The organism is Rhodococcus sp. NPDC019647, assembly GCF_044389235.1.
In the GTDB taxonomy this organism is placed as follows: Bacteria; Actinomycetota; Actinomycetes; order Mycobacteriales; family Mycobacteriaceae; genus Rhodococcus_F; species Rhodococcus_F oxybenzonivorans.
In genome coordinates this window covers 55,306-112,976 of the sequence record NZ_JBIRXS010000014.1, presented here as the reverse complement: position 1 = coordinate 112,976, position 57,671 = coordinate 55,306, and the positions used below count along the sequence as shown (strand labels likewise).

Sequence of the window (57,671 nt, the reverse complement as noted above, 5' to 3'; positions counted from 1 at the left end):
CCATCGGAGGAACCATGACCATTCCCGAGCAGACAGTCTGCGCGACGCCGGGCGCTTTCGAGCCTGTCGGCACCGGACTCAATGTCTATGTAAGCCCGGACGCGGTTGAGGGCCGCGCACAGTGGCTGGACACACCTGAAGATGTTATCTCCTTCGTCGAGAGCGGGGAGGACGTCAGCGATGTGATTGTGATCGCACGCGGCGGAACCACGACGTTCCTGTCCATGGCATTGAACGCCGGGGTGCGTGGTGTGATTACCCTGCAAGGCGCACCGGAGAGCCACCTTGGAATCCTCAGCCGCGAATACGGCATTCCGTGCATCATGTCGGTCGCCTTCGACAAGGGCGTCCGTACCGCTCGCGGCGAAATTATCCCGGCGGACGGCGTCCGAGTGCGCATGGACCTCACCTCTCGCCCGACGGGCACAGTGAGCGTCGAAACGGGTGCGCCGGTGGATGATACGCCGACGACGGACAGCGCCCCAGCCATGACGGCCGAACAGTTGGCACAGATCCAGTTGTTGCTCAACAAGTTTCAGGGCGAGGTTCCGCGCGGGCGAGAAGGTCACGAGGTTATGGTCGCCCGCCAGGGCTCGGCGGTGCTCGACCTCGATGACACGTCGATGAATCGTGAGCTCACTGTGGACGAGGTGAACGATGTGCTTCACTACCTTGTCTGGAACGAGTGGGATGCCCTCGCCGCCCGTGCCACCGAGGGCGAGTCCGGTCTGATTCCTCGTCAGGAGTACGAGGCGATGGGGATCATGGATAGCTGGTTTCATCACCCGGAGTGGCTCAGAGTCATCCAGGACCACGTGGGTGCTGACGGAATCAGCGCGATCGCGACCCGAGCGCACCGGGAGATCGGCACCAAGATCAATATGTTGCACATCTGGGCGTGCGCCAGCGCACCGAGCTTCGGGCGGGGTATCGCTCTGGAACTCGGACTGCATGACTACGACTACCGTACGCGGCGGATTACTGAAGCGATGAGCACGGTTCGACGTCTGTACAGGGGCTTGTGGGGATCTGGACCGATGTTCGCGTCGATGCGCGATTATCAGGCCCCCATCCTCGATCCGTCATGGATCGCGCGTTTCGAGTCCGACCGCATTGCACTCTCCGACGACAGGGGCCGGTCGACGTTCCAGCGGTTCAACGGCGCCCTCGAACTGCTCGGATTTCTTGTGCACTTCGACAATCGCCTCGGACTCGGCGACAGCGGCCCGTATCCCACTGCGGACGGCGGCTTCGTCATCGTGCGTGATCTGTTCATCAACGAACCGGCATACCCGTGGTCGGACACCACGGCGGGCCTGCCGTATGCCGTGACGATCGCAATGTTCTTCGCGGGTGATACCGACCTCGAGACGAAGGTGTTCGACCTCTCGACGATGTTCACCGAACCGAGCAACTACCTGCCCCACGTCACCGGCGTGGCGGTATATGCCCGCGAGAAGTTCGATACACCAATCGACCAACTGCGCACATTGTCTTTGGAGGACATGGCGCAATTGCGGGCCGAGGCGGAAACCAAGTCCGAGGCGCTCTACAAGCGGATAGCCGTTATGAGCCAACAGGAGAAGGTGATGGCCGGCGCGGTTGTCTACGCCTCGGGCTTCCTGCTGCCCTTCGCCCGCGCGGCGGGAATCTATGACGATCTCGTTCGCGATCACGGCTTCATGTCGATTCATCCCGTCGTTGAGGCATGCCACGACAGGATCGTCGGGGGCGTCGCCAGCGAGATGATCCCGCGGCTCTTCCTGACCGGCTCGTGGGCCAACGACGTACCGCCGCACAGCAGCGACACCGTATCGACCATGCCCGACGAGTTCGAGGTACTTCAGGCAATCCGAACTCGTGGGTTCGCAACCGTGGAGCAGATCTCCATCAGTAGCGGCATCCCGGCCGAACGTGTTCGCGAGGTGGTTGCGGCGAGCGAAGAGAAGGGCTTCGTCAAGCAACGCACGGGACGGATCAACGGAGCCAGCCTCACCCCCGTGGGCCGTGCACGTCTGCTGCTGGTCACCGAGGCGGCGGTAACCGCCGACCAGCACGCGGCCATCACGTCTGCCTACGCCGTGTTTCTCGGGCCAAACCGCGCCTTCAAAGCCATCGCTTCGTCCTGGCAGATGGATCAAGACCTCACCACCACGCTCGGCAGCCTGCCGCCCGTCCACCACGATGTTGCCGCGGTCATAGCGCAAGCGGCCACTGCACAGCCCAGATTCGGTCTCTATCGTCAGCGCCTGGACCATGCGTTCGAACAATTCCGGAACGGAAACACCGACGCACTAGCCCGTCCGATGGTTGAGTCGTATCACGACATCTGGATGGAGTTGCACGAAGACCTGCTGGCCACACTGGGTCGCGCACGCACCGACCACGATGAGTGACGAACGCTCGGTGGGGGCTCGACGGAACCAGCTCGATCCCCGGATCCCGATTCCTGGCACTACCAACGTCCGAGACGTCGGCGGATACCCCACAGGCGACGGAAAGCGGACCGCGATGGGCCGGCTGTATCGATCGGAGGTTCTCGGGCTTTCCGGATCCGGTGCCGAATCGCTATGGGATGAGCTCCGCACAGAGGATTATCAGTGCCTTCGTCTCAGGTCAATTGTCGACTTGCGGTCGCACCGCGAGGCCAGAATGATCCCGTCTGCCTGGGATCGAGCGACCGGCGCACAACTGGTTCACGCTCCGATCCCCGAAGGTGTCGAAGGTAGTGAGACTGACTTCATGCGCCTGCTGCGGGACGGCAAGATCACCACATTCGACGAGGAAGATCTCGGCCGGTGGTACCAACTGGTGCTACGTCGCCGCACCGACGTGCTGGGTGAGGTGATCCGAGTACTGTCAAATCCGCACCACCTCCCGGCTCTCGTGCACTGCCACGCTGGAAAGGATCGAACCGGCCTCGTTGTGGCCCTTGTTCTGGAAGTGGTCGGCGTGCCGCGGAACGTCGTGACCGCCGACTACGCACTGACAAGTAGGTACCGACCCGACCGGGCGGCCGAGCATGCTGCTCTGCTCGAGCACCTCGGAATCCACGTCGACGACGTTCGGTCCTTGTGGGAGGCGCCGGCGCGGGCGATGGAGTCGGCGCTCGAATTCCTCGACATCACCTACGGGGGAGTCGCTGCCTACCTCACGAACGAATGCTCAGTCACCCCCGCGCACATCGAGTCACTGCGCGCCCAGATGCTGGAGGATGCATGAACCCCACCACCCTAACCGAGCCCTCTATGGCGGGTGACATCGCCGAGGCTCTCCGAGCTGGTGGATCGCTGCCCGAAGGCGGGAATGTCGAGCAGTGCCGAGCGCTGCCACTCGGGGCCGGCCAGCTTGCCGACAGCTACCGCGTCGAGCTCACCTACACCCCCGGGCCGTCAGGCCCGTCGTCCGTGTTTGTAAAGCTGCCCCCCAGCGACACACACTCGGCAGCAACGGCATCCAGAATCGGCGCATTCGATCGGGAGCGATTCTTCTATGCAGAACTCAGACCGCGCCTCGACATCCGGACACCGAGGTTCCTTGGCAGCCTTCCCCGAGGGGACGGTCCGCCCGGGCTGATTCTGCAGGATCTCTCCTCCTCCACCCGTCCCCTGGACCAACTGCGCGACGGTACGATCGAACAGGTTGAATCTGTCGCAGATCAGCTGGCGGGACTCCAGGCCCCCTTCTGGGATGACGAGGATGCCGTGGGTGGCACCGACCGCTTCTACAACCGAACCGAAGACCACATCACGGGTCTCGCTGAACGCTATGAACAGTCGTGGCATCGGCACCGGGACACCGTCGGCGCTCTCCTAGACCCACAACAGCGGCAACTCATCGAGACATTCGGTCACCACTGCCTCAGCTGGGCGTCCGGAATTCGAGGGCCCCGCACACTCGTGCACCAGGACCTTCGCCTCGACAATCTGCTGTGGGGTGATGCCGGCGCCTGGATAGTCGACTGGCAGACGCTGGCCTGGACCTCACCCGCCTGGGACCTCGCATTCTTCCTGGGCACTGCACTCGACCCCGACACTCGCCGCCGAGTGGAACAGCGACTGCTCGAAGCGCACGTGAGTGCGCTGCACGACCGCGGCGTACAGGGGTGGGATATCGATACCGCAGAGCGTGAGCACTGGCGGCTCAGCGGCTCCGTACTTATCGCCATGGTTGCCGCACTCGCATTCGTGCAGCCCACCGCGCGCGGTTTCGAAATGTTTGCCTCACTCATCCATCGCGGTGCCCAACAGGCACTCGACCACGACTTGCTGTCTTTCATCTGAAATCCAAAAGGAGAACCTGTGCTGAGCAAATGGGACGACTATCCGGTGCACCAGGCGGCGCTGCCTGTGGCGCAGACCGCCTCGAGTGACCTAGGCCGCTATGACCGCCACTGGATGGCAATGCACGACATCGACTTGACCACCCAGGTCGGCTTCGGCCTCAGCGTGCATCCGAACCGCGGTATCGTCGACGCCTCGATCAGCATCGCGCGTGACGGCCGCCAAGACTCGGTGTTCGCCTCCTCCCGACTCTCGCGCGATCGCGACACAATCGCGGGCCCCCTGCGAGTCGAAGTCATCGAACCGATGCGCGTGCTACGTGTAGTGCTCGAGGAGCACGACGGTATCTCGGCCGACCTCACCTTCACCGGTGTAACACAGCACATCGAGGATGGACGGATGAGACGAGACTCAGGAACGACTCTCGTCTCGGAACGTCTCCGTACAGTGCAATTCGGAGACTGGTCCGGAGAATTCACCGTCGGCGGGGAAACCGTAACCTGCTCGCCCGACAAGTGGCGGGGCTTCCGAGACCGCTCGTGGGGCAGCCGGACCACCGGCACTGTGGCCGAAGGTCAACACGGTGTACACAAGAGCGCCATCTACTTTGCCTGGACGCTGCTGCGATTCGAGGACGAATGCTTGCTCGTAGCCGTAAATGAGATGCCGGACGGCCGCAGCGAAGCACGAACGGTCGCCGTCCTGCCCTTCCTGAAGGCCGGCGACCCGGCTTACGGCGAAGAGGATCGGATCCTCCGCGGCGACACCTTCCAATTCGACATCGACTACCGGCCTGGGACTCGCCGCGCCCAACATGTTGACCTCACCGTCGGACCGCGTGGGCTGGTCAACCGGAAGATCACCATCGAACCCGAAGGTCTATTCCTCATGCAGGGATTGGGCTACTACCACCCGATGTGGAAGCACGGCACCGATCACGGGAAAGACATTGTCGGAACGGACAGTTGGAAGCTCGCGGGCCTCGATCCGAGCGCGATGGAAAACGTTCACGCACAGCAGATTTGCCGAGCAACCCGCGCCGACGGTGCGATAGGTCTGGGCTTGTTCGAGCACGTGGCGATCGGACCGCACTTGCCTTCCGGATTGCCTGACGGGATTGCGCCACTCGGCCAGTGACGGCCTTGAATCACCACTCGTGCTGTTGCCGGGAGGCGGTCGGTTTCGACGGGATGCACCATGTTGCCTGTGGAAGCCGCCCTCATCAACCGACGTCACGCACGGCCACTTGTTCCTGACTCAACAGGAGCGCGAAAAAGGCGGGGCGTTGTGGCGCTAGTGTCCTGAGTCATAAATAAGCCATCGGTTGTTAAGGTTGGTCATGGCAACTCGTGGTCCGCGACCGACGGAGATTGTGCTGACCGAGACCGAACGCGTAGAACTCGAGGGGTGGTCGCGGCGACGCAAGACCGCTGCAGGTTTGGCGGTACGGTCGCGAATCATTCTCGCTGCGCCGATGGTGGATCGAATACCGAAGTGGCGCAGAGGTTGGGGTTGAACCGAGGCACGGTGCGGCGGTGGCGGGACAGGTTCGTCGAGGACCGATGCGACGGGTTGCTCGACGAACCACGCCCGGGCCGTCCGCGGACGATCGACGACGACAAGATCAAGGATCTGATTACCTCGACCCTCGAAACGACACCGAAGAATGCCACACACTGGTCCACACGATCGATGGCGGAGCATCTCGATATTTCGCAATCGACGGTCTCGAGAGTGTGGCGCGCGTTCGGTTTGGCCCCGCACAAACAGGACTCGTGGAAATTGTCGAAGGATCCAGTGTTCACGGAGAAGGTCCGTGACGTCGTCGGCCTGTACATGAACCCGCCCGAGCGGGCTCTGGTGCTCTGCGTCGACGAGAAGACTCAGATCCAAGCACTGGACCGGACCCAACCGATATTCCCGATGCTTCCCGCCACCCCGCAACGCGCTAGTCACGACTACGTCCGCAATGGCACCTCGAGCCTGTACGCCGCTCTAGACATCGCCTCGGGGAAGGTGATCGGATCACTCCATTCACGCCACCGCGCACAAGAATTCATCGCATTTCTTCGCAAGATCGACGCTCAGGTGCCCGACGATCTCGATGTCCACCTCGTGATGGACAATGCATCGACCCACAAGACTCCCGCGGTCAAACGATGGCTCCTCGCGCACCCGCGCTTCGTCATCCACTTCACACCGACCAGCTCATCGTGGATGAACCTCGTCGAACGCTGGTTCGCCGAACTGACCACCAAGAAGCTCCAACGCTCCACGCATACCTCGGTCCAACAGCTCAACAAAGACATCCGAGCATGGATCGAGACCTGGAACGACAACCCCAGACCTTACGTCTGGGTCAAGACCGCCGACCAGATCCTCGACTCCATCGCACACTACTGCGCCAGAATTAAAGACTCAGGACACTAGAACGCCACAACGCCGCGATCATGAGGGAATGGATCCAAAGCGATTAGCGCCCGCACGGACAGCCTCCCGCCCTGAATCGACCGACTGAGAGGGAACGCGTGGCTACCGCAGTGCGGAAGGGTCGTCCGACGGCCTGGCAGCTCACTGACGACGACATCCTGGACTTAGCGATCCTTTGGTACCCTATCGGCAGACCGTCCGCCGCCAGGATCCGCGCGGCATTCGGAATCGGGATGAACGAGTACCGCCGCCGACTCGAAGCCGCTGTACGCACCCACCAACAGAAAACTCTCGACACCCGCGGTTCGTGGCCGGACCGAGTCTATGCGCACAACGTCCTGGAAGCCGTGGTCCGGCAGGTGGTAGATGCGCCAGTAGGTGCTGGCTTACTTGACCAGTTGGTGCATTAGTTTAGCCTCGATACACCGATTCGCATGAGTGCCTGAGGGTGTCATAACGGCGAAATGCCCTGTCGTAGTGGAAGAATAATACTTCTCTAGGGTCAAATTCAGGCACGCCGAAGGGCATTTCGTAGATGCAACTATCTCACACCCGACCCGTTACGGCGGCCAGGTTCGACGACCCCGACCTCGTGGCGACCGCGGGACTGGTCCCGGTGGTGGCATTGGCCCAGGCCAGCGGCCTGCTCACGCTCGCCGATCAGCACCTGAGCGTGCCGACCGACAAGGGCGCCAACACGGGCCGCAAGATCGGGTCCCTGATCGGTGGGATGGTCGCCGGCGCCGACAGCATCGCTGACCTGGCGATCCTGCGGCACGGGGCGATGGGAACGATATTCGATCGACCCTATGCACCGTCGACGCTGGGATCGTTCCTTCGCCAGTTCAGCTTCGGGCACGTCCGGCAACTCGACGCCGTCGCCTCGCGGTTCCTGAGCAACCTCGCCGCGAAGACCCCGCTGGTCACCGGCATCGACACCGGGCGAATCCTGGTTGATATCGACGATACGATCATCGAAGTCCACGGCCACGGCAAACAAGGCTCCGGATACGGCTACTTCGGGATCCGCGGGCTCAACGCCCTCATCGCCACCGTCACCAGGCAGACCGCTGCGCCGGTGATCGTCACCCAACGCCTGCGCCGAGGAGCGCGCGGCTCCGCACGTGGGGCCGCCCGGATGGTCGCCGACGCCCTGGCCACCGTCGACCGGCTGCGCACCCACGCCGGCGGACCCAGCGGCAACGGGGCACCGAAGGTGCTGATGGCGTGCGCCCAGCGGCGGGTGGTGACGTATTGCCGGGCTTCGCATTTGGTGAGCCAGAGGTCTTGTTCGACCGCGGAGAGGTGCGGGCCGTGAAGTGCGGCGGTGGTGAGGGTGACGGTGAGGGCGGTCAGGGTGCGGCCGGCCACGGCGGAGGCAGAACGATCCTCGCAGTGGTGGGGTCCAAGGGGAGGACCCGGCAGATGGTTTCGGCGATCGAACCCTTTGCATGGAGCATATTCTCGATATATCGAAGCCGCAGTTCATGTTCTCGATCATGCTGTGACTGCGCCGCACTCACGTCATGATGTCCAAGTTGCCCAAGGCGACCTGACGCCTTATCTGCAGTGACGTTGCTTGTGGCCTCCACCTCCGCAACTGGTGGTCGTCGCCATCCGGTCGATATGCGAACGAGGAACGAGCATTGATTGCTGGCTCGTGCGTCGATCGCGGGTCCCGAGGAGATCGCTTCTTGGCATCTGCTCTGGAGCCGCTGACATTCCCGACTCGGGGTCTTGCGGGTGGCCAGCGGTCGATTGGCCTACTTCGTCATCTCGCTCGGCCAACTGCTGGTGAGCCCACCTCGCGAGCAGCTTCTGCTTCTGCGATTAGCCTCTTTTCTGAAAGTCTCAGCAAGTTCGTCCGCGTTTCGGTGTCAAGCGAGTGTTGTGATGTGTGTAGCACCCGTGTTAGCCGCTTATAGAAGATGGATGGCGTGACACCGAAGTTGACGAATATCTCTTCCCGGGTTCCGCCACCGAAGTAGTGCCAACGCCGTGCGAAGTCGATCATTCGTGACGTCTCTGTGATCGAGGTGGGCTTCATCTGAGATGTCGAATCCTTTGCTGGGTGAGACGCGCTTGAGCGAGTCCTCGGCTCTTCTCGCAGTTCACAAGTTCGTTGTTTTGCTTTGTTGTTGGGTCTTGTCCGAATCCCTCTCGAGGGATTCATAATGCGCTGGTCGATAGCGGCGCATGGTGACTGCGATGATGACACCGGCAGCAAACGCAACCGCGAGTATGACGCCGAGGGCTACCTCGGCGGCGGTGTTCTCACCGACGAGTAGTCCAAAGTTCTGTATTGCGATAACGAGGACGACGACCATGCCGATCGAGGAGACTGCCGGTGCAATCAGGGTTGTCCACGTGCCGTCGGACGTCGGATGGTGGCGGAAGAAGCGAATGACGGCGATGCCTGTTGTTGTCATCATGATGATGATGCCGAGTGTTGCTGCGCCGGAGAGCCAGGTGAATGCTTCCGAGATGGGGTCGAGTCCGAGAGCGACGATCATCATCATGCTGACGACGGTGATCAGGGAGATCACTGCTGATGAGCGTGATGGGGCATGATGTTTGGGACTGATTCGTCCGAGCGAGCGGGGTATGACACCTTTGGTACCCATAGTGTACTGGTAGCGGGTCAGGACGTTGTGGAATGCCAATGTGCATGCGAATTGACTGCTCACCAGCAGTACCAGCATCACGTCGCGGGCTATGGGTCCCACATACTCGCTGGCGAGGTTGAGCACTGCCACTGTTGGGTCGTCGCCTGTGACCGCAACGGCGCGGCTGGGGCCGATGCCCATGATCACGCACCACATGGTGACTGTGTAAAACAGTCCGATACCGATGACGGCAATGTAGGTTGCGCGAGGGATGGTACGGACGGGGTCCTTTGCCTCGTTGCGGAACACTGCGGTTGCTTCGAAGCCGAGAAAACACAAGAAGGCGAACATGAACCCGAGGCCAGGGGCGCCTTGGGTGAGCATGGACGGGCTGAAGGGCTCTGCCGAGAGTCCCTCCTCGCCGCCCTGGAGGATGATCGCGGTATCGACGACGATGACGATGGCGGCTTCTAGGACGAGGACCAGTCCGAGTACGCGTGCGGAGAGGTCGACGTTTCGATATCCGAGGTAGCCGGCAAGTGCGAACGCGATCAGGCACCATGTCCACCAGGGCAGGTCGATGTGCAGGAATATTCGGCCGGCGTTCGATGCGTTTACCCCAAGATACGTTGTACTGCCCACCAGGAGCATCAGATACGAGACGTATGCAAGTGTCGCGCAGCCGGTCCCGATGATCCTGCCCAATCCGGCCTGGATATAGGAGTAGAAGGCACCGGCGTTGGGCACATACCTGCTCATGGCTGTGTAGCCGACGGCGAAGACGGTGAGTAGCGCTGTGACCATGAGCAGGAACAGGGGTGCGCCGATGCTCTGCTCGACTGAGATGATGACCGGGAAGGTAGCGGCCACAACACCGAGTGGGGCTGCCGCGGCGACGACCATGAACACGATGGAGCCCACGCCGAGACTGCTTCGGAATGAGGTCTCGCCTTCCCCAGCGATGTTGGTCGGTGCGGTGCTTGGTCCTAGATTCTCAGATGTATCCATTGCCTGCTCCGCTGTTCTGGGCCGTGTAGGTATAGGGAAGAAGTTTCATGTGGACTGTCCTCACAGGGATTTGCGAGTGGAGTCGATCTCGGACAGGACCTTCGCCAGAGCGTTCCGGATCAGGGTGAACTCCTGGTCTTCGGCGACGAGTGGGGGTGATACACAGATGATCGGATTGACGCTGTCGAGCGAAACCCGCGTGAGGATGCCGAGGTCCTCCAAGGCGCCGGCGAGATGGGGGCGGGCGAACAGACGATCTCGCTGGGGTTGGCTCAACGGCGAACCGTTCGTGTCGGTACCGGTCAATTCGACGGACCAGAAGAATCCGGCGCCGCGGACGTCACTGACGATCTCGAGATCACGGAGGGACTCCAAGCTGGTGCGCAGCGAGTTTTCCTTCGCACGGACCTGTTCGGGGATCTGAAGGCGTTCCATGATCTCGAGGTTCTTGAGGGCTACAGCGGCCATGACAGGGTGTCCACCGAAGGTGTTCCCGTGCTGCAGGGAAACGCCTTTTTCGGAGAAGGGCTCGTACACACGGTTATTGACGATCACTGCGCCGATCACTGCGTGCGCTGACGACAATCCCTTGGCGGTGGTGATGATGTCGGGGGTGAAGTCGAATCGCGTTGATCCGAACCATTCTCCGACGCGCCCGAAGGCGGTGATGGTCTCGTCCGAGACGAGCAGGATGCCGTACTTGTCGGCAAGCGCACGAATGCCGGCGAAGTAGCCGTTCGGTGGGGTCAGCGATCCGCCGTGGTTCTGGATGGGTTCCAGAATGATCATGGCGACGGTGCTGGGATCCTCGGACACGATTCGTTGCTCGAGGTCGTCGAGGAGGAATGCGGTGAAATCTTCCTCGGATTCGCCTGCGGGGCGGCCTGCCCGAGCTGTACTCCGCGCGTGTGCCACGGCCGGTACGAGTGGCTCGAAGGGTGAGCGCATCCGATGGATGCCGCCGAGGGATAGTGCGCCGAGCGTCGTCCCGTGGTATGCCATGTCGCGGGCGATCGCCTTCCAGCGGTTTTCACCTCGGAGCTGATAGAACTGTCGTGCAATCTTCCAGGCGGCTTCGACGGATTCTCCGCCGCTGGGCGTCAGGAACACATGGTTGAGGTCGTCAGGGGCGAGCTCGGCGAGGCGTGCAGCCAGTTCGATCGCGCGCGGGTGTGTGGTTGTCCAGTTGCTGTGATAGCCGAGCTGGCGATACTGGTCGAGCGCAGCCTGTCCGAGTTCTTCACCGTACGAGTAGCCGAGGTTCACGCAGAACAGGTTGGAGACTGCATCGAGGTAGCGGTTCCCGTCTGTGTCGAAGAGGTAACTTCCCTCTCCTCGGGTGATCACTTTGAGGGGGGTACGCTCGGCCTCCGCCATTTCTGCGAAATGCCGCCACAGGTGCTGTCCTGCAGTCGTGCGGTAGTCGGCGTCATCGGCCACGGCGTCGGGCATGAAATCGAGGTGTGTCACAGGCTCTCCTTGGGGTGTCTGGATCTTCCGCGGCAGATTCGCGCGTGTCTCATACCGGCGAGAGGCAGGCACCGTGACATGTCGACCTTCGTGTGATCGCTGGTGCAATCGCCGGCCTGGGTCGGTGGCTACTGGGCGCGCTGACGTCGCCATCGTCTGGTCTCGGACCAGGCGGCGCTTGCGTTCATGCTGCGTTGAAGTGGATAAGACGCTAGCCATCGTTGGACACGGTGTCAACCGTCACACTGGGCGAGCATGTGGTGGAAAATCCGGCGGATCGTGCGTGGTCATGGGCAGGGAAGTCCCATTTCATACCCGTCGCGAGAGGGATGATCTACCTACTTGTCGTTGAGGTTCGCACAGAGACGTTCGATCCAGGCTCCGCGGCCTGACGCACTGCCGATTCCACCGTTCGGCCGGACCTTCGCCCAGGAAAACCGGGCCTTGACACGGTGTCTAACGCGTGGTTAGTTTGTCCAGTGTGAGTCCGGCAACAATCACCGTTGGTTGAGTGGATGCCCCGGAGCGTCGGACCAAGCGACGATTCGTGAGAGCTGCCGATCGCAGTCACAACTTTAAGGAGCGCAATGCCGAAATTTGATGGCTTCAGCGCTCCGGCGCAGCACGAAGAATCTCGAGAAACGGAGTCCCCGTTATGGGCAGGATAGAAGGCAAGGTCGCGTTCATCACGGGCGCTGCGCGTGGGCAAGGGCGCGCCCACGCGGTACGTTTCGCTTCCGAGGGAGCCGCCATCGTCGCCATTGACATCTGCGAGGCGATCGAAGGTGTTCCGTATTCGCTGTCGACCAAAGATGATCTCGACGAAACGGCACATCTGGTACGCGAGGCCGGAGGTCGTGTGATCACCGCCGTCGCTGACGTACGAAACCAAGAATGTCTTGACAATATTGTTGCAGAAGGTATTTCGGAGTTCGGTGGCATCGACATCCTCATCGCAAACGCCGGCATTCTGACATCGGAAGGGCGTGCGTGGGAAATCTCTGACCGAGCCTGGAACGACATCCTCGATGTGAATCTCACAGGCGTGTGGCGCAGCGTGAAAGCTGTCGCACCCACGATGGTCGAGCGGAACCAGGGCGGCTCCATTGTCCTGACGAGTTCGTACACCGGATTAAAGGGCGAAGGATACATCGCACACTACGCCGCCGCCAAGCACGGGGTGGTCGGCCTCATGCGCTCCCTCGCCCATGAGCTCGGGCCGTACAACATTCGTGTCAACACGGTAAACCCGGGCAATACCGCCACGGGAATGGTCCTCAACGACTTCAGCTTCGGCCTCCTCAGGCCCGACCTCGCCAACCCGGACAGGGCGGATGCGGCCGAGACCCTCAAGCATTTAACACTTATGGATGTCGACTTCATCGAGCCGGAAGACATCGCCAATGCCGCCCTATGGCTGGCATCGGACGAGGCCCGGTTCGTCACGGGCGTCACCCTGCCGATCGACGCCGGCTGGTACGCCAAGAGCACCTAGACAGCATCTGGATCCCGAGCTCTGGGGTCCTACCTGCCACTGAGCTACTGATAGGAACCACAATGACGACCGAACAAGGCGAGTCGCCCCCGATCACCCACGACGATCAGTTCGTCTACACCGAAATGACCACCGACAGAGTCGCGATCGTCAGGCTCGAGCGACCAAGAGCCAACGCATTGTCGCTCGCAGTCCTGCGCCAGCTCGACGAGGCGTTCCAGGCGCTCGCGAGTGACTTGCCCGGTGCAGTTGTCATATGGGGGGGCCCTCGCATCTTCGCCGCCGGCGGCGACATCTCGGAGATGGGCGGACCCGAAGATGCGGCGCGCTTCGTGAAAGCATTCCGCTCGACCTTCGACAGGATCGCCTCCATCCCTCGTCCGGTGATCGCGGCCGTGTGCGGCTACGCATTGGGTGGTGGACTCGAACTCGCGTTGTCAGCCGATCTGCGTGTTGCAGGCGAGGGAGCAAAGTTCGGGTTGCCCGAGGTCAATCTGGGACTCGTGCCCGGAGCTGGAGGGACCCAGCGACTGAGCAGGTTGGTCGGGCCATCCCGCGCGAAAGATCTGGTGATGACCGGTCGTCAGGTGAATGCAGAGGAAGCCCTCCGGATCGGCATTGCCGACCGAGTCGTGCCCGACGACGAAGTGTTCAGTGAGTCGATCGCCCTCGCGAGGCGCCTGGCCACCGGACCCAGTGTTGCTCTGGCCACGGCCAAAAGTCTCATTGACGCCAACTTCGATCAGCCGTTGAATGCCGGGTTGGATGCCGAGGGCCGGGCCGCAGTGGCCATGCATCACACCGAGGACGGCCGCGCGGGTGTGAAGTCGTTTATTGCGAACGGTCCGGGCCAGGCAAAGTTCGTGGGCAGGTAGGTCCGACGTGACGAATGTGAACAGCTCGGTCCTTGATGACGCAACGTTCCCCAACGGTGGCGGTACCAGACCGTCGAAAGAGGCTTCGACGGTCGACGGACTGATGATGGACACCCCCCTGACGACCCAAATGCTGTTTCGGCGTATGCAGACTATATGCGGACAGCGCAGGATCGTCACGATCACCGATGACGGCAGGCGGATGTCCCAAACGTTCGAACAGGTATCCCGTCGCGCGGCGAGCTTCGCGCAAGCACTCGACAGCTTGGGCGTCTGCAGAGGCGACCGCGTCGGAAGCTTGCTATGGAATACGCAGGAACACGTCGAAACCTACTATGCCACAATGGGATTGGGTGCGGTCCTTCATACGATCAACCCCCGCTTGCACGACGAGCAGGTCATCTACACGATCAACCATGCTGGTGATCGCGTGATCGTCGTTGATTCGTCGCTGGTCGACCAACTCGACCGTGTGCTCGACAAGCTCGCCAGTGTGGAGCATGTAGTCATCGTCGGTGACGGCGCGAGTGTGGTGTCGAGGTCGGCGAAGGTACATAGATACTCTGAAATGCTCACCCTCGGTGAAGGGGTGAACTTCGAGTGGCCAGCGTTGGAGGAGAGCTGGGGGGCTTGTCTGTGCTACACCTCCGGTACCACTGGGAATCCGAAGGGCGTTCTGTACACCCATCGCGCGATCGTCCTGCACGCATTGACGATGGCTGGCGTCGGCGGTCTCCAGGTGCAGGAGGGCGACCGAGTCCTCGCGCTGGTCCCGATGTTCCATTCGTTGGGGTGGGGTCTTCCCTTCGTCGTCACTGTCACCGGATCAGACCTGGTTCTTCCCGGACGCAATCTCGGTCCCCAGGCCGTTGCACGGGTGATCCGTGACGAGAGGGTCACTTGGGCCGGCGGTGTCCCAACCCTCTGGATGGATCTCCTCCGCCACGTCGAGGATCCCTCGAATAAGGATGCTGTCGACCTTTCGAGCCTGCGGATGGTCCTCTGCGGGGGTGCGAAGGTAGCAGTGCCGCTCATGCAAGCGTACGACGAGAGGCTGTCCGTGACGCTGATTCAGGGGTGGGGCATGACCGAGACATTACCCGGCGCCGCAATGAGTTTGGACATCGTAGCGCCACCCGCCGAGCGCTGGCAGCGGCGCGGTCAGGTAGGACGGGTGTCCCCGCTATACGAGATGCGGATTGTCGATGTGGACGGCAGTGTTTTGCCCTCCGACGGCACATCTGTCGGCGAGGTCGAGATCTCGGGTCCGATCGTGGCTGGCAGCTACTACGGACCGGAGGACACCTCGGACAAGTTCCACGAAGGTTGGCTGCGCACAGGAGACTTGGGAACACTCTCGTCCGACGGCTGGCTGGACATCACCGATCGCGCGAAGGACGCGATCAAGTCCGGAGGAGAATGGATTAGCTCGCAGGACCTTGAGTCGGCGCTCATGGCTCATCCGGCCGTCCACGAAGCGGCGGTCATCGGCGTCCCAGACCCGCGATGGAGTGAACGGCCGGCAGCCTATGTCGTTGTTTCACCCCACGGACCCACAGATGACGAACTGCGAGAGCATCTGCGTTCCCACGTCGCGAACTGGTGGATACCCGAGGAATATCACCGCGTCGATACTCTTCCTCGCACAAGCACAGGGAAGTTCGACAAGAAGGAACTGCGGCGCCACCGTGCGGATTTGGCAGGTAGCCTGCAGAAAATCTCTCCGGTAGAGAACGCCTAGAGGCAGAGAAGGATTGTCAGCATGCCATCAGATGAGCAGGACAACAGGGAACGGATCCTGGCGGCGGCACGGCGCCACTTCAACTCGCCAGGATACAACTCCGCTCGCGTCGCCGACATCGCGAAGGATGCTGGTGTTTCTCGGGCGACTGTGTACAACCACTTCCCGGACAAAGATGCAATCCTGGCAGCGCTCGTCGACGAGTACCTTGCAGGCTACGCCAGAATCGGCGAGGCGATGAGCGCAACCGTCGACGTCGGCGATACTGTGTTCGCCATCCTGTTGAGAATGGTCGAAGACACCTTGATGTGGCGGGTGGAGAATGCGGACCTGCGACCAGCGATAGACGTGGCGCGGCAGGTTCTTCCAGCGAACCTGCTGGAGGCGAACCGGGCCGCCGACGAGGTACTGCGAGGTCACCTGGCCGATGTGTATCGACGAAGTACCGCCCACGGGATTGTCCGCGACGACATCGATCCCGAATTCGCGGCCTCCGCGCTGTATTCGATGATCGAAGCAGTGCTCAACGCCACTGACGTCGGTTCGAGTGTGGACGAGATCAAATCAGCGGCATTGCAGCTTGCGCTTCTGCAATGGTACGCGGTGTACACGATTGTTCCCGAGCAATCCCCGAGGTTGGACAGCATCTGAGACTTTCGTCGCCCGTCGGCGATAGCAGTTTCGATCGCATCGAATCGGCTACACGTGACGCCGATGGAGATCCTACCGACCCGAACAACCTTCGATCGACTCAGTGATCTCCGAACGGAGTCAGCATCGCGGGTCCGGTCAACCGTCACCGTTTCCTGCGCGAACTGGCACCACCGGTGGTTGTGCCCCTGATCGTTGGCGACGCACTCCTCTGCTCGAGGTCCTCGGGCGGCCAGCCACACAGCAAAACTCATCCTACGAGGCCCGAGCCTCCGATTGGACGGACATGATGACCGAATATGCAATGACCATCGACGGGACGCTGGCGAAGTCGGCTACAGAATTCGATGTGGTGAACCCGGCAACCGGCCAGGTGTTTGCCACCGCCCCTGATTGCACACGCGAGCAGCTGGATCAGGTGATGGACACGGCTCATCGAGCTTGGCTTGAATGGCGAACGGACGAGGGCGCTCGGCGCAAGGCTCTCCTGGAAGCTGCCGAGGTGCTTGGATCCGCGGCGAACGAACTCGCTGCCCTTGTCACCGCAGAGCAAGGAAAGCCCCTCAGCGAAGCCGCGGAAGAGGTACGCGACGCACAGACGTGGTTCCGCTATTACGCGGACGTCGAAGATCAGCCTCAGATCATTCAAGACGATGCCATTGCCTACGTCGAAGTCGTGCGCAAGCCGCTCGGGGTTGTCGCTGCCATCACACCGTGGAACTTCCCGATCACCCTGGCCGCATGGAAGTTGGCACCGGCGTTGCGGGCTGGCAATACCGTCGTGCTCAAGCCATCTCCGTACACGCCCATGGCGACGCTGCGGCTCGGTCAGCTCCTCTCCGGGGTGTTCCCGCCCGGTGTCGTCAGCGTCGTGAGCGGAGGCGACGAACTCGGCCAATGGGTGACTTCGCACAACGTGCCGCGCAAGATCTCCTTCACCGGATCTGTCAGAACAGGCATGCGTGTTGCCGCCACCGCCGCGACCGATCTCAAGCGTTTCACACTCGAGCTCGGCGGAAATGATGCAGCGATCCTGCTCGACGACGTCGACGCCGCGTCCATCGTGGAGAAGCTCTTCTGGGCTGCGTTCGAGAACAACGGCCAGGTGTGTTCGGCGATCAAACGGATTTACGCGCCCGCGTCCATCTATGACGAAGTCGTCGAAAGCTTGGCTTCCTACGCCCGATCGGTCAAGGTCGGCGACGGTGCCGTCGAAGGCACCCGCCTGGGCCCGATCAACAATCGGCCGCAACTCGAGAGAGTTCGCCATCTGGTTGACGAGGCACTGAGGCAAGGGGCGAGGTCCGCCACGGGGGGAAAGCTCATTGAGGGTCCGGGCTACTTCTATGAACCGACAATCCTGGCGGATGCCTGCGATGGCATGGCCATCGTTGACGACGAGCAGTTCGGGCCGGCCCTTCCCGTTGTGCGATATGACAATCTCGACACCGTCATCGAGCAGGTGAACTCATCGAATTTCGGGCTGTGCGGCTCGGTCTGGAGCAGCGATCTCGATCGCGCCAGCGCAGTCGCGCCCCGAATCGACAGCGGAACAGTGTTCGCGAACACGCATCTCGCGCTCCAACCGAACCAGCCGTTCGGTGGATCGAAATGGAGTGGGATCGGCGTCGAGAACGGGATTGCGGGGCTCCACGGCTTCAGTGAGCCTCAAGTCTTTCACCGGCCGGCGCGCAGCGTCGGGTAGACCGTCCCGCTTCTGATAATCGAACGTCAATGAATTGAGAGCCTATGAGATCCGCGGTTATCGTAGATGTGGTCCGGACACCATCCGGCAAGGGCAAGCCGGGCGGCCAGCTGTCACATCTGCACCCCGTGAACATCTACGCCGATGTCCTGAACTCCATGATCGAGCGAACAGGACTCGATCCGCGACTTGTCGACGACGTGATCACCGGCTGCGTGAGCCAGGTCTCCGAGCAGTCCTCCAACATCGCCCGAAGTGCAGTTCTGGCGGCGGGTTGGCCCGAGCACGTCCCGGGCACGACCATCGACCGGCAGTGCGGCTCCAGCCAGCAGGCGCTGCACTTCGCAGCACAGGGTGTGATGGCCGGCGCCTACGACATAGTCGTGGCCGGCGGTGTCGAACTGATGAGCCGAGTCCCGATGTTCTCACCCGTGCAGGGGAGCGACCCATATGGGGACAGGCTGACTGCCCGCTACAACGACGCGCTCGTCAACCAAGGTGTGTCGGCGGAACTGGTCGCCGGCAAATGGGACCTGTCACGCCGACAGCTCGATGAGTATGCGGCCGAATCGCACCGCCGCGCTGCCGCCGCAGCCTCGGACGGCGGCTTCCACAACGAGATCATCCCAGTGGGTACGGCGACCCACGATGAGACGGTCCGGGGTAACACCACCAGCGAAAGTCTCGCCGGGTTGAAGGCCAGCTTCGCGACGCCGGAAACACGCACTCGCTTCCCGGATATGGATTGGCGCATCACACCCGGAAACTCCTCACCGCTGACGGACGGGGCCTCGGCCGCATTGATCATGGGTGAGGACACCGCGAAGTCGCTAGGGCTGCGTCCACGTGCTCGTTTCCACTCGTTTGCCGTCGTCGGAGACGATCCCATCTTCATGCTGACTGCCCCCATCCCGGCCACGCAGAAGGTGCTGAACAAGGCGGGGCTCACGATCAGTGACATCGATGCTTTCGAGGTCAACGAGGCATTCGCTTCCGTTCCACTGGCATGGCTGAAGGAAACTGGCGCCGACCCCGCCAAACTCAACCCCCGCGGTGGTGCAATCGCCCTCGGGCATCCTCTCGGGGCATCTGGTACGCGCCTGATGTCCACAATGCTCAACTACCTCGAATCCACCGGTGGCCGTTTCGGCCTCCAGACGATGTGCGAGGCCGCTGGTATGGCGAACGCCACTGTTATCGAACGGATTTGACGCTCGGATGAAGCGTCTGGGTCACACCAAACGGACTCTGATCCGTGCGAACCATGAAGGAGAAGCAATGTCCACAACTGATGTGAACCGCGCAGCGGTCCTACGAGAATTGATGGTCGATCGATGGAGCTGCCGCTCCTACCTCGACAAACCCGTTACCGATGACGTCCTCGACGAGCTCCTCACCATGGCACAGCGCAGTCCCTCCTGGTGCAACTCGCAGCCCTGGCACGTCACAGTGATCCGAGGCGATCGCCTCGACGACATGCGAGAGAGGTTCGTTCGCCACGCGGAGTCGCATACCGAGGCGCCCGACCTTCCCTTTCCCCTCCGGTACGAAGGTGTGTACCGTGAGCGTCGCCGTGAATGCGGCTGGCAGCTCTACGACAGCGTCGGAATCCAGAAAGGTGACCGCGAAGCCTCGCAGAAGCAGGCGATGGAGAACTTCCGATTCTTCGGCGCTCCCGCCCTCGCGATCATCACCACCGAGGCAGACCTTGGCACCTATGGTGCAATCGACTGCGGCGTCTATATCGGGAACTTCCTCCTTGCAGCCCAATCGCTGGGGCTGGCGACCATTCCGCAAGCCGCTTTGGCATCGCACTCAGGGTTCCTTCGCGGCGAACTGCAGCTTCCGGACCACCGCAAGGTCGTCGCAGGTGTCTCCTTCGGATACGCCGACGAGAACCACCCCGCCAACGGCTTCCGCACCCACCGTGCAGACATTGGTGAAAGCAGCACCCGAGTCGGCAGCTGACCGATCCGGCGCAACCACACCACACGGAGACACCATGAGCTACAAGATAGTCGCCTTCCTCGCCAAACGAGAGGGCCTCAGCATGGAAGACTTTGTCGACTACTACGAAAATCGGCACGTTCCTCTTGTCCTGGGTCTGCCAGAGACTCCAAACAGCTACGTACGCAATTACATCGAGCCCTCCGGAGACGATATTGAATTTGACGTGATCAGTGAACTGAGGTTCGACGACGAAGGCGCATACAAGCGCTGGATCGCCGCCATGTTCGCTCCGAACTCGGGAATCCCCGAAGACGAGGACCAGTTCCTCGACCGTCGGCGCACCAGGTCACACGTCGTACGCGAGTGCCCAATCTCGTCCGTGCAGTGACAATCACAAAGAGTGTGGTGCCGTGCCGACACTCAACGGTGAGAAGCTCCAAAACCATCACGAGAGGTCCAGCACCTGAAATACGTCGGTTCGGGCAGCACTCGGCTCCCTTTGGTCCGAGGGCCTACCCACAGGTCGTGCGTAGGTCGATGCACCGTGGCGTGGAAGGCGATCCCCGATCGTCGATGCGGACAGCAAGTCGATTCAGTGCGACGTCGACATCACACCTGCGGATGGACGTCGAGTGACGACGTGCCCTCCTGTGGAGGATTGAGACACCAACTCACGCAGTGCCATTCACGCGTGAATGCCGCCCCGGGATTCCAGAGTCCTTGGTGGGGGTCCGCTGTCGGACACCCTCGCGGTGGAGAACGCATTCCGTGGTCCGTGTGATCCCCAGCGAGTCCCCGATCGGGCTATGTCCGGTTCGTGGAGTGTCGATGGGGTGAGCCCGCCGGCATCGGACACAGTGTGTGTTCACCCGCGGGCCCCGGCCATACGAATAGAGTGTGGCTCGTAGGAATTCAGGTGGGGGCGAACGTTTCCTACTGCCGTGCGAGCCCTGCTGCGACGCTTGGCCAGTGTACATCCGGTTCCCGATGTGATGGCACGGAGTCGTTGCGTGCTTGGCGTGGGCGAAGCTCGGCTGGACGGGGAGATTGCGCTCATGATGTGTTCTGTCCTGGCGGCTGGGTCACTGCCCTGCACCATGCCGCCGCCACCCCAATGCTCAGGCGTAGTGCTGCTGCTGTCGATGTGCCCGTTGAACAATGTGCCGTGACGCCGGAGCGCCGCGCATCGACGACAACGGGTGCAGACTGTTGGAGATCGATGTCGCCGTATCGGCGAGTGCAGGAGAAAAGGAGGCCGGATGACCGCAGCCCACGCCGTCTCGATCGCGGTGACCTTCACCTGGCTGGGGATGGTGGTCATCTCGTTCATCGAAGCGCCGCTAAAGTTTCCGTACGCTCGGGTGACGGTTCGGCTCGTACTGGAGATCGGTCGGCTCGGGTTCCGGGCCCTGAACGTCACCGAGATAGTCTGGGCGGCACTGCTCATTGCAGGGCTCGTCGCCGGTGACGAGGTCCCGTTCTCACGCGCACTACGTCTACTTTGGTCTGAAAATCGTTAAGGTCGTTGCGCTGCTGGTGACGGATCTTGTTGCTCGGTGTGGGAGGTGCCTGCGGTGACCTGTGTCCGGGGAAGGTGCACTACGGGTTGCCGAGGGGTGGGTGGAGCCGCCGAGTTCGTACGGGACGTCGAGGTCAGGTCCGCTTTCTCGCGGATTTGGGCGCTGGAGTCGCAGCGGAAGGATTTCTTCACCGTTCAGCCTCTCAACGAACAATTGCTAGAGGATTCTAGATGTGCGCTCGCCGCTATGGCTAACCATCTTGCATTGGCTCGTGCGACGGCGAAACTCGTAAGGATCCGTTGGATCGATGCGGTGGCGCGGCGGGGTGTGATCAGACTGGCGAACGCAATCGCCGCATGAATGATGAGCAATGGCATTGGGATCTCCTAAGTCTGCGGCGAGGTGACGATTTGGACATCGGATACTTCGTGAACGGAGGATCTGATGGTTGCAGTGTCGGATGCGGTTGGTGTCCGTCAATCGGTGAGCCGGATTGCGCCGACGACGAATGCCCGTTGTGATGCGCTCAAGGAGCCGCGGTAGGCGGAAGTGAGCAGGGTGAGCGATGATCGTCATGAGCCGCACCGCCGACGCGAACCTGATCAGCCCGGGATCAAAAGAGACGGATTCCGATCGGGCGCACGGACGGGGTGCTTCGTCTTGCCCGGCTCACCCTCCCCAGACCTCGGGCTCTGGGGGGTACAACGTTGCCCCGCTGTACCTGAGTGAGGGTGTACGGTCTTCTGCAAGAAGCAGTGGCCCGTCGAGGTGCACCACGTCGGCCCGTTGCGCAAGGATGATTCCCGGAGCCATGGACAAAGAGGTGGCGACCATGCAACCGACCATCGTGCCCAGGCCGCTAGCCCGTGCTGCGGCCTGCAACGACAAGGCCTCCGTCAAGCCGCCAGCCTTATCCAGCTTGATGTTCGCGATCTCGTACTTCCCGACAATCTTCGACAGGCTCATGAGTGTCCGACACGATTCGTCCGCCGCCAATGGGACTGGGCTATTGAAGCTCTTGAGAAAATCATCGGCGTCCGCTGGCAATGGCTGCTCGATGAGCTCGACTCCCATTGCAGCGAATTCCGGAGCGAACGCGCGCAGATGGTCGATGCTCCAGGCTTCATTGGCGTCGACCATCAATCTGGCATGAGGGGCCGCGGCGCGCACGGCTCGAACCCGCTCCAAGTCACCATCTCCACCAAGTTTGAGCTTCAGGATTGGAAGGTGCTCGTGCACGGCGGCGGCTTTCCCCATCGCTGCAGGGGCGTCGAGGCTGATCGTGAATGCCGTGAGCACAGGTTGTAGTTCGTGGCCGAGCTCGATCACTGATGCCAGAGACTGCCGTGTTTTCTGTGCTCGAAGGTCCCACAATGCGCAATCGACGGCATTGCGCGCCGCTCCGGGTGCCATCGCTGACTGCAGTTCACTGAGGTCCATTCCCGCCTCGATCGCGGGTGTCATGGACCTGATCTGGTCCATAACACTCTCGATCGTCTCGCCGTACCGGGCGTATGGCACACATTCTCCGCGCCCGATATAACCGCTCTCGGCTATGGAGACCGCGATGACCTGAGCGGATGTCTTGGATCCGCGACTGATTCGAAAAATTCCATTGATCGCGAAGGTTTGCGGTATGGCATCGACGGTGCGCACAGCAACTCGCCCCTTCATCAAGCTGTTACCAACTCGTCGGCGGGCTCCTTCAAACGCTGGCGCCCGATGATGGCTGCGATAGCGGATAGGGCTCCGACAATGGCGAGATAGACGCTGAAGGTGATGTTACTGCCGGTGACGCTGTTGAGCCAGATGCCGAGGGAAGGGCCCGCTGCGCCGAAAAGGATTGTGCAGACGTTGTAAGCGAATGCTCCTGCTGTCACTCGGACTTTGGCGGGGAACATGTAGGACATCGCCATCGCGGCGGCTACAGCGACAAGTCCCTTTCCGATGGAGAGGAGTGATCCGCCGATGAGAGCTCCGACGATACCGAGGGTCGAGATTGCAAAGGCGGGCACGCTGACCACCGCGATAAAGAGACCGCCAACGATGAATGTGCGCTGCAGCCCGTATCGGAACATCACCCGACCGGCGGCCAGGGTAGTGGCGATCATGACCACGTTGATCGCAAGCGACACGTTGTAGGACTGGCCACTGGTCAATCCGCCTGACAGCTGAATGAAGGTGATGAAGTAGGAAGACAGGATCGGCGTGATCAAGGCATACGACGAGACGATGCAAAAGAACAGAATCATCGCGGTCGCTTGGGTCCGGAACGTGGACCTAATCGGTGCGGCTTTGACCTCCGACGTCTCTCGGTCGGCTGCGAGCTGCTTGAACTGGGGTGTCTCCGATACCTTGCGCCGCAGGTACATGCCTGCAAGGCCAAGGGGCGCCGCGAGCCAGAACAGGACGCGCCAGCCCCAGTCTTCGAATGCTTCATCACCGAGGACTGTGGTGCACAGGCTGGCGATCAATACGGCGCTGGTGATGCCGAGGAAGGTGGTGGTGACGAGGTAGCTGATCCGAATAGGCCTCGCCCGCGCCTGACTGTGTTCGTAGACGAAGCTGATTGCGGAACTGTATTCACCTCCTGTGCCGAGTCCCTGCACGAGCCGACAGAGGGTCAGCAGGATCGGCGCCAGAACTCCAATCGCGTTGTAGGAAGGTATGAATCCGATGAGTGCGGTTCCCGCGCACATCAGAAGGATGGTGAACGAGAGTGCACGACGTCGTCCGAGGGTGTCGCCGAGCCAACCCGCGATCAATCCGCCGATGGGGCGACTCACATAGGTCAGTCCGAATACGACGTATGCACTGATCAGTCCGACGACTGGATCGCTTGATGGGAAGAAGTGGAGGGCCATGATTGAGGCGACGACCCCGTAGACAGCGAAGTCATACCACTCAGCGAAGTTGCCGATCGCAGCTGCGGTGATGGCTCGCCTGGGGGAACTAGCTGAAGTCTCGCCTTCCACTTTTTCCTGCTGTGACGTGTGGGCACTGGCACTCATGGTCGATCTCCTGTCTTGACAATAACGCCGGGAACCCCGATCCGATACCTTCTGAATAGAACATACGTTCGATTCGGCCGGGAGCGATCAAGGCTCCAAACCCATATACTGGGTGAGTTATGTAATGGAAAACCATTCTATGGCTCACGTCGATAGTGAACCTCGGTGTGACCCATGTCAACCCAACGAATAGAAGCGGCCTGCATGACGGCAGTCCGAGCCCGGCGCGGCCGTCACGTCCGTTCCACGACCGCGCATACCGCGGCCAAGCATCGGCACATGCGCGGCAGGGCCCCACGCTCCAGTGATTCGCACGCCGTGCCCGGGTCGGCCATGGCCGCCGCGGTCGAGTCAAAACCCCTCAAGGGCTCTGTGCCAAGCGCCGTGCAGCGCAACCCCTTGATGATCAGTTCACTGTGGGCCATACTATGGTTTGTGAAACCATATAATGATCGGAGGTTGTGGTGAACGATCAGGCGTCCCGGTCCGAGGCCTCAGCGCCAACTCGCACATCGAAACTGCACAGCCTGCAGTCGGCGGTCGAGTTGATCAAGGACGGTGACTTCATCGCTCTTGGCGGGCTGTGGTTCCAGAACAATCCGTCCGCAGCGGCCCGCGAGCTGGTGCGGGCCGGTAAGAAGGGCCTCCGGCTAGTGGCGGCACCACCGGCAAGTTATGCGGTAGACCTGCTCTTAGGGGCAGGCTGCGTCAAATCGGCGCACTTAGCGCATGTGTCCTTCGAGCACTTGGGCATGGCGCCGAACTTCCGACGCGTTGTCGAGCAGGAACTGACCAAGGTGTTCGACTGTGATGAGGCGACGATCCTCGGAGGACTGATGGCAACCCTGGAGGATCTGCCGTACCACCCAGTTCCGTCGGTGAAGGGCACGGACATTATCGATGGCTGCGCTCAAACCAGCACGCGTCTGGTAGCGGGACTGGGCACGGTCGTGTCGGCGCCGGCAATCCGGCCCGATGTGTGCCTTCTCCACGTTCAAGAGGCGGACGCCTACGGGAATGTTCGTTATCACGGAACTCCGTTCTGCGATCCGCTCTTCGCTAAAGCCTCTACAACCGTGATTGTGACAGCCGATGTCATTGTGAATAATGACGTGATTCGGGCCGAACCGCACCGGACGGTGATCCCTGGATATCTTGTCGATGCTGTTGTCGAAGCACCCTATGGCGCCCACCCCTGCGCAAGTCAGGGACACTACCCCCACGACGAACCCCACCTTCTCGAGTACATCGCCTCAGGAGCGTCCGCTCACCGATGGAACGACGAATACCTCGGGCCCTTCGTTCACCAGCCGGCCAACCTCGACGACTACATCGAATTAGTTGGCGGCGCAGCACGAATCGACCAACTAACAGACACAGTCCGATGATTGATTCCTACTCGACAGACGAACTGATGACCGTATTAATGGCACGGGAGTTGCACAACGGCGACTTGGCGGTCACCGGCGCAACCTCCCTAGTGCCGGTCGCTGCGTGTCTCCTCGCTCAACAACTTCATGCACCCGACCTCACACTGATCATGCCCTCGGGCCTCGTCAATCCCCGACCAGGACGCCTGTATCGCTCCGCTTCCGACGGGCGGTGGGTAAAATGCGCCGAGGCAGTGGGAACCGGATACGACCTCTTCGAGATGTCGGAAAATGGCCGGCTCGACGTCATGTTCTACGGCGGAATTCAGATCGACAAACACGGCAATATCAACCTCACTAAGACGGGACTCTCACAGGGGAGTCCACCAAAATTTCGGGGACCCGGCCTCGCCAATACATCCTTCGCCGTGGTATCCAAGCGAATCATCCTCTTCAGCCGGTCGCATACCTCTCGTACCTTCGTGGAAGAAGTCGACTTCGTGACCGCTTCCGGTCATCTGAGCGGCGGGTCGTCCCGGGCCGAGTCCGGCATCACAACCGAGGGTCCGGTCGTTTGCATCACACCGCTTGCCACCTTCTCGTTCGACGAGACCAAGGCGATGCAAGTACGCAGCATCCACCCTGGAGTCAATCCGGAAGACGTTGCAAACAACACAGGATTCAATTTGAGGCAGGGAAATTGGGACACAACCAGAGCTCCAACGGTCAACGAACTGACGACATTACGTCAATGTGTCGATACCACAGGAGAACTCCGCTGAACGTCTCACTGGCCTAGTCGGAAAGGGCTAAAACCAAATGAACTACAGCAATACCGCGCTCAAAGGTCTCCGCATCGTCGACTTCTCACGTGTTGTTGCGGGACCGTTCTCGACGATGATTCTGGGTGATATGGGCGCCGAAGTCATCAAGATCGAGCGACCGGGAACCGGTGACGACAGTCGCGGATGGGGCCCGCCGTTCCTCGGGGAAGTCAGCTCATACTTCATGGGCTTGAATCGCAACAAGAAAAGCGTAGCGATCGACTTGGGAACTCCTGAGGGAGCATCGATCGCGCGTGAACTCGTCCGGAGCGCAGACGTCGTCGTCGAGAGCTTCCGGCCCGGGGTCATGAAACGGCTCGGACTGGACTACGAAACACTCCGATTGACGAACCCAAGCCTAATTTACTGCGCGATATCGGCTTTCGGTCAGGACGGTCCTTACCACGAGCGGCCGGGCTACGACTTGATGGTCTCAGCCCTGGGTGGACTGATGAGCGTCACGGGACCACCGCAGGGTGAGCCGGTCAAAGTAGGTGTAGCCGTGATCGATGTGTGCACGGGGCTACACGCTGCGCTGGGTGTCCTCTCCGCCTTACACCACCGGACGGTGACGGGCGAGGGGCAGCGAGTTGACGTGTCGCTTCTGAGCACCGAATTGGCGATGCTCATCAACACCGCCAGTGAGTACCTCATCGGCGGCAGCGTCGCTAAGCCGCAAGGTTCAGCACACGCGAACGTCGTTCCCTATCAGGCATTTCCCACCGAGGACGGATGGGTGTTGCTCGGTTCTCCCAATGATAAGCTCTTCCGAGTTCTTGCGGCAGCACTCGGAAGACCCGAGTGGGGAACCGACCCACGGTTCATCACGAATGGCGAGCGAGTCAAGCACCGCGACGAGATTGTTGCGCAGATCAGTGCGATCACATGCACCCAGACAACGGCACATTGGGTGGAACTTCTGTCTTCCACCGGCGCGCCGGTCGCCCCGATTAACCGGATGGATGCTGTTTTCGAGGATCCTCAAGTACGTCATCTCGATCAAGTGGCAGAAGTTGACCATCCCATGTTCGGTAAGCACAAAGTGGTCACATCGGCACTAAGGCTCTCCGCCACACCGCCCATCGTCGGTGACGCTGCTCCGCGGTTGGGTGAACATACGAAACAGGTTCTGACCGAACTAGGCATCACGAATGATCGCATCGATGAATTGGTGGACCACTGTGTTGTGGAATTCCGTCCGGCCGATGAAGAATTCACGCTGGTCGATTAGAGCCACGATGGCGATCTTGGCGTGCACACTTCCTTGAGGAGATATCTCGTGGCACAACCCTCCATCCCGTTCCACCGTGGGCCACTCACTGGTCTACGAATTGTGGACATGACAACTTCCTACGCCGGCCCCACCGCGGCGATGTATCTCGCAGATCTCGGTGCTGATGTCATAAAGGTCGAACGCCCTGGCCACGGCGACGAGGCCCGCATGTGGGGTCCCCCGTTCGTCACGCACGCCTCCGCATGGTTCGCCTCAGCCAACCGCAACAAAAGGTCAGTTGTCCTCGACATTCGTCATAATGAGGGTCTCGACGCCCTGTACAGCTTGATTGGTAACTCTGACGTCTTCTTGCAGAACTTGAATCCTGCGAAACTCAGGAAGCTAAAGCTGCATCCTGAAGTTCTACGTACCAGATTCCCGCGCTTGATCTACTGTGCCATTTCAGGATTCGGCCTCGACGGACCGGACGCCGAACTTCCCGGTTACGATCTGGCTGCGCAGGCCAGATCGGGGTTGATGTCGGTGACAGGTGCGCTTGGCGGATCGCCTCAGCGAGTGTCGACCGCACTCTCGGACATCGTGACCGGAATGTGCGCGGCTCTGGCGGTTAGTGCGGCAGCGGTGAGACAGCGCACCGATGGTGTCGGCGATACGATCGACGTTTCGTTGCTGGACTCGGACCTGGCACTGATGGCGCCGCGAATTGCTGCTTACTGCGCTGGCGGGACCGAGCCAGTACCGAGCGGCGGCACGGATTCCGTCCTGGCGGTTTACCAGACATTCCGAACGGAAGACCGGGATATCGCGATCGCGATCGGCAACGATTCCATGTGGACACGCTTCTGCCGAGCAATCGGAGAGCCCGATCTCGGTACCGACCAGGCCTTTGGAACTAACGCCGATCGACGCCGCCACCGAGGGCAGCTCACACAGCTAATCGAACGCCGCCTCATCGAGAGACCAGCCAGCGAATGGTTGACGATTCTTGCTCAGTCCGGGGTGCCGTGCTCGCTCGTTCAATTCCTCTCCGAAGTCGTCGCCGATCGCCAAGTCATTGCGCGTTCGAGCCTGATGCCAGTTCCCGAGTCTGCAAGGCAGATGGTGAGCGTGCGGAGCCCATTCCGACTCGCTTCCATACCGAATCCGCGGAATGACCGCTTCCCTGAGCATGGAGCCCACACCGAAGAAGTTCTTCTCGAAAGCGGCTTGAGCCCGGAAAGGGTTGCGCAGCTACTCGTATCGGGGGCGGTCTCCCAGCTAGAGCAGAAAGAATGATTTGATGAGCACCGCAAATGAGTTGCAAGTCAGTACCCATGGTCCAATCACGGTTGTCACAATCTCCCGACCAACAGTTCACAATGCCCTCAACAGCGCCCTTATCCAGCAGCTCGCGGCCGAAGTTCGTGATCGTTCCGAGGACGGTCACACCCGAGCGATAGTAATCACCGGCCTCGGTGACAAGGCCTTCAGCGCCGGAGCCGACCTCAATGAACTGGCCACGCTCGACGCAAACGCCGCGTACGAGGTTATGCGTGCCGGACAGACAGCATTCCGCCTGATCGAAAGGAGCCGCATCCCAGTGATCGCTGCTGTCAATGGCATCGCGCTGGGTGGGGGGTTCGAGTTGGTCCTGGCATGCTCTTTCTCGATCGTCAGTCGGAACGCCTCCATGGGGCTACCTGAGTCTGGTTTGGGTCTCATTCCGGGGTATGGCGGCACCCAACGTCTGCAGCGACGTATCGGCCCCAGCACCGCTAGGTTCGTCATGTTGACGGGCCGACGGGTGGATGCAAATCGCGCCTACCAGATCGGTCTCACCCCGTTCCCACCAACGGATCCAGAGCTGCTGATGCCGGTTGCCTTGGAAGTGGCGGAAGAGATCGCCCACCGCGGGCCCGTTGCTACCGAAACCATTCTCGGGCTCGTCGATCAGGGCTACGAACTCGCCCTTGACGCAGCACTTGCACTCGAGACGCATCATGCCGCGCTGGCAATCGGCGGCAACGAGTCGACGGTGGGTATCCAGGCATTTCACGATCGGCAGAGACCACAGTTCGCTGCGTTGGCCACCACCACCACCACATCCGATGACAGGAGAAACTGACATGAATCTGATCCAAAGCCCGGTTGCGGTCATCGGGGCCGGAACGATGGGTTCCGGAATCGCAACCGTCGCGGCCCGGGGAGGCTATGACACCGTCGTCTATGACGTCAGCGAGCAGGGACTGACCCGTGGGCTCGACACAATTCGTTCCTTCTTCGAGAAGAGCCGAGATCTAGGGAAACTCACCGCGGAGGAGGCCTCCGCTGCGAACGCTCGTGTGAGGGGTACGACCGACATTACTGATTTGGCAACCGCCGGAGTAGTCATCGAGGCGGTCTTCGAAGACTTGGCGGTCAAGAAGGAACTCATGGGGCAGGTGGAGTCCATCGTGGCCGCGGACACGCTTCTTCACACCAACACGTCAACGCTGTCCGTCACCGCGATCGCGTCAGGTCTCAAGCATCCCGACCGTCTCGTTGGAACGCACTACTGCAATCCTGCGCCTCTGCTCTCGCTCGTCGAAGTCGCGGATGGACGACACACCGCAACGAGCGCACGTGAAACATGTATCGAGTTCCTGCGATCGGTTGGTAAGACGACGGTCGTAACAAAAGATCGTCCTGGTTTCATCGTCAATCGCTTCTTGATCCCGTGGGAAAACAGCTGCATTCAAGCCCTCGACTCGGGTCTCGGAACGATCGAGTCCATCGACACCGCAGTCACCGGGGCACTCGGCCATCCGATGGGGCCGTTCCGACTTCTCGACATCGTCGGATTGGATATCCACCAGCAGGTCGCGACCCGACTGTATGAGCAACTGCGCGATCCCCGCTTCTTCCCGCCGCCCATGGTCGAACGGATGGTCTCCGCCGGCAACCTCGGACGAAAGACGGGACGCGGGTTCTACGAGTACGACAACACCCGGCTGTTCGGATCGTGAGCGACAACAACATTCCTGGTTTCTTCCAAGCCCAGCAAAGGAGTACCGATGTCTGAACTACAGAACGTGGCAGTAATGGGATACGGCACGATGGGAGCCGGAATCGCGCAACTCATCGCTCAGTCCGGGCGCACAGTGAGGATCCTCGAAGCCGAGCAGGACCGTCTAGACGCCGGTCGGCGATCGGTGGAGGAATTTACGGCCACCGGTGTACGGCGCGGAAAGCTGAGCGAAGACCAGCGCGAACAACTACTCGGCCGTTTGCACGGCACAACCCAAGTTTCGGATCTCAGTGACTGTGACCTCGTAATCGAAGCGGTGACCGAGCGGAAAGACGTCAAGCAGGACCTGTTCGAGGCCGTATCGGAGCACGTGCCGACGACTACTTTGATTGTCACGAACACTTCGGCTCTCTCAATCACCGAACTGGCGCGCAGCGTCGAGGCACCCGAGCGGTTCGCAGGACTCCATTTCTTCAATCCGGCACCACTAATGTCGGTTGTCGAGGTTGTGCATGCTCTCCAGACCTCCGACACTGCAGTGACGGCCCTGTCGGAATTCGTCACCTCACTAGGCAAAGCCCCTGTCGTCGTGAAGGATCGTCCGGGCTTCCTCGTGAACTTTCTGCTCATGCCCTATCTGAACGACGTCGTTCAGGCATACGACGATGCACTCGCAACCGCCGAAGATATCGACACCGCCCTGAAGCTAGGTCTCGGCTATAAACTGGGGCCGCTCGAATTGCTCGACATGATTGGGCTCGACGTACACAATCACGCAACCCACAGCGCGTACGAGGCGACGTTGGACCCCCGATTCGCTCCGCCCCCACTCCTTCGCCAGATGGTCGCGGCGGGTCGCCACGGAACTAAGACCACGTCGGGGTTTCGCACGCAGGATGGTACGTACTGATGAGCGCTGAATACGATGACATCCAGATCAAACACAACGGAGCGGTGCTGACGATCACCATCGATCGGCAAGAGTCGGGCAACAAACTCCGCGCACAGACGTGCAATGAGCTCATCGATGCCCTCCAGCGCTTTCGGCTCGATCCCGCTCTGCAGGCTGCTGTGCTGACCGGCGCCGGCGAGAAGTTCTTCTGCATCGGCGGGGAACACGACGAACTTACTCGACTCGACCAATCGGCGGTCATTCCAATTATCGACGTATACCAGTCCATTGACACGATCGGGAAACCGATCATCGCGGCGGTGAACGGCTTCGCGGTCGGCGGTGGCAACGTCCTCCACACCGTTTGCGACCTGACGATCGCCTCCGAGTCAGCGGTGTTTCGTCAGGTAGGGCCTATGGTCGGCAGCTTCGACGCCGGCTACGGCACTTGGTACCTGGAAGACACTATCGGCCGGAAGCGGGCCAAGGAGATGTGGTACCTGAACAAGAAGTATTCGGCAGCGCAAGCGCTCAGTATAGGCCTCGTGAACGAGGTCGTTCCGATAGACCAACTGCAGTCGCGCGCACGCGAAGTGGCGCAAGATATTTCGCACCGCAGCCCGCTCGCCATCGGAGCACTCAAAGGAGCGTTCTCGGCACGGCACAATGGTGTTTCCGGGCAAGCGCGCCTGGCACACGACCAGTTGCTGACCCTCTACTTGGCGACCGACGAGGCGCACGAAGTCGCGACGTCGTTCGCCGAGCGACGTCAGCCCGATGCCAAAACCTTCTGGACGTAGGGGTCCGGGGGAGCACCTCGCTCCAGGCAGTACTAGGCCCGGCAGCCAGACTCCGGGCGGTGTCTTCAGTACTGGCACCATCGACTTCAACCAGCACGACGAGTGCCATTGGCAAGGGACTCTCACCTCCTCGCTACACGCTCGCAATCGTGCATCGCTGGAGGTTCGTTACTCTTGATCTGTCCATGCGGTACGCGAATTACGAGACCGAAGTGAGGTTGTTTGGCGGTGTGCGCCCGTATCGCATGCCGCCAAACAACTGCGCGGTGACGGTGTATATTCTGGCGCCGAGTAAATACTCAGCCGCTTCGTGTGGCCCCACCGAAAGGCGCACCGAGATGCACCGTCGCCGAGATCCGTCAGGGTCGCAGCTCAAGGGTATCTCGGGGCGGCGGTTCTGCACTGAAGAAGGGTGCAAGTCCGGTGACCGGGACAATTCAGCAGCGTGATCGAGGACCTGTCGAATGCCGTGGCATCCGCAGGACGCCGGGGGGTGAACCGCGCTGCCGACCGCCTTCCTGTACGTCTGGTGGAACGGCGACGTTGAGTGCCTACGGCCGGAAATTTCGACTCACGCCTACTCCACCGGCCCTGCAGTGGAAACGGCATCGAACCCTCGACCACGTTCTCCTACCAATCAACCAACGCTCTCGGTCCAGCCACCAGGCGACAACTTTGAGCCAGGTGCGGGCACAGGCGCGTTCCGTACCGTCCTACTACCTTTGGGCCTGGCCCGCGCGAGGGAGTGCGGCGGCTCCAAAACGAGACGCGACCGCTCGAATCCAACACCGGTGAACTCCCGCCAATCCTGTGCCGGTTGTATGATTAAGTAACGAAAGTTACAAGGAAGGTCACCAGTGGCGAAGCAGTCTACGGGGCAAACGCTCCGCTCGGCTGAACGAATGCTCGACGTACTCGAGGCATTCTCACTTCATCAGCCAGCGTTAACCGCAGCGGAGGTAAGCGAACAACTCGAGTTGGCTCCGAGCACTGTTCGCCGACTCCTCAACGTTCTCGAACAGCACGGTTTCGTACGGGTCGACCCGATGACAGGTCAGTTCGCTCCTCACTACCAGGTCGTACGACTGGCCGCTGTTGCCCTCGAGGGCAACGATCTGATCTCCAATGCACGAGTCCCCCTCGACCTGCTCCATGACCGCACCCAGGAGGCGGCCCAGCTGGTGGTGCTATCTGATCATGACATCGTCTTCGTAGATCGACGTGAAAGCTCGAGCCTGATTAAGATCTTCAGCGCGATTGGGCAGCGCTACCCTGCATGGGACGGGCGCGCTTCAGGGAAAGTCTTGCTGGCGTGGCTTCCTGAAGACGACGTAAGCGCAATGCTGCCAGCCCCCGAGGATTGGGCTCAAGCGGGCCCGAATGCAGCGCCGACTCCGCAGACATATTTGGAGGGGTTGGCAAAGGTCCGGGCGCAGGGATATGCCGTCAATGATGAAGAAACTGACCGCGACGTCTGGGCCGTTGCGGCCCCCGTCCGAGACCACACGGGACGCGTAGTCGCCGCGATCAATGTTCCGGTCCTGAAGACGCGAGCAACGGACCCCAACCGAGTCGCCGAACTGATCGACGCCACGACCACGGCGGCAGCATCCGTATCCGAAGGCTTGAAGTTCTTCTTCTCTCACTAGCTTGATTTTTAACCTGGGCAGGCGGCCCCGACGGGTTTTCTAGCTTTGGTTTCGGCGCGTTTGCCCACGTGGTGATGCGGTGCGCGGTGGGTGTTTTTCGATCCGGGTGGGCGTCCGGGTCCGGGTCGACTGGGTTTCGGTGCACTGGCCGGAACAGGCATCGTCGCACGGGTGCGCGAAAACCCTCGACGAACCCGTGCCGGCGTCAATCGTGTTGGTGGGACAGGCCGTTCCCACGGGCGGCGTAGGTCCTCGGCCAGAGGACGGGCGAGCCGGAGTTGGGCGTAGGCCACCAGCACGATCCAGGTCCAGCGGTCGGCCGCCTCGGGACTGCGGAGCCGAGGTGCGGTCCACCCCAACGTCTGCTTGAAGAATCGGAAGGTGTGCTCGAGATCGAATCGCCGCAGAAACAGCTGCCACAACCGGTCGAGATCGTCGGCACTGACGCCCGGGTCCGAGCACCACAGCCACACCGGGGTGGGATGCCGGTCCCCAGGAAGGTGGTCGACGGTCAACCGGATCACCGTGCCTTCCACGATGGGTGGCGGCCCCGGGTGCTGAGCCCACGAGCCACGATGAACAAGTCGCGGGTGCAACCGATTCCACGCCGAAGCGGAGGCTGTGCCGTATCGGTCCGTCTCGGTGCTCGAGGTGGTCTCGGGTGCAGGCCACGTAATCGGGTCGGCGAATCGAAACTCGGGGCCGTGCCGGGGTGGGCGCCCAGTACGGCCCGGTGGCGGCGCCGGGAAGCACAGCACCCGGTCCGAACGCATCCGACCCAACACCTGCACCGGGAGATCGGCGAGCACGAACGCCAACCGCGCCAACTCGTATCCGGCGTCGAACACCAGCAGAATGTCCGGGTCGCCGTCGCGGTGGTGCCCGGCCTCGCGCAACCGCGTGATCACTTCACGCACCTGGGTCGCCGTCACAGCGGTTTCGTCATCGTCGGGGCGCAAGCGAACCGCGTCGAGCACCGACGTCCACGAGGTACGCCCGGTCTCGAGTGCGGCGACGAACGAGTACGGCCACCCCGGGATCAGCTGCGCCTGATTCTTCCCGCGGCCGTAGACGTGGCAGAACCCGCGCTGCGGACTCGTCGGTGCATCCGGGCGCAACCAGGCACTGACATCGACGGCCAGAACGATCCGGCCGCCACGATCACACGGGATCGTCAGCCCGCCAAGGTAGCGGCGCAGCCGAGTGAAATCTACTCTGCCGCAGTTAATTGCGTCGTACAAGGCGCCGTGACCGCGCCGATGCTCGGCGGCCAGTGACAACTCGACCAGGGTGCGAACCGCGGTGCCGGAACACAGCAGCGCATCGGTCAACTCGAACAATGCATCACCTCGGGACGGAAGACACCGGTAGAACTCTTCGCGGAACGACACCAGGTCGACACGCGGATCGGGGACCGATTCTTCCCCGACCGCCCACCGATCGGGCACACTGATACTCACGGCCACCGCCTGTTTTCGTCTCGAAAGTTCTCTGGAAGGAACCTCAAGATGATCAGGCGGTGGTCGCCTCATGCCGCGGCGACACGCCGAACAACACCAGCACCAACTGCCCCACGCGATGGCCGAGGTTAAACGACAAGCTAAGAAAGTGTTCTGAAAGTGTCACGCCGCGCGGGTCGACTGCCAGGGGTGTCGTCCGCGTGCGGGGGCGAGTCGTCGGGTCATCAATCCGATCATTGCCCATTTGATCATCGCCTCCGAGTGCGCCGGGAGGCGTTCGTAGTCGTGGTCAAGTCGACGGCAACGCACGATCCACGCCAGGGTCCGTTCGATTAGCCAACGGTGCGGCAGAACACTGAATCCCAGCTTCCCCTTGGGTTTCCGCACGATATCGAGCGTCATCCGGCAATGCTCCGCGACCCACGCGACGAGACGTCCGGCGTAGCCGCCGTCTGCCCACACCATCGACGGCATCACTGTCTTCGCCCGAGACAACGCCAGGCGCCCGCCGTCGCGGTCTTGCACGCTCGCCGCGGTCACCAGCACGACCACCAACAGGCCCAGCGAGTCCGTGACCACGTGTCGCTTCCTGCCGTGGACCCGTTTCCCGCCGTCCCATCCGCGGGTTTCCGTGCCGACCGTGTCGGCGCCCTTGACCGCCTGCGCGTCGACCATCCCCGCCGACGCCATCGGATCCCGGCCGCTACGGTCACGGAGCTTCGCCCGCAGCGCGTCGTGGATGCGGTCGGTCACCCCGGACTCGTTCCATCGCTGGAAGTACCCGAAAACGGTCTGCCAGGGCGGGAAGTCATGCGGGAGCTGCCGCCACGAGCAACCGGTGCGGTTGACGTAGAGGATCGCTTCCACGATCCGCCGACGATCGTGGATCGCCGGGCGACCGCCCGGCAGCGCCGCGGGCACCATCGGTGCGATCAACTCCCATTGGGCATCGGTCAGATCGGACGGATACGGCGTCCGCTTGCGACGTTTCCTGCGAGCAACGACGGACCTAATCATGCCGCCACCGGGCCGGTCCGCCGCGCCCGAATCGAAAACTTTCAAAACACTCTCTGAGTATCGCGAGAGTCCTAGCCGTTGGTATCGAACCGACCTAATCATGGCCGCGAAGGGGCGTGCAAGGCTTGTTCGTATCCAGCAGCTGCTCAAGGGAGTCTCCAGAATCGGACTGTTCGGGCGACCATGACTTCGGCGCAGTTGGTGCCTGACAAGCTGCGGCGCTGATCATGAGTGGGCGCTTCTGACCTCAGGCGCGATCACGACCATATTGGTTGCCGTAAGGAATTCCAGCCGGGTGGGCAGGTCAACAGGCGAGCCCCCACAGATCGTCAAGAAGCGCAGAGAAGATTGGCCGGAGCTGACGCGATCGGCGAGCTCGCGGCTCATCTCGACGATGTGAACAGCGAAGGACACCATCGGCAAGGTCACCGACACGGTCGTCACCTAGGTCCGCCATCGGGTCCTGTGCAGCGGAGTCGGCGCTCCGGGCGCTCGCCCGCAAGGCACTCGAACGCCGACATCGGTACACGCTGGTGGATCTCGCAAACCTGATCCGCCCGACCACGTGGCTGTAGTACGAGCACCCGAACTCGTGTCACAGCACCCCGAATCCGATGTGCTCGCGGCCCCGCATTCCACGCCATCACCTGCATGCGGTGATCACGGCTGCGCACTGTTTCGGCCAGCTGGCTAATGAGTTCGATGATTCGGCGCCGGGCATCCTCCAGTTCCGTTGCCAAGCGCTCTTCCTCCATCGACCTTGCGGCGCGGTTTCTGCCCTACATGGTCGAGCTTCCCAGTCCCACAAGCATTCCGAGGCGTTCATGCGGTCCGCTGACAACTCCTACCGTACGGTCTCGACACCCCCGCCGCGGCAGTGTCCTCGCAGCGGAAACATGGAGCAGGTCCGTCGATCCATCGGACCGGCGGGTTCCGTAGTTTTCCCGGATGTTCGCCGATGAGATCTGGATCACTATGGATGCCAGCGAGTGAGCACGGCGAATGGATCGGAAGTTTTTCCGTCGGGCCGTGGTTCACCGTCGGCGACGTAGCCGAAGGCATTTACGACGCAGACCTGAGTTCCATTGAACGCACTAACGACCGTACAAGTGTGATTTGCCGACGAGAAAGGAAAGCCGCATGACTGACGTGCAATGTGAACCCGCGCTTGCGGGGAGAAAGCCCAAGTGGGCCGACGCGGACATCGCTGAACTCGTAGACGAAAGGACCGGCCGGCTAGACCCGCGGATCTACACCGACGAGGCGCTGTACGAACAGGAACTGGAGCGGATCTTCGGTCGCTCGTGGTTGCTGATGGGCCACGAGACGCAGATTCCGAAGGCCGGCGACTTCATGACGAACTACATGGGCGAGGATCCCGTGATGGTCGTTCGTCAGAAGAACGGGGAGATCCGCGTCTTCCTCAACCAGTGTCGCCACCGCGGAATGCGGATCTGCCGCGCGGACGGGGGCAATGCCAAGTCATTCACCTGCAGCTATCACGGCTGGGCCTACGATACGGGCGGCAACTTGGTGAGTGTGCCTTTCGAGGAGCAGGCCTTCCCCGGGCTGAGGAAAGAAGATTGGGGCCCGCTACAGGCTCGCGTCGAGACCTACAAGGGCCTGATTTTCGCAAACTGGGACGCTGACGCCCCGGACCTGGACACCTATCTGGGTGAAGCGAAGTTCTACATGGACCACATGTTGGATAGAACCGAAGCGGGCACCGAAGCGATCCCGGGGATTCAGAAGTGGGTCATTCCCTGCAACTGGAAGTTCGCAGCGGAGCAATTCTGCAGCGACATGTACCACGCGGGCACCACATCCCATCTTTCCGGCATTCTCGCGGGCCTGCCTGATGGCGTCGATCTGTCGGAGCTCGCGCCCCCCACGGAAGGCATCCAGTACCGCGCAACCTGGGGCGGGCACGGTAGCGGCTTCTACATCGGCGATCCCAACCTGTTGCTCGCCATCATGGGGCCGAAGGTCACCGAGTACTGGACTCAGGGCACTGCCGCAGAGAAGGCTTCCGAGCGCCTGGGAAGCACAGAGCGTGGCCAGCAACTAATGGCGCAGCACATGACCATCTTCCCAACCTGTTCGTTCCTGCCAGGCATCAACACCATCCGAGCGTGGCACCCTCGCGGGCCGAACGAGATCGAGGTCTGGGCCTTCACCGTCGTTGATGCCGACGCACCCGAGGAGATGAAAGAGGAATACCGCCAGCAGACACTGCGAACCTTCTCGGCAGGTGGTGTCTTCGAGCAGGACGACGGCGAGAACTGGGTTGAGATCCAGCAGGTGCTGCGCGGACACAAGGCCCGCAGTCGGCCGTTCAACGCGGAGATGGGACTCGGCCAGACCGACACGGACAATCCCGATTACCCCGGCACGATCAGCTACGTCTACAGCGAAGAAGCGGCGCGTGGGCTGTATACGCAATGGGTCCGGATGATGACTTCGCCGGACTGGGCTGCACTGGACGCCACCCGACCCGCAGTGTCCGAGTCGACCCACACGTGACCGCGGCGGGGCGAGCGGACCGCGGTGGAACCATCGCCGGGTCTCCACCTGAACAGAACTCCCGACTGATTAGGAAGAATTATGATTGACGCCGAATCGCCAACCACGGCATTTCGAACAAAACCCGCACCAGTAGACCCCAGCCTGCAGCACGAGATCGAGCAGTTCTACTACTGGGAGGCGAAACTTCTCAATGACCGCCGCTTCCAAGAATGGTTCGATCTGTTGGCCGAAGATATTCATTACTTCATGCCAATCCGAACCACGCGTATCATGCGAGAAGCCGAACAGGAGTATTCCGGCGCCCATGAATACGCACATTTCGACGACAATGCGCAGATGATGCGAGGGCGCCTGCGCAAGATCACTTCCGATGTGAGCTGGTCAGAGAACCCGGCCTCGCGCACGCGGCACGTGATTTCCAACGTCATGATCGTCGACGGTGATAACCCTGGTGAATACCACGTCTCGAACGTCTTCATCGTGTACAGAAATCGGCTCGAGCGGCAGCTCGATATCTTCGCTGGGGAGCGGAAGGACATTCTGCGTCGAACTGGTAGCGAAGCGGGTTTCGAACTCGCGAAGCGAACGATCCTGATCGACCAGAGCACAATTCTCGCCAACAACCTCAGCTTCTTCTTCTAGGAGTGACGATGGCCCTCACAAAGATATGCAGCTCCGGCGATTTGGCGCCGGGTGAGATGCTTCGCTTCGAGGAAGGTCCAGAGCCGATTCTGGTCTGTAACGTGGGCGGAGAGTTCTTCGCGACTCAGGACACCTGCAGCCATGCCGATTGGGCACTCTCAGACGGGTATCTCGAGGACGACGTCGTGGAGTGCACACTCCACTGGGCCAAGTTTTGCGTGCGCACTGGCAAGGCGAAGGCGCTCCCGGCCTGTCTGCCGTTGCGGACCTTTGTGGTCAAACTCGAGGGAGACGACGTTCTCGTGGACCTCGAGGGCGGAGTGACGACATGACTTCCGACATCGTGGTCATCGGGGGCGGGGTCGCTGGCGTGAGTGCCGTGCAGTCGCTGCGTTCGGAAGGCTATGACGGGCGTCTGTTCCTGATCGGCAAGGAACGCGAACTCCCATATGACCGCACCTCGCTTTCCAAAGCGGTCTTGGCCGGGGATCTGGCCGATCCCCCGCCGCTGTCACCGGCTGACTGGTACGACGAGCTACAGGTAGAGACGGTGCTCGACAGGACGGTCCTGCAGGTGGATGTCACCCGCAAGGAGGTTCTGCTCGACGGCGGCCGCTCGCTCGAGGTCGATCGTGTTCTCTTGGCGACCGGGGCCAGCGCGCGCGTTCCCTCCTTTTCCGGCGCCGACCTTCCTGGCGTCACCACCCTGCGAACGGTGGACGACGCGCAGCGGCTGCGCCAAGACTGGGAGCCAGGACAACGGCTCGTCGTCGTCGGCGGAGGCTTGATCGGCTGTGAGGTTGCCACCACCGCTCGGAAGCTCGGGCTCGAGGTCAGCATCCTCGAGGCCTCAGACGAGTTGCTACAGCGCGTTCTGGGCCGCCGGATCGGTGGCTGGTGCCGGGCGCGCCTCGAGGAACTCGGGATTTCGGTCATGGTGAACACGGGAGTCGCCGAGTTCGACGGGGTGGACAGGATCACCGCCGTGATCGGCACCGACGGACGGCGTTTCCCGGCAGATAGTGCAATCGTGTGCGTCGGCGCGGAACCCGAGACGGCGATAGCCGAGCAGGCTGGGCTTGCGTGCAGCCGCGGCATCATCGTGAACGATTCCGGCGGCACCGCCGCTGAGGGGGTCTTCGCGGCCGGCGACGCGGCATCATGGCCGCTACGGACGGGCGGCCGGCGGTCGCTCGAGACCTACATCAACAGTCAGAAAGAGGCGACCGCAGTTGCGTCCGCGATGTTAGGAAAAGCCGTTCATGCGCCGCAACTACCGCTGTCGTGGACCGAGATAGCCGGACATCGCATACAGATGATCGGCGACATCGAAGGTTCAGGGGAGTACGTCATGCGAGGCGCTCCCGACGACGGCCCGGCACTGCTCTTCAGGCTCACCGACGGCAAACTGACTGCGGCCCTTTCGGTGGATGCTCCGCGAGAGTTCGCCATGGCGACCCGCCTTGTCGAGAGCGGTGCTCAGGTGGGCCGGGACGTTCTCGCCGACACAAGCGTGGAGTTGCGCGAACTGAATCGGGCGGCACGCGAGAGAACAACAGCGGCATGACAGAGAGCCCTGATCGCGGAGTGATCAGCGGTGCCGCTAGGGCCGATCACTCATCCGCTCCGCCGCGCCACTGGTTCGGCGACGATATGCACCAACGGTCGCCTGCTCTGCTGGATCGAGAACATGTCGAAGACTGGGTAGGACGCCAACGCAGGCACCGCGATCGAGTCGCATCTCCCAACCAGCGGTCAAGTCGGCTCGGGACGCCGGGTGGCCAATCTCCTTCGGCCATCACACACGGCAACAGGAAAGCCATACCCGAGGTCCCTGGGTGATTCACAGCCTGCGGCCGACGGCGCAAATCACACTCCAAGAAAGGTAAGAAATGAGCGTTCAGAGACTTGGTTACATGGGCTTCGAGGTTGCGGATGTGCCCGCATGGCGCGCCTTCATGACGGAAAAACTGGGGGCCATGGAGGCCTCGAGCAGCGAGAATTCGGCGCGGTTCAGGATTGACTCCCGCAGCTGGCGCCTGATGGTCGAAAAGGGACCGTCGGATGACATCTCGCTCTCGGGCTACGAGGTCGAGAGCGAGGACTCGCTACTCGCGATCAAAAAGCGTCTCGAAGCGCATGGAATCGAGGTGACAACAGAGAGCGGCGAGTTGGCGGACGATCGCGGTGTCCTCGGACTGATTTCGTGCACGGACACGGCAAACACCCGGGTCGAGATCTACTATGGCGCGACGGAGCTGTTCGAGAAGCCGTTCATCTCGCCGACCGGGGTCTCGGGCTTCACGACCGGCGACCAGGGGTTCGGCCACTACGTGCTGGCTGTGCCGGATATAGATGCTGCCCTGGATTTCTATGTCAAGGGCCTGGGCTTCCATCTCTCCGACATCATCGACTGGAAGCTCAACGATGAACTGACGGTCAAACTCCACTTCCTGCACTGCAACGGTCGACACCACACCCTGGCGCTCGCCGGTCTCCCGGGAGCAAAGAAGACTCACCACTTCATGCTCGAGACCAAGCATATGGATGACGTGGGCCTTGCCTACGACAAGTTCGATGCGGACGGGACAGTGGTCATGACGCTTGGCCGCCACACCAATGACCACATGCTCTCATTCTACGGCGCGACCCCCTCCGGATTTGCCGTCGAATACGGCTGGGGCGCTCGCCAGGTCGAACCAGGCTGGTCCGTCGTGCGCTACGACAAGATCAGCATCTGGGGTCACAAATTCGTTGCCGAGCGCGACAGGCAAGTGAGCAGCAACGCAATCGAGGATGAATTGATTGACATCGATGCCACGCTGAGCGCCCCGGCGCAAGCGTAAGACGAACCGAACTCACAAGACGAAGAAAGGGATTCAGATGGGTTGGCTGGAAGACAACGTCATGATCGTCACCGGCGGAGGGTCGGGCCTAGGCCGGGCGCTGGTCGAGCGATTCCTGGGAGAGGGAGCCCGGGTGGGTGTCCTGGAGAAGTCGGCGGAGAAGGCTGAGAAGCTTGCCAACGACTTCGGCGAGGATGTCCTCGTGGTCGAAGGCGACGTGCGCAAGTACGACGACAATGCGCGCGTCGTCCAGGAAACGGTTCGCCAGTTCGGTCGCCTCGACACGTTCGTCGCGAACGCCGCGATCTGGGACTTCTCGACGAAGATGGTCGATATCCCGGTGGACCGACTGGACGCCCTCTTCGACGAAATGTTCCACATCAACGTCAAGGGCTACTTGCACGGTGCACGTGCGGCGGTCGAGGAGCTCGCCGCCACCGGAGGCTCGATCATCTACACCGTGTCGAACGCCGGCTTCTACCCCGGCGGCGGCGGCCCGCTCTACACCGCGTCGAAGCACGCGGTAGTCGGGCTGATCAAGGAACTGGCCTTCGAACTCGGCCCCAAGATCCGCGTCAACGGGGTGGCTCCGGGCGCAATGCCCACCGATCTGAGAGGACCTGGTTCGCTCGGAATGGGCGAAACCACCATCACCTCAGTGCCGCTCGGCGATCTGGTCAAACAGTGCACCGTGCTGCAGGAGCTGCCCGAGGCGGCGGACTACACCGGGCACTACGTTCTGCTGGCTTCGAAGGCGAACTCGAGGACGGCAACCGGCGCGATTATCAACTGTGACGGCGGGATGGGGGTGCGCGGCTTGGCCGAGACGGCCGGCGGAAACGACCTGTAAAAAGCAGCCCTCGGAAAGGAAGAAACAACAGCGAACGACACCAGGCCCACTTTCGGTACCCGACGCCCTCGCCGAAACACTCAACAATGACCACGTTTGGCTGAAGAAGGCCGACAAGATGACCTTCGGGGTGACACATGTGTACACCGGGAAGCTAACCCTCGTCGTCCGCATGGACTTCGGCAGGGGCGTCATGTCCGACGTCGTCGAACATGCCAACGCGGACGACGCGCCACCCAGCGAATTCGTGCTCACCGGTGAACAGCGAGAACTGGCGGCGCATGCTGGTGACAGGCGAGCTCACCGTCAACATCGCGCTGGTCACCAAGCAGATCTCGGTGAAGGGGAAGATGGGACCCCTGCTGAAGGACATCCCACAGTTCAAGTACATCATCGTCAAGTTGAGCGAGCTCGGGCCCCGCGCATTGGATCAAGAGGCCACTTGACCTGGCTACCTTCCGAAGTCTCGGGTAGGTCCTTCCCGAACCTCCGGGATAGCAGTCGGTGACCACGGTGCCGGGATCCCCTCCGGGCCCACATTGTGGTTACCCAGCCGCTCATGGCGCGAGTCTGGTTTGTTGGGGAGACTGGACCGTGACAGCGAAGTCGCTGATCTAGGGAACAACATGGAAATCGACACCGTGAGGGTGCTGCGGCAGAGTCCGGGCATCACGACGACTCTGGCCCTGTCGGGCGAGACCCGTGAACGTGTGGTTGTCCGGCGGGTGGATCTATCCATGACGTTCCCATGGAGTTGGCACTGGCTCGAAGGTGAGCTGGAGGCCATGCGCAGGGCGAGGCTGCCACACGTCATCCCCACCCAGATTGCACACAAAGGACCCGACCACGTCGATCTCGTCCGCCCATTCATAGCTGGTCTCGACATTCGAGAATGGTCTGCGCAGGAGTCACCCCAATCGCTCGACGTCCAGCTCCAGCTGATGTGCAACCTGTTCTACGCACTGGCTCGTCTGCACCGAATGGGAATCGCTCACGGCGGGGTGAAGCCAGCGAATATCATGCTCGCGGAGGGCACCAATCAGCTCGTTCTCCTCGACGCCAGCGTGACGCGGACTCAATTGGCTGCCGTGACCCATCCCGTCGAGGGGCCGGAAGGTCGATATCTGCTTCCGGAAAGTCCCGGACTCGCACACCCGGCGGCGGGCTTCACGGCCGACATCTTCGCAGCGGGGTGGGTACTCCTCGAGTCGACCGCGGAGGGAAATCGGACGGCCAGCGCGTTGCGTAGGGCGAACCCTCGTATCGGTACCCACGCAGAGCTGTCACACCTGGTCGATATCGTCGGCCTCCCGGCTACGCTGCGCCCGATATTTCTCAAGCTGCTGAGCCCACGGGCAGCGATCCGCTACGAAAGCGCCGACGAGGTGCTCGCAGCGCTCGAGGCGGTGGTCGCGACCGGCGGTGGGGAGAGCGCTCTCGCGTCTGCTGTCGCGCCGCCCCGGCAGTGCGGATCGCTCGCCTACGTGGAGCCGCCGTTGGTAGGCAGGCATGACGAACTCGCCACCCTCACCGCATGTGCCGACGGCGCGAGCCGATCGTCCGGCGCGGTCACATGCCTGAGCGGTGAGTCAGGAGTCGGCAAGAGCCGCCTGCTCGACGCCGTCGCCACGCACGCCTCGACGGCCGGGGTGACCGTGATGCGTGCCGGCGCGTTCGACCACGCGGCGGCCCGTCCCCTCGGCCTGTTCGCCGGCCCTTTCCGCGACGTGGTCGCCTACTTGACCGCGCACCCGCGCGAGGCCGAGCGGGTGCGCGGAGAAATGGGTGAGCTGCTCCCGGCAGCACTCGAACAGATACCGGAGCTGACCGCTGCCTTCGGCGATCCACCCGCGGCGAAGAACTCCGACAGCGGATTCGGCGATCACGCGGTAGCCGCCGCCCCGACTGCCGTCGCTCGACTTCTTCGCTCCGTCTTCACCAAGGAACAACCTGGACTGATCGTGGTCGACGACTGTCAGTGGGCCGACGATCTCAGCTGGCAGGTGCTCGCCAAACTAGCTTCGACGATAGCGATGGAGGAAACGCGATCCCAGTCGAACGTGTCGTTGATATGTTCGTGCCGAACGGAAGCTGTTGCGCAAGTGAGGGCCTGGGAAATCAGTGATATCGAGTTTCTCGACCTTCAGCCGTTGTCCGCAGCCGATACGGAGGAATTGATCCGGTCGATCGGTGACCGTATCCCCGACGAGATCATCCCCTATGTCACGAAGTACTCCAAAGGCAATCCGCTCGAAACCATGCTGGTTTTCCAGGCGCTCGTCGACTCGTCGGCGTTGACGCGCGAGTCGGGTCGATGGGTGATGGACGAGAATGGGATGGCGTCACTCCCGCTGCCGTCGCAATCCCGCGATTCCGACGCCGCGTCGGGGAGGGACAGTGTGCTCGTCTCGTCACGGCTGAGTCTATTGTCGCCGGACACACAGCAGGCGATACGTCAGGGCGCGGTGCTGGGACGCCGGTTCTCGTCCAGGCTTCTGTACGCGGCACTGGCGGCGAGCCCCACGGACGTCGATCAGCTCCTCCTGGAGGCAACCCAGCACGGAATCGTGCGCGGCATCGCGGACGGCGGCCACGCCGAGTTCGAATTCACGCACGATCGGCTCCGCGAAGCCGTGCTGAGAACCTTGACCGACGACGCCCGGCGCGAGCTGCATCTGCGCGCCGCACAGGCACTCGAAGGCGTCCCTGCGGTTCGGGCCGACTACGACATCGCGTATCACTTCGACCGCTCCGGCCGAGCCGCATCTGCAGTGCCGTACGCCCTACGTGCGGGCGAGGCGGGACTGAGGCACAATGCGCTCGACGTCGCGGAAGGCAACTTCAAGATCGCTGAAACGGGACTGGCCCTGTGCGAGTCGGCCGACGACACCGCGAGATTCCGTGTTCACGAAGGACTCGGCACAGTCCACATGCTCCTTGGGAACTACGATCTGGCCGCGAAGGAACTGGCGTGGGCATACGAGCTGACCCGTGCGCGCTCGGGACTCGACTCTTCACGGGTTGCCACTCTGCTCGGCGAACTCGCGTTCAAGACAGGCCGATTCGATGATGCCGCGGAGTGGATGCGACAGAGCATGCACGACATCGGGCTTCGCTTGCCCCGGAGTTCCATACTCGCCGCCGTATTCGCGGTCGGCGAGGTGGGTCTGCTTACCCTTGGTTGGCTCTCTCGCCGAATCCGGCCGGGCCGAGCCGGAACAGAGCGTGACCGCCTGGCCGCCCGCATCCACAACCGGCTGCTATACGAATGGTGGTTCGTCAGGTCACCGATCTGGCTGGTATTGGCCATCCTCCGTGGCGTGCGTTTCGCGAATGCCGCAGGAAGCACGCGTGAGCGGGCACAGGCATACTCCACCGCTGCCGTGATTTCCGGTGTAGCCCCCGTCCTTGCGCCGCTGGCGTTGCGCCTCGCCGACCGCTCGCTGCGACTGCGCCAGACGGCGGGCGAAGGCTGGGGCATCGCCCAGTCGCACCATTTCCGGGGATTCGTTCTCTACGCTGCCAACCGGTACGACGAGGCGATCGCGGCGTTCGACACCGCAATCGCCGCCTTCGACACTGTCGGGGATCGTTGGGAACAGGTAGCCGCGATGTGGCAAAAGGCGCTGTGTCTGGCTCGACAAGGGAAACTTCACGATGCGGGAGTGCTTGCGCGTGACACCTACTGGGAGGGCAAGCGCAGAGGCGATCGGATCGGCGCGGGGACCGCCCTCGCGATCTGGGTCTCGTGCCTGCCGGGTGAGGTGAGCATGGAGACGATCTCTCGTGAACTGCGGCAGACGAATTCGGGCGACCGCCACACGATGGCGATGTTGCATGCGGCGCGGGCCTGGCGACTTTTCCACGCGGAGCAGGACGTGCAGGCTGTGGACGCGTTTCGGCAGGCAGACGAGCTGATCCGCGGTTCGGGCATCAGGAATCATTTCCTCGCACCGATCCTGACCGCGCACCTGCAGGTCCTTCGCCTCTCGCACGACGCCGCACCTGCCTGGTGGACGGAGGAACGCCGGCTCCAGGCCACGGCCGCACGACGGCAGCTCACTCGTGCCCGGTGGTCGGCCATCGTCTTCTGGGGCGAGCGGCCCGCGGTTCTGCGGGAATGGGCGTTGATGTCGTTTTCGCGGGGACACAAGTGGCGCGGCCGCATGATCTTGGCCGCAGCATCTCGCAGCGCATTCCGATACTCGGCGCAAGGCGAACTCGCCGCATGCGCTCTGGTCGCTACACTGGTGGGGCTCACACCCCGACGAGGGCCGCTCAGCGCGCTGGCGCCGGTGACCGAACTGTGCCGACCGCTGGGTATCCGGGTGGATCGCGGGATCGTCGAGTCGGCGCACTCGCGAGACGCCCTCGTCGGCAGGGGCTCAGCCCGGCACCAGGCCCTGCTCGACGCTGTGAGCAGCATCGTCGCCTCCGAAGACATCGACGAGGTTCTCGACAAGCTCCGAGACGCAACTTTCGCGACGACCACCGCGCGCCGAGTCGAGATCTCGCGCCATACACCGGTGAGCGTCGATGCGATCAGAGTTCCGAACGCGTCTCCAGCGTCGATGCTCGGGGATTCGGGGGCGGCCGGTGAGGCCCGCGAAATGAAGTTGACGGAGCGCATCATCAAGCCGGTCGTCGGGAACGATGTCACCGAAACCGCGGTCGTCGCGGCCTTTCCCCTCGGTGAGAGCGAGCACCACGGGCCGACCATGGAGGTGCTGGCCGCGCTGGCGGGCGCCGTCATCGAGCGGGAGGGCCTTCGGCGAGCGTCCATGGAACGGATAGTGGAAGTGCAGGAGGCCGAGCGCGGGAGAATCGCACGTGATCTGCACGACGAGTTCGGCCACCTCTTCGCGGGCGTGATGGACGGACTCAGTGCTCTACAGAACTCCGAAGACGCCACCACACGCCAGACTGCGACCGATGTCCGCACGATCGTCCGACAAGGGATACAGGTGGCCCGGACTGTCGCGTGGTCATTGCGGCCCTCGGGGCTCGACGATCTAGGGCTCACCGGCTGCATCGAGCAGTACGTGGAAGATTGCCGGCAGATGTACCCGATCCGGATCGAACTCACCGCAACGGGACAGCCGATATCCGTTCCGCCGGCGGTCACGACCGCAGTCTTTCGTATCGTGCAGGAAGCACTGACCAATATCGGCCGACACAGTCGCGCCGGGGAGGCGAGTGTCATGATCGTGTCCTCGGCAGACACCCTGCGGGCCGTGGTCGAGGACAACGGGACCGGATTCGACCTCGACCTGGTCGGACAGCGCAGGTCGCTGGGATTGATCGGAATGCGGGAACGGGCCCGGCTGGTAGGCGGACGGATGTCCGTCGAGTCCCGACCAGGACAAGGTACGACGATAATGGTGGAGGTGCCGATCAGACGATGATCAGCGTTGTGGTGTGTGACGACCATGGCATTATCCGGTCCGGGATCCAGAGGATCCTCGAGACCACGACGGACTTTCACCTGGTGACGTCCGCACCGACCGGAGAACTTCTCCTGCAAGCAGTGCGAGACTTCGCGCCGGAACTGGTGGTGCTCGACATCCGACTGTCCGACTGCAACGGCCTCGACCTGTTGGAACAGATTTCAGCCATCTCGCCCGAGACCCGTGTCGTGATGCTCAGCATGTACGGCGCCAGGGGGTACGTCGAGAAGGCGAAGACGCGGGGTGCGCGAGGGTACATCACGAAGGAATGCCTCGACGAGGAGCTCGTGTCTGTCCTCTACGCCGTGATGAAGGATGAAGGATTTGTCTCGTTTCGAGCCGACACCACCGAACCCGGCGGCTCCGAAGGCCTGCTCGAGGCCAATATCGACTCTCTTTCTTCAAGGGAGCTCGAGGTAATGAAGCTGATCGCCTCCGGCCTCACCAACACCGAGATCGCGGAGGAACTGACGGTCTCCCCGCGCACCGTCGAGAGCCACCGAGCCAGCATTCAACGCAAGCTGCTGATCCGCACCCGCGCCGAACTGGCCCGAGTAGCCCGGGACGCAGGCCTTTTGGACTAGAGCGTGTCTGCTTAATGTTCGGGAATTGATGCGTGATGCTGGGTATGTGTTGCGCGCCGACGAGATCCCCGATGACCTGTGGGCTGTGATCGAGCCCGTCCTACCCGCACTGGCGGGCCGAAGGGGGCGTCCGTGGAACGACCACCGGTTGACCCTGGAAGGAATCGCCTGGCGGTTCCGAACCGGATCACCGTGGCGCGATCTGCCCGAATACTTCGGCCCGTGGCAGTCGATCTGGGAACGGCATCGCCGCTGGTCGGACGACGGCACCTACATTCGGATGTTCGCCGCGGTGCGGGCGGCAGCCCCCGAACGAGAGGAACAGCTCGAACGTCTGCTGTCGATCGACTCGACGATTGTCCGCGCACACCAACATTCGGCTGGCGCCCTGACCGATGCGCACACAGGGGGCTCGGTCGAATGACAAGAATCTGGCCAACGAACCCGCAGACCACGCACTCGGCCGCTCCCGCGGCGGGCTGAGCACCAAGATCCACGCCCTCACCGATACCTTCTGCTGCCCGCTGACGCTGCTGCTCTCGCCGGGACAGGCAGGCGACAACCCCTACCTGGCGCCGCTGCTCGACGCGCACCGCGCCCACGACACCGCAGCGTTCCGCCTGCTGGCCGACAAGGCGTACTCGCACCCGAGCACCCGAAAGAACCTGCGGGAACGCAGAATCTCGCACACCATCCCCGAACGCTGCGACCAGATCCGACGCCGCAAGACGAAAGGATCGGACGGGGGTCGACCGCCGGCGTTCGACAAGGACCGCTACCGCGAACGCAACGCCGTCGAGCGTGGTTTCGGGCGTCTCAAGCAGTGGCGTGGCATCGCCACTCGATACGACAAGTACGCCACCACCTTCCTTGGTGGCGTACTCTTCGCTGCGCTCGTCATTCATCATCGTGTCCGTAAATAGCAGACACGCTCTAGAAACTAGACTGTGCCGGACTGCCTGCGTCAATTCACGCCGCGCGTCGACCCTTCCCAATACGGCGCTCGGAGCTTGAACTTCTGGATCTTGCCCGTCGCGGTATGTGGAATCGAGTCACGAAACTCCACCGAAGTCGGCGCCTTGTAGCCCGCCAGGTGCTGCTTGCAGTGTGCGATGATCTCGGCCTCGGAGACTGTGGAGGGACCCGTGGTGACCACCAGCGCCTTGACGGTCTCGCCCCATTTCTCGTCCGGTACGCCGATCACCGCGACCTGGGTCACACCGGGATGGCTGAAGATGCATTCCTCCACCTCAATCGACGACACATTCTCGCCACCGGTGACGATCACATCCTTCTTTCGGTCGGAAATCGTCAGTTGGCCCTCGCCGTCGATCATCCCGCCGTCTCCCGTGTGGAACCAACCATCACGCAGCGCCTCGTCCGTCGCCTCGGGGTTGTTCCAGTATCCGTTCATCACGACGTTCGAACGCGCCAGAACTTCACCCGAGTTGGAGATATGAAGCCGTGCACCGAGGGCGGGAAGTCCGGCGCGGGTCAGTCTGTGCGCTCGTTCCTCAAGATCAAGACCGTCATCCGCAGGCAGCGACCGGTTGAAAGTCAGCAGCGGCGATGTTTCCGTGAGCCCGTAGATCTGCTGCAGTTCCCACCCCAACTCGCTGCTCAGGCGCGCGATGGTACGGCTGGGCGGAGGAGCGCCGGCGCACACCACCCGCACCCGATCGCGACCAGGAATCTCTCCATGCCAGGACCGGGCAGCATCGAGCACCGCGTTCCACACCGCCGGAGCCCCGCACATCAACGTCACACCGTGTTCCTCCACCCGCCGGAGGATTTCGGTGCCGTCGACCTTGCGCAACACGATCTGCTTCGCGCCCAGTCCCGCCATCCCGAACGGCATCCCCCAACCGTTGCAGTGGAACATCGGCAACGTGTGCATGTACACATCGCGTTCCCACGCACGGGTGTGCATCGCGAGTGTGACGGCATTGACCCAAAGATTACGATGAGTCATCTCGACACCCTTCGGGCGCGCGGTGGTGCCGGAGGTGTAGTTGATTGTTGCCGTCGACTCCTCCGTGGGCGACGCCCAGGGGGCCGGCTCCGTATCGAAGCGCATCAGATCCGCGTCTGTGTGCTTCCCGAGTACGAACCGGTGCCGAACCTTGATACCCGACAACGCCTCTTCCAGCTCGGGATCGACAAGAAGCACTGACGCGCCGCAATCTCCGACGATGTAATCGACCTCCGCCGGAGACAGACGGAAATTGATCGGAACACAAATCCGGCCGCTCGCCGGCACCGCGTACAAGAGCTCGAGCAGTCGGGCCGAATTGTGGCTGACGACGGCGACCCGTTCGCCGACCCTGATGCCCAGACGGTCGAATCCTGCTTGCCAGGCACACACGCGGTGGGCGAGTTCCCGAAAAGTCACCTGCCCGACCGACTCGCCCGGTTGTTCCGGCTCGTCGATCACGGCCACGCTGTCAGGGAAACCGGCCGCTCCCCGCTCCAGAAAGTCTGTAACCGTAAATGGGATGTGCATCGGTCCACCTCCACGACAACGTCAACGTCACTGCCACACCGCGTGGCCACACCACACGGTATCGAGCGGCAGCCGAGTTAACTTCCGTAGTTTTCCCGGATGTTCGTGGGCGGCCGTGGATCGTTGAATGGTGGAACACGATCTGTCGCCGCACTGTTGAGCACGCACACGAAGCCGTGTCGAACAGTGGATCGACAGGAACCGGAGGTTGTGATGGTGCTGCCAAACCTCGTTGCGGCAGAAGAGGACACCTACAGCCGCGTGCTGTGCGATCAGCACGACGGAGTGTTGCGCGTGACGTTGAATCGGACCACTGCGCTCAATGCCATCAATGCGACCATGGCCAAGCGGCTACAGCAGCTGTGGTCGCTGGTTCGGGACGACGCGAGCATCCACTCGATCATCGTGTCCGCGGCTGGTGTCGAAGCATTCTGCATGGGGTTCGACGCAGAAGACCCGCCCCAGCCACTTTCCTGCGGCGGCAACGCCCTGGGATGGGAAGCTTTTGCCATCAGCCCGAAGGAATGCGGCGTCGACAAACACCTGATCGTGACCGTGAACGGCATCGCCTGTCGAGAATCATTCCGATTCTTGCGTGATGCCGATGTCGTCGTCGCGTCCAGCAACGCCTCCTTCTTCGAGCCGCCTCGTTTCACCCCTGCAGATGATGTGAGCAACAGGGAGGGTGGATTGCCAGCAGGACTTCGCACGATCTGCGCCACAAACCCGACCGTGCACAACCCTGTGACGGCATTACAAGCGCACCATGCGGGCCTGGTTCACGAAGTGGTCCCGCTGGCGTCGCTGCGAGGTACCGCCGAACGCCTTGCCCACAGGGCATGACCGTCGACTCCTGACCCCTTACTTCCCCAATGACTGCAATCTTCTACGGAAGACACCGCGCATGACTGTCACGACGATAGGGAGTTCCAGCCACACGATCGACGTAGACGGCATCACGACGCACTATCACAAGGCAGGACCCGGCGATCCCGTGTTGCTGTTGCACGGACCCTGGACCGGGGGTGTCAGCTTGGGCGAACTGGCAGCACACGATCCTGCCACTCGCCGCCAACCATCACGTTTTGGCCCCTGATGTTGTCGGGTCGGCGGCCCGTAGCTGACGGACAAGAACCGGGTGTCAGCGACACCTGGCGACCGACGATCCCGCATATCCGCGCGCTATCACGTTCTGTCCGTGCAGTTTGCAATCAATCCGGCCTACCGCCGGAACGTACTGAGAGGTCCACGTCATGCTCGACCGAATCTTCACAACCCTCCTCACTCTGGCTGGCGTCGCGGCCGACGGCAGGTACATCTCGCTCGTCGACAACGACATCGCCGGTACCGCAGACCTGGACGAGACGCCCACTGGTCGGTTGGCGCAGGCCGGACCGCAGAGCACGTTATCGGACAGATAGCGCCAGGCCTGTTTCACGGCGCTCCGATCGTGAAATATGCTGTACACCACACTATTTAGGGCCCAACACGCGGTGATGAACTGCGCATTCGTTATGACCGGAGTGCTGATTGTCGTCGGAGCGATCGGGCGTGAGAGAGTTTGTTCCCATCGCCGACTACGCATTTCCTGGGGGGACGGCTTGACTGTCTCCGAGATCTGGGAATCCCGGGACGTCCACGACAACCCTTCGACGAGGTGATCCGACCGAAGCTACCTCATCAGATCCCTCCGCCCGCCGTCTTCGAGTTGATCAACACGATCACCCGGTAGGGCGCGGAGCGCCCGACCCACCCACGAACTTTGGAGAAGTCGATGTCCATAGCTCTGACGCACGCTGCCGAGGTCCAGCAGTCCGGCGTGAACGGCCGCATCTCGCTCGAACGCAACCACAAACGAATCCGGGTGTTCTTCGCAGGTCACGTGATCGCGGACACCACCCGCGCGGTGTACCTGTTCGAGAAGGGGCACCTGCCGGTCTACTACATCCCCCGCGACGACGTGCGCACCGACTCCCTCGAGCCCCTCGACGCCACCACGTGGTGCCCGTGGAAAGGCAAGGCCAGGTACTGGGATCTCGTCGTCGACGATCGGCGGGCCGAGCGGTCGCTGTGGGGTTACGACGAACCGCTGAAGGACTCCCTCGATCTCAGCTGGTATGTCGCTTTCTACTGGCACAAGATGGACGCCTGGTACGAGGAGGATCAGCAGGTGTTCGTGCACCCGCGCGACCCTTACTTCCGCGTCGACGTCCTGCCGTCCTCCCGGCACGTGGAGGTCTTTATCGGCGACACCCTCGTCGCCGACACCACCCATCCACGCTTGCTGTTCGAGACCTCACTACCAGTTCGCTACTACATCCCTCGCATCGACGTCCGCTCCGAGTTCTTCACCGGCTCCGACGCCAAGACCTCCTGCCCGTACAAGGGCACGGCCTCGTACCTGTCGTTCACCGGATCGGACGACAGCGACCCCGTCGAGGACGCCGCCTGGTACTACCCGTTCACGACCGCGGAGGCTTCGGGCATCGGCGACCACGTGTCGTTCTACCCCGACGGCGCCAGGATCGTCGTCGACGGCGCCCCGGTGGAGGGCTGTCCGACGCCTCTGTGAACTTCGTACCTTGACCGGTGTCGCTGCGGCCGGTTCATGGTCGTTTGCTCTGGTTTCGGTCGGGTGGTGCGGGTTTCGCGATGTAGTCCTGGCCCGGCATGATCCCGGAGTTGCCCCGGGCGTCGTAGAAGTTGAGGTGGCGGTCCCCAGCTCGAGACCTGCCATGTCGTAAGTGTCGGGCGTTCCTCCAAGAACTCCGACAGCAGGGGACCGCCGTGAAGAAGAATAGCCAGAACCAGACCGTGCCCGCGATCCCGGAGCGGGTGAGCGTGGCGATGGCCAAGATCGCCGAAACATGCACGAGGGCCGCCGTCGGCGGCCTGCAGGCGATGCAGGCGATGATGGACGCCGAGGTGACCGCCCCGGCCGGGCCGAGAGGCCGTCGCGACCGGCAGCGCATCGCGGGTGCGCCATGGCCGCGAACGCGGCTCGGTGACCCTCAGCGGGCGTCGGATGCCCGTGACCCGGCCGCGGGTGCGGGCCGCCGACAGCGCCGGGGAACGGCCCACCCCGTCGTACGAGCTGGTCACCTCCACCGAGATCCTGGGGAAGATGGCGATGGAGGAGATGCTCGCCGGGCTCTCGACCCGCCGCTACACAGCCGGTCTCGAACCGGTCGGACGGCGAGCCGCCGAGACATTCTCGGCGACAAGCAAGTCCGCCGTCTCACGCAGGTTCGTGAAGTTGACCGAAGCCGCCCTGACTGAGCTGCTCGCCGCGGACCTGTCCGGGCTGGATCTGGTAGCGTTGATGATCGACGGGGTCCACTACGCCGAGTCGTGCTGCATCGTCGCCCTGGGCATCGATATCGACGGGGACAAGCACCCGTTGGCGCTGGTGGAGAGCTCGACGGAGAACGCGACGCTGGTTGCGTAAGGCGGTGGTCGACGTCCTCGATCACCCGGTGATCCAACATTGTCAGCTACACAAGATACGAGACGTGAAAAATCATCTGCCGCGACGACTTCGGAGCAGTGTCGGGCGGAATATGGCGGACACCAACCATGCCGATTCGGCGCTCGAGGCCGAGGCCGCGCTGCCCGCCCTGGCGAAGGAACTCGACCGTACCCATCTCGCGGCGGCCGCGAGCCTGCGCGAGGGACGCGACGGGACACTCACGGTGCTGCGATTGGGTGTGCCGCCCACTCTCGCCCGTACGCTGCGCTCGACCAACGCGACCGTCATGTATCGGAGTCACGAAGGTCAAGTAGAACTTTTCTCGACTCACCGTTCTCGACTGCTTCGTGAGCTAAAGCGATTTCATCTAGCGGGAACGTGAGATGAGGCAGTGGGGTTAGTGCCTGCTCGGCAAGTGCGTCGGTGATGCTCTGCGCGGCGAGGGAGAGGGCTGAACGACTATGTGTATAAAGAAGGAAGAAACGGAGCCCGAGACCTGCAGCCATGCACTCGCGGATAGGGATCGAGAGTTCGCGACCGTCGGTGGCATAGGTGGCGATGCTTGCACCAGGTGCCGCGACAGCTAGGTCGATGTTCCAGTTGTCCACGATGGCGACTTCTACAAAGATGTCCACGCCGTTGGTGAAGGCTGTGATCTGGTCGGCAACGTCGTCGTCGCGGTAATTTACGACGAAGTCTGCGCCTGCCTGTCGTGCGAGTTTAGCTTTGTCGGGCGTGCTCACTGTAGCGATGACAGTGGCACCCGCCCATCGCGCGAGTTCGATCGCGAAGTGGCCTACAGCGCCGGCGCCACCTGCAATCAAGACTTTCTTGTGCGTCACCGGTCCTGCATGCAGTAGGCACTCGTGGGCGGTCATGGCCGGAATTCCCAGACACGCACCCAGTTCGTCGGAAGCTGAGTCGGGCAACGCCACGGCTTGATTCGCGGGAACGAGGGTATATTCGGCGGCCGTACCCCATCTGCTGCCCAGCGCCGCAAGCCAAAGCCATACACGTTGGCCGATACGGCCTTCATGGACTCCTGGTCCCACTGCAACTATCCGACCGCACCCGTCCATATGAGGAATTTGGAAGTCGTCTATCGGGCGCGGAGTCTTGCCGCTGCGGGTCTTTACATCAGAGGGATTCACTGCGGAAAAGGAGACTCGAACGAGAACCTGCCCGGGACCCGGTTCAGGCTTCTCGCATTGGATGATGGAGAGAACATCGGAAGCCTCTCCGGACTTGTGGTACGTCGCTGCGCGCATCTGCATTTCTTAACTGCCGTTCGATCGGGTAGGGATAGAGCCCCGTGAAGTGGTGTAAATCGTTGTGCGCCGGGAACTGTGATGTTGGGGAGTATGCCGTAAGTGTGGTTGTTTCGTCCAGCACCATCGCCTGGGCGGGTGCGTCAGCCGCGATGACTGTCGGCGCAGGCGGGCGGAGCCCGGCAGTGGATTCCTCGGACAGGTAGCGGCGTTGGGATACCTGTCACTCGTCGTGCGCCTCGATCAACACACACCTCGCCAGACGCAGCAGCGCTGCAGGGTTGGGGAAGATACCGACGACGTCGGTTCGACGTTTGACCTCTTTATTCAGGCGCTCGATGATTTGGTCGACCATATCTTGCGCCAGTGTGCCTCCGGGAGGTCCGCGAACGCCGTGGTCTCCTCCTTTGCATTCGTTTAACATCGCTGCCACCGTGGGGAATTGAGATTCCAACATCACTGCGACGGTAGCGACACGATCACGCACCAGCGGCCCCCGTCGGCTGGCTGAAAATGACGCGTACAGCGGCCGCGACCATCTCGGATTGACACTGTCACC

The 57,671-nt window shown here is 62.0% G+C and carries 44 protein-coding genes and 6 pseudogenes; 39 read left to right on the top strand and 11 right to left on the bottom strand.

What is annotated here, in order from left to right; all coding sequences use genetic code 11:
• Positions 1-14: 14 nt before the first annotated feature.
• From ACH49N_RS23430 to ACH49N_RS23405, 6 genes and pseudogenes are all read left to right on the top strand, one after another.
• A complete protein-coding gene (locus ACH49N_RS23430) occupies positions 15-2,396 on the top strand; it encodes a PEP-utilizing enzyme (RefSeq protein ID WP_043827458.1) in 2,382 nt (793 codons plus the stop codon).
• Positions 2,389-3,222, top strand: coding sequence for a tyrosine-protein phosphatase (locus ACH49N_RS23425; protein ID WP_050785288.1), 834 nt, complete (start codon positions 2,389-2,391; stop codon positions 3,220-3,222). Before ACH49N_RS23430 ends, ACH49N_RS23425 begins: the two co-directional genes overlap by 8 nt.
• Positions 3,219-4,283 carry a phosphotransferase family protein gene (locus tag ACH49N_RS23420; RefSeq protein ID WP_231869152.1) on the top strand — a complete coding sequence of 355 codons (1,065 nt, stop codon included), beginning with the start codon at positions 3,219-3,221 and terminating at the stop codon, positions 4,281-4,283. Before ACH49N_RS23425 ends, ACH49N_RS23420 begins: the two co-directional genes overlap by 4 nt.
• An 18-nt stretch (positions 4,284-4,301) precedes the next feature.
• Positions 4,302-5,420, top strand: coding sequence for a hypothetical protein (locus tag ACH49N_RS23415; protein WP_006932568.1), 1,119 nt, complete (start codon positions 4,302-4,304; stop codon positions 5,418-5,420).
• A 202-nt stretch (positions 5,421-5,622) separates the two neighbouring features.
• Positions 5,623-6,713: pseudogene (locus tag ACH49N_RS23410) on the top strand (IS630 family transposase).
• A gap of 535 nt (positions 6,714-7,248) precedes the next feature.
• A pseudogene (locus tag ACH49N_RS23405) lies at positions 7,249-7,893 on the top strand (IS1380 family transposase); the annotation flags it as partial.
• Positions 7,894-8,824: 931 nt separating this feature from the next.
• Here ACH49N_RS23405 and ACH49N_RS23400 read toward each other — a convergent pair.
• Together ACH49N_RS23400 and ACH49N_RS23395 are read right to left on the bottom strand one after the other, a co-directional pair.
• Complete coding sequence (locus ACH49N_RS23400; RefSeq protein ID WP_358274822.1) at positions 8,825-10,240, bottom strand: APC family permease; 1,416 nt, start codon at positions 10,238-10,240, stop codon at positions 8,825-8,827.
• Positions 10,241-10,387: 147 nt separating this feature from the next.
• Positions 10,388-11,797, bottom strand: coding sequence for an aminotransferase class III-fold pyridoxal phosphate-dependent enzyme (locus tag ACH49N_RS23395; RefSeq protein WP_012687186.1), 1,410 nt, complete (start codon positions 11,795-11,797; stop codon positions 10,388-10,390).
• A gap of 655 nt (positions 11,798-12,452) precedes the next feature.
• Between ACH49N_RS23395 and ACH49N_RS23390 the strand changes: the two genes are divergently transcribed.
• The 9 genes from ACH49N_RS23390 (at position 12,453) to ACH49N_RS23350 (ending at position 21,734) form a co-directional block, all read left to right on the top strand.
• Positions 12,453-13,292: a mycofactocin-coupled SDR family oxidoreductase gene (locus tag ACH49N_RS23390; RefSeq protein WP_012687187.1), complete on the top strand. Its 840-nt coding sequence runs from the start codon at positions 12,453-12,455 to the stop codon at positions 13,290-13,292.
• A gap of 62 nt (positions 13,293-13,354) precedes the next feature.
• The gene (locus ACH49N_RS23385; protein WP_012687188.1) at positions 13,355-14,167 is read left to right on the top strand and encodes an enoyl-CoA hydratase/isomerase family protein; all 813 of its coding nucleotides are present in this window, start codon (positions 13,355-13,357) and stop codon (positions 14,165-14,167) included.
• Between the two features lie 103 nt (positions 14,168-14,270).
• Complete coding sequence (locus ACH49N_RS23380) at positions 14,271-15,908, top strand: long-chain-fatty-acid--CoA ligase (protein WP_012687189.1); 1,638 nt, start codon at positions 14,271-14,273, stop codon at positions 15,906-15,908.
• A gap of 21 nt (positions 15,909-15,929) precedes the next feature.
• Entirely contained in the window at positions 15,930-16,559 is a 630-nt protein-coding gene (locus ACH49N_RS23375; RefSeq protein WP_012687190.1) for a TetR/AcrR family transcriptional regulator, read from the top strand.
• Positions 16,560-16,863: 304 nt separating this feature from the next.
• Complete coding sequence (locus ACH49N_RS23370; protein WP_012687191.1) at positions 16,864-18,264, top strand: aldehyde dehydrogenase family protein; 1,401 nt, start codon at positions 16,864-16,866, stop codon at positions 18,262-18,264.
• Positions 18,265-18,308: 44 nt separating this feature from the next.
• Positions 18,309-19,475 carry an acetyl-CoA C-acyltransferase gene (locus ACH49N_RS23365; protein ID WP_012687192.1) on the top strand — a complete coding sequence of 389 codons (1,167 nt, stop codon included), beginning with the start codon at positions 18,309-18,311 and terminating at the stop codon, positions 19,473-19,475.
• Positions 19,476-19,542: 67 nt separating this feature from the next.
• Positions 19,543-20,232: a nitroreductase gene (locus ACH49N_RS23360; protein ID WP_012687193.1), complete on the top strand. Its 690-nt coding sequence runs from the start codon at positions 19,543-19,545 to the stop codon at positions 20,230-20,232.
• A gap of 34 nt (positions 20,233-20,266) precedes the next feature.
• Entirely contained in the window at positions 20,267-20,602 is a 336-nt protein-coding gene (locus tag ACH49N_RS23355; RefSeq protein WP_012687194.1) for an EthD domain-containing protein, read from the top strand.
• 871 nt (positions 20,603-21,473) lie between these two features.
• Entirely contained in the window at positions 21,474-21,734 is a 261-nt protein-coding gene (locus tag ACH49N_RS23350; RefSeq protein ID WP_012687195.1) for a hypothetical protein, read from the top strand.
• A gap of 669 nt (positions 21,735-22,403) precedes the next feature.
• Here ACH49N_RS23350 and dgcA read toward each other — a convergent pair.
• Positions 22,404-23,390: an N-acetyl-D-Glu racemase DgcA gene (dgcA, locus tag ACH49N_RS23345; RefSeq protein WP_205627344.1), complete on the bottom strand. Its 987-nt coding sequence runs from the start codon at positions 23,388-23,390 to the stop codon at positions 22,404-22,406.
• A gap of 17 nt (positions 23,391-23,407) precedes the next feature.
• Positions 23,408-24,745, bottom strand: coding sequence for an MFS transporter (locus ACH49N_RS23340; RefSeq protein ID WP_012687197.1), 1,338 nt, complete (start codon positions 24,743-24,745; stop codon positions 23,408-23,410).
• Positions 24,746-25,209: 464 nt separating this feature from the next.
• Between ACH49N_RS23340 and ACH49N_RS23335 the strand changes: the two genes are divergently transcribed.
• The 9 genes from ACH49N_RS23335 (at position 25,210) to ACH49N_RS23295 (ending at position 34,500) form a co-directional block, all read left to right on the top strand.
• Entirely contained in the window at positions 25,210-26,133 is a 924-nt protein-coding gene (locus ACH49N_RS23335; RefSeq protein ID WP_148222693.1) for a CoA transferase subunit A, read from the top strand.
• A complete protein-coding gene (locus ACH49N_RS23330; RefSeq protein WP_012687199.1) occupies positions 26,130-26,897 on the top strand; it encodes a CoA-transferase subunit beta in 768 nt (255 codons plus the stop codon). Before ACH49N_RS23335 ends, ACH49N_RS23330 begins: the two co-directional genes overlap by 4 nt.
• Before the next feature lie 37 nt (positions 26,898-26,934).
• On the top strand, positions 26,935-28,170 hold the full coding sequence (locus ACH49N_RS23325; protein WP_012687200.1) for a CaiB/BaiF CoA-transferase family protein: 1,236 nt from the start codon (positions 26,935-26,937) through the stop codon (positions 28,168-28,170).
• A 21-nt stretch (positions 28,171-28,191) separates the two neighbouring features.
• A complete protein-coding gene (locus tag ACH49N_RS23320) occupies positions 28,192-29,448 on the top strand; it encodes a CaiB/BaiF CoA transferase family protein (protein ID WP_397504778.1) in 1,257 nt (418 codons plus the stop codon).
• 4 nt (positions 29,449-29,452) lie between these two features.
• Entirely contained in the window at positions 29,453-30,277 is an 825-nt protein-coding gene (locus ACH49N_RS23315) for an enoyl-CoA hydratase/isomerase family protein (RefSeq protein WP_012687202.1), read from the top strand.
• 1 nt (position 30,278) lies between these two features.
• Positions 30,279-31,157 (top strand): 3-hydroxyacyl-CoA dehydrogenase family protein, encoded by an 879-nt coding sequence (locus ACH49N_RS23310; RefSeq protein WP_012687203.1) that lies wholly within the window; start codon positions 30,279-30,281, stop codon positions 31,155-31,157.
• A gap of 48 nt (positions 31,158-31,205) precedes the next feature.
• Positions 31,206-32,069 carry a 3-hydroxyacyl-CoA dehydrogenase family protein gene (locus tag ACH49N_RS23305; protein ID WP_012687204.1) on the top strand — a complete coding sequence of 288 codons (864 nt, stop codon included), beginning with the start codon at positions 31,206-31,208 and terminating at the stop codon, positions 32,067-32,069.
• The gene (locus ACH49N_RS23300; RefSeq protein WP_012687205.1) at positions 32,069-32,851 is read left to right on the top strand and encodes an enoyl-CoA hydratase-related protein; all 783 of its coding nucleotides are present in this window, start codon (positions 32,069-32,071) and stop codon (positions 32,849-32,851) included. Before ACH49N_RS23305 ends, ACH49N_RS23300 begins: the two co-directional genes overlap by 1 nt.
• 902 nt (positions 32,852-33,753) lie before the next feature.
• A complete protein-coding gene (locus tag ACH49N_RS23295; protein ID WP_231869154.1) occupies positions 33,754-34,500 on the top strand; it encodes an IclR family transcriptional regulator in 747 nt (248 codons plus the stop codon).
• 8 nt (positions 34,501-34,508) lie between these two features.
• Here the strand turns inward: ACH49N_RS23295 and ACH49N_RS23290 are convergent, their stop codons facing one another.
• From ACH49N_RS23290 to ACH49N_RS23280, 3 genes are all read right to left on the bottom strand, one after another.
• On the bottom strand, positions 34,509-35,960 hold the full coding sequence (locus tag ACH49N_RS23290) for an NF041680 family putative transposase (protein ID WP_012687207.1): 1,452 nt from the start codon (positions 35,958-35,960) through the stop codon (positions 34,509-34,511).
• A gap of 162 nt (positions 35,961-36,122) precedes the next feature.
• Entirely contained in the window at positions 36,123-36,977 is an 855-nt protein-coding gene (locus ACH49N_RS23285; RefSeq protein ID WP_012687208.1) for an IS5 family transposase, read from the bottom strand.
• A 225-nt stretch (positions 36,978-37,202) separates the two neighbouring features.
• On the bottom strand, positions 37,203-37,421 hold the full coding sequence (locus ACH49N_RS23280; RefSeq protein ID WP_005254554.1) for a hypothetical protein: 219 nt from the start codon (positions 37,419-37,421) through the stop codon (positions 37,203-37,205).
• Positions 37,422-37,447: 26 nt separating this feature from the next.
• On the opposite strand from ACH49N_RS23280, the pseudogene ACH49N_RS23275 reads away from it, so the two are divergent.
• The 11 genes and pseudogenes from ACH49N_RS23275 to ACH49N_RS23225 all read left to right on the top strand — a co-directional run.
• Positions 37,448-37,552: pseudogene (locus ACH49N_RS23275) on the top strand (tetratricopeptide repeat protein); the annotation flags it as partial.
• Positions 37,553-38,117: 565 nt separating this feature from the next.
• The gene (gene bphA1, locus ACH49N_RS23270; protein WP_012687209.1) at positions 38,118-39,500 is read left to right on the top strand and encodes a biphenyl 2,3-dioxygenase subunit alpha; all 1,383 of its coding nucleotides are present in this window, start codon (positions 38,118-38,120) and stop codon (positions 39,498-39,500) included.
• Positions 39,501-39,581: 81 nt separating this feature from the next.
• The gene (bphA2, locus tag ACH49N_RS23265; protein ID WP_005254552.1) at positions 39,582-40,145 is read left to right on the top strand and encodes a biphenyl 2,3-dioxygenase subunit beta; all 564 of its coding nucleotides are present in this window, start codon (positions 39,582-39,584) and stop codon (positions 40,143-40,145) included.
• Positions 40,146-40,153: 8 nt separating this feature from the next.
• Entirely contained in the window at positions 40,154-40,477 is a 324-nt protein-coding gene (gene bphA3 / locus ACH49N_RS23260; protein WP_005254551.1) for a biphenyl 2,3-dioxygenase ferredoxin component, read from the top strand.
• Positions 40,474-41,712 (top strand): NAD(P)/FAD-dependent oxidoreductase, encoded by a 1,239-nt coding sequence (locus ACH49N_RS23255; protein WP_005254550.1) that lies wholly within the window; start codon positions 40,474-40,476, stop codon positions 41,710-41,712. The genes bphA3 and ACH49N_RS23255 overlap by 4 nt, the downstream gene beginning before the upstream one ends.
• Positions 41,713-42,037: 325 nt before the next feature.
• Positions 42,038-42,991 (top strand): biphenyl-2,3-diol 1,2-dioxygenase, encoded by a 954-nt coding sequence (bphC, locus tag ACH49N_RS23250; RefSeq protein ID WP_005254549.1) that lies wholly within the window; start codon positions 42,038-42,040, stop codon positions 42,989-42,991.
• A gap of 37 nt (positions 42,992-43,028) precedes the next feature.
• Positions 43,029-43,841 carry a 3-(cis-5,6-dihydroxycyclohexa-1,3-dien-1-yl)propanoate dehydrogenase gene (gene hcaB / locus ACH49N_RS23245; protein WP_005254548.1) on the top strand — a complete coding sequence of 271 codons (813 nt, stop codon included), beginning with the start codon at positions 43,029-43,031 and terminating at the stop codon, positions 43,839-43,841.
• 257 nt (positions 43,842-44,098) lie between these two features.
• On the top strand, positions 44,099-44,287 hold the full coding sequence (locus ACH49N_RS23240) for a hypothetical protein (protein WP_157792687.1): 189 nt from the start codon (positions 44,099-44,101) through the stop codon (positions 44,285-44,287).
• Between the two features lie 180 nt (positions 44,288-44,467).
• Positions 44,468-49,246 (top strand): AAA family ATPase, encoded by a 4,779-nt coding sequence (locus ACH49N_RS23235; protein ID WP_012687212.1) that lies wholly within the window; start codon positions 44,468-44,470, stop codon positions 49,244-49,246.
• The gene (locus tag ACH49N_RS23230) at positions 49,243-49,872 is read left to right on the top strand and encodes a response regulator (protein WP_012687213.1); all 630 of its coding nucleotides are present in this window, start codon (positions 49,243-49,245) and stop codon (positions 49,870-49,872) included. The genes ACH49N_RS23235 and ACH49N_RS23230 overlap by 4 nt, the downstream gene beginning before the upstream one ends.
• A 46-nt stretch (positions 49,873-49,918) precedes the next feature.
• Positions 49,919-50,795, top strand: a protein-coding gene (locus tag ACH49N_RS23225) for an IS5 family transposase (RefSeq protein WP_397504779.1) whose coding sequence is annotated in 2 segments (ribosomal slippage) — positions 49,919-50,263 and positions 50,265-50,795 — 876 coding nt in all. Because the reading frame shifts where the segments join, the coding sequence is not laid out codon by codon here.
• Positions 50,796-50,836: 41 nt separating this feature from the next.
• Here the strand turns inward: ACH49N_RS23225 and ACH49N_RS23220 are convergent.
• The gene (locus ACH49N_RS23220) at positions 50,837-52,375 is read right to left on the bottom strand and encodes an AMP-binding protein (protein WP_005254542.1); all 1,539 of its coding nucleotides are present in this window, start codon (positions 52,373-52,375) and stop codon (positions 50,837-50,839) included.
• Between the two features lie 213 nt (positions 52,376-52,588).
• On the opposite strand from ACH49N_RS23220, the gene ACH49N_RS23215 reads away from it, so the two are divergent.
• From ACH49N_RS23215 to ACH49N_RS23200, 4 genes and pseudogenes are all read left to right on the top strand, one after another.
• A complete protein-coding gene (locus ACH49N_RS23215; protein ID WP_005254541.1) occupies positions 52,589-53,218 on the top strand; it encodes an enoyl-CoA hydratase/isomerase family protein in 630 nt (209 codons plus the stop codon).
• A gap of 410 nt (positions 53,219-53,628) precedes the next feature.
• Positions 53,629-53,796, top strand: coding sequence for a hypothetical protein (locus ACH49N_RS23210; protein ID WP_157792686.1), 168 nt, complete (start codon positions 53,629-53,631; stop codon positions 53,794-53,796).
• A gap of 353 nt (positions 53,797-54,149) precedes the next feature.
• Positions 54,150-54,947 (top strand): DUF427 domain-containing protein, encoded by a 798-nt coding sequence (locus tag ACH49N_RS23205; protein WP_012687216.1) that lies wholly within the window; start codon positions 54,150-54,152, stop codon positions 54,945-54,947.
• 368 nt (positions 54,948-55,315) lie between these two features.
• Positions 55,316-56,124 (top strand): annotated as a pseudogene (locus tag ACH49N_RS23200) (transposase); the annotation flags it as partial.
• Between the two features lie 4 nt (positions 56,125-56,128).
• Here the strand turns inward: ACH49N_RS23200 and ACH49N_RS23195 are convergent.
• From ACH49N_RS23195 to ACH49N_RS23185, 3 genes and pseudogenes are all read right to left on the bottom strand, one after another.
• The gene (locus tag ACH49N_RS23195; RefSeq protein WP_241769506.1) at positions 56,129-56,722 is read right to left on the bottom strand and encodes a zinc-binding dehydrogenase; all 594 of its coding nucleotides are present in this window, start codon (positions 56,720-56,722) and stop codon (positions 56,129-56,131) included.
• Positions 56,723-56,776: 54 nt separating this feature from the next.
• Positions 56,777-57,112: pseudogene (locus ACH49N_RS23190) on the bottom strand (alcohol dehydrogenase catalytic domain-containing protein); the annotation flags it as partial.
• Between the two features lie 226 nt (positions 57,113-57,338).
• Positions 57,339-57,657, bottom strand: a pseudogene (locus ACH49N_RS23185) (transposase); the annotation flags it as partial.
• Positions 57,658-57,671 lie beyond the last annotated feature (14 nt).

Excerpts from the sequence above, each read along its gene's own strand:
- ACH49N_RS23370 (WP_012687191.1), top strand. The coding sequence starts at position 16,864 with ATGACCATCGACGGGACGCTGGCGAAGTCGGCTACAGAATTCGATGTG.
- ACH49N_RS23285 (WP_012687208.1), bottom strand. The coding sequence starts at position 36,977 with ATGATTAGGTCCGTCGTTGCTCGCAGGAAACGTCGCAAGCGGACGCCG.
- ACH49N_RS23325 (WP_012687200.1), top strand. The coding sequence starts at position 26,935 with ATGAACTACAGCAATACCGCGCTCAAAGGTCTCCGCATCGTCGACTTC.
- ACH49N_RS23255 (WP_005254550.1), top strand. The coding sequence starts at position 40,474 with ATGACTTCCGACATCGTGGTCATCGGGGGCGGGGTCGCTGGCGTGAGT.
- bphA1 (WP_012687209.1), top strand. The coding sequence starts at position 38,118 with ATGACTGACGTGCAATGTGAACCCGCGCTTGCGGGGAGAAAGCCCAAG.
- ACH49N_RS23220 (WP_005254542.1), bottom strand. The coding sequence starts at position 52,375 with ATGCACATCCCATTTACGGTTACAGACTTTCTGGAGCGGGGAGCGGCC.
- ACH49N_RS23235 (WP_012687212.1), top strand. The coding sequence starts at position 44,468 with ATGGAAATCGACACCGTGAGGGTGCTGCGGCAGAGTCCGGGCATCACG.
- ACH49N_RS23380 (WP_012687189.1), top strand. The coding sequence starts at position 14,271 with ATGATGGACACCCCCCTGACGACCCAAATGCTGTTTCGGCGTATGCAG.
- ACH49N_RS23340 (WP_012687197.1), bottom strand. The coding sequence starts at position 24,745 with ATGAGTGCCAGTGCCCACACGTCACAGCAGGAAAAAGTGGAAGGCGAG.
- ACH49N_RS23385 (WP_012687188.1), top strand. The coding sequence starts at position 13,355 with ATGACGACCGAACAAGGCGAGTCGCCCCCGATCACCCACGACGATCAG.
- ACH49N_RS23330 (WP_012687199.1), top strand. The coding sequence starts at position 26,130 with ATGATTGATTCCTACTCGACAGACGAACTGATGACCGTATTAATGGCA.
- bphC (WP_005254549.1), top strand. The coding sequence starts at position 42,038 with ATGAGCGTTCAGAGACTTGGTTACATGGGCTTCGAGGTTGCGGATGTG.
- hcaB (WP_005254548.1), top strand. The coding sequence starts at position 43,029 with ATGGGTTGGCTGGAAGACAACGTCATGATCGTCACCGGCGGAGGGTCG.
- ACH49N_RS23420 (WP_231869152.1), top strand. The coding sequence starts at position 3,219 with ATGAACCCCACCACCCTAACCGAGCCCTCTATGGCGGGTGACATCGCC.
- ACH49N_RS23390 (WP_012687187.1), top strand. The coding sequence starts at position 12,453 with ATGGGCAGGATAGAAGGCAAGGTCGCGTTCATCACGGGCGCTGCGCGT.
- ACH49N_RS23355 (WP_012687194.1), top strand. The coding sequence starts at position 20,267 with ATGAGCTACAAGATAGTCGCCTTCCTCGCCAAACGAGAGGGCCTCAGC.
- ACH49N_RS23315 (WP_012687202.1), top strand. The coding sequence starts at position 29,453 with ATGAGCACCGCAAATGAGTTGCAAGTCAGTACCCATGGTCCAATCACG.
- ACH49N_RS23365 (WP_012687192.1), top strand. The coding sequence starts at position 18,309 with ATGAGATCCGCGGTTATCGTAGATGTGGTCCGGACACCATCCGGCAAG.
- ACH49N_RS23195 (WP_241769506.1), bottom strand. The coding sequence starts at position 56,722 with ATGACCGCCCACGAGTGCCTACTGCATGCAGGACCGGTGACGCACAAG.
- bphA3 (WP_005254551.1), top strand. The coding sequence starts at position 40,154 with ATGGCCCTCACAAAGATATGCAGCTCCGGCGATTTGGCGCCGGGTGAG.
- ACH49N_RS23230 (WP_012687213.1), top strand. The coding sequence starts at position 49,243 with ATGATCAGCGTTGTGGTGTGTGACGACCATGGCATTATCCGGTCCGGG.
- ACH49N_RS23215 (WP_005254541.1), top strand. The coding sequence starts at position 52,589 with ATGGTGCTGCCAAACCTCGTTGCGGCAGAAGAGGACACCTACAGCCGC.
- ACH49N_RS23310 (WP_012687203.1), top strand. The coding sequence starts at position 30,279 with ATGAATCTGATCCAAAGCCCGGTTGCGGTCATCGGGGCCGGAACGATG.
- ACH49N_RS23430 (WP_043827458.1), top strand. The coding sequence starts at position 15 with ATGACCATTCCCGAGCAGACAGTCTGCGCGACGCCGGGCGCTTTCGAG.
- ACH49N_RS23305 (WP_012687204.1), top strand. The coding sequence starts at position 31,206 with ATGTCTGAACTACAGAACGTGGCAGTAATGGGATACGGCACGATGGGA.
- ACH49N_RS23210 (WP_157792686.1), top strand. The coding sequence starts at position 53,629 with ATGCTCGACCGAATCTTCACAACCCTCCTCACTCTGGCTGGCGTCGCG.
- ACH49N_RS23300 (WP_012687205.1), top strand. The coding sequence starts at position 32,069 with ATGAGCGCTGAATACGATGACATCCAGATCAAACACAACGGAGCGGTG.
- ACH49N_RS23205 (WP_012687216.1), top strand. The coding sequence starts at position 54,150 with ATGTCCATAGCTCTGACGCACGCTGCCGAGGTCCAGCAGTCCGGCGTG.
- ACH49N_RS23375 (WP_012687190.1), top strand. The coding sequence starts at position 15,930 with ATGCCATCAGATGAGCAGGACAACAGGGAACGGATCCTGGCGGCGGCA.
- ACH49N_RS23360 (WP_012687193.1), top strand. The coding sequence starts at position 19,543 with ATGTCCACAACTGATGTGAACCGCGCAGCGGTCCTACGAGAATTGATG.
- ACH49N_RS23425 (WP_050785288.1), top strand. The coding sequence starts at position 2,389 with ATGAGTGACGAACGCTCGGTGGGGGCTCGACGGAACCAGCTCGATCCC.
- bphA2 (WP_005254552.1), top strand. The coding sequence starts at position 39,582 with ATGATTGACGCCGAATCGCCAACCACGGCATTTCGAACAAAACCCGCA.
- ACH49N_RS23295 (WP_231869154.1), top strand. The coding sequence starts at position 33,754 with ATGCTCGACGTACTCGAGGCATTCTCACTTCATCAGCCAGCGTTAACC.
- ACH49N_RS23350 (WP_012687195.1), top strand. The coding sequence starts at position 21,474 with ATGACCGCAGCCCACGCCGTCTCGATCGCGGTGACCTTCACCTGGCTG.